Annotated in this window: 46 protein-coding genes and 2 pseudogenes (2 of these 48 cut by a window edge); 31 read left to right on the top strand and 17 right to left on the bottom strand. The window is 63.6% G+C overall.

Annotated elements, in window-relative coordinates:
- On the top strand, positions 1 to 889 hold the final stretch of the coding sequence (locus EOB80_RS16685; RefSeq protein WP_127328634.1) for an NAD-glutamate dehydrogenase. Its footprint begins 3,902 nt before the window's first position; the window shows 889 of its 4,791 coding nt (coding positions 3,903-4,791); its start codon lies off the left edge, out of view; its stop codon occupies positions 887 to 889.
- Positions 890 to 973: 84 nt separating this feature from the next.
- On the opposite strand, the gene EOB80_RS16680 is transcribed toward EOB80_RS16685, so the two are convergent.
- Positions 974 to 3,118 (bottom strand): TonB-dependent siderophore receptor, encoded by a 2,145-nt coding sequence (locus tag EOB80_RS16680; RefSeq protein ID WP_127328633.1) that lies wholly within the window; start codon positions 3,116 to 3,118, stop codon positions 974 to 976.
- Between the two features lie 354 nt (positions 3,119 to 3,472).
- Between EOB80_RS16680 and EOB80_RS16675 the strand changes: the two genes are divergently transcribed.
- On the top strand, positions 3,473 to 4,849 hold the full coding sequence (locus tag EOB80_RS16675) for an MFS transporter (RefSeq protein ID WP_127328632.1): 1,377 nt from the start codon (positions 3,473 to 3,475) through the stop codon (positions 4,847 to 4,849).
- A 168-nt stretch (positions 4,850 to 5,017) separates the two neighbouring features.
- On the opposite strand, the gene purH is transcribed toward EOB80_RS16675, so the two are convergent.
- The 4 genes from purH to htpX form a co-directional block, all read right to left on the bottom strand.
- Positions 5,018 to 6,634, bottom strand: coding sequence for a bifunctional phosphoribosylaminoimidazolecarboxamide formyltransferase/IMP cyclohydrolase (gene purH / locus EOB80_RS16670; RefSeq protein WP_127328631.1), 1,617 nt, complete (start codon positions 6,632 to 6,634; stop codon positions 5,018 to 5,020).
- A gap of 294 nt (positions 6,635 to 6,928) precedes the next feature.
- Entirely contained in the window at positions 6,929 to 8,653 is a 1,725-nt protein-coding gene (locus tag EOB80_RS16665) for a heparinase II/III family protein (RefSeq protein WP_127328630.1), read from the bottom strand.
- A 148-nt stretch (positions 8,654 to 8,801) separates the two neighbouring features.
- Positions 8,802 to 10,190 carry an RsmB/NOP family class I SAM-dependent RNA methyltransferase gene (locus tag EOB80_RS16660; protein ID WP_245466366.1) on the bottom strand — a complete coding sequence of 463 codons (1,389 nt, stop codon included), beginning with the start codon at positions 10,188 to 10,190 and terminating at the stop codon, positions 8,802 to 8,804.
- Positions 10,187 to 11,203 (bottom strand): zinc metalloprotease HtpX, encoded by a 1,017-nt coding sequence (gene htpX / locus EOB80_RS16655; RefSeq protein WP_127328628.1) that lies wholly within the window; start codon positions 11,201 to 11,203, stop codon positions 10,187 to 10,189. Before htpX ends, EOB80_RS16660 begins: the two co-directional genes overlap by 4 nt.
- Positions 11,204 to 11,322: 119 nt before the next feature.
- Here htpX and EOB80_RS16650 point away from each other — a divergent pair, with 119 nt between their 5' ends.
- On the top strand, positions 11,323 to 11,544 hold the full coding sequence (locus tag EOB80_RS16650; protein WP_127322100.1) for a DUF1674 domain-containing protein: 222 nt from the start codon (positions 11,323 to 11,325) through the stop codon (positions 11,542 to 11,544).
- Positions 11,545 to 11,551: 7 nt separating this feature from the next.
- Here the strand turns inward: EOB80_RS16650 and EOB80_RS16645 are convergent, their stop codons facing one another.
- Positions 11,552 to 12,217, bottom strand: coding sequence for an HAD-IA family hydrolase (locus EOB80_RS16645; RefSeq protein ID WP_127301864.1), 666 nt, complete (start codon positions 12,215 to 12,217; stop codon positions 11,552 to 11,554).
- Positions 12,218 to 12,388: 171 nt separating this feature from the next.
- Between EOB80_RS16645 and EOB80_RS16640 the strand changes: the two genes are divergently transcribed.
- From EOB80_RS16640 to EOB80_RS16630, 3 genes and pseudogenes are all read left to right on the top strand, one after another.
- The gene (locus EOB80_RS16640) at positions 12,389 to 13,258 is read left to right on the top strand and encodes a transglutaminase family protein (protein ID WP_127322101.1); all 870 of its coding nucleotides are present in this window, start codon (positions 12,389 to 12,391) and stop codon (positions 13,256 to 13,258) included.
- A 340-nt stretch (positions 13,259 to 13,598) separates the two neighbouring features.
- On the top strand, positions 13,599 to 15,074 hold the full coding sequence (locus tag EOB80_RS16635; RefSeq protein WP_127328627.1) for a TadE/TadG family type IV pilus assembly protein: 1,476 nt from the start codon (positions 13,599 to 13,601) through the stop codon (positions 15,072 to 15,074).
- Positions 15,075 to 15,429: 355 nt separating this feature from the next.
- Positions 15,430 to 16,697, top strand: a pseudogene (locus EOB80_RS16630) (cyclopropane-fatty-acyl-phospholipid synthase family protein).
- 1 nt (position 16,698) lies between these two features.
- On the opposite strand, the gene EOB80_RS16625 reads toward EOB80_RS16630, so the two are convergent.
- Positions 16,699 to 17,442, bottom strand: a complete 744-nt coding sequence (locus EOB80_RS16625; protein WP_127328626.1) for an MOSC domain-containing protein — start codon at positions 17,440 to 17,442, stop codon at positions 16,699 to 16,701.
- Complete coding sequence (acs, locus tag EOB80_RS16620; protein ID WP_127328625.1) at positions 17,442 to 19,397, bottom strand: acetate--CoA ligase; 1,956 nt, start codon at positions 19,395 to 19,397, stop codon at positions 17,442 to 17,444. The genes EOB80_RS16625 and acs overlap by 1 nt, the downstream gene beginning before the upstream one ends.
- Positions 19,398 to 19,699: 302 nt before the next feature.
- Between acs and EOB80_RS16615 the strand changes: the two genes are divergently transcribed.
- Complete coding sequence (locus tag EOB80_RS16615) at positions 19,700 to 19,972, top strand: usg protein (RefSeq protein WP_013529022.1); 273 nt, start codon at positions 19,700 to 19,702, stop codon at positions 19,970 to 19,972.
- Positions 19,973 to 20,214: 242 nt separating this feature from the next.
- Here EOB80_RS16615 and EOB80_RS16605 read toward each other — a convergent pair whose 3' ends face one another.
- Both EOB80_RS16605 and EOB80_RS16600 read right to left on the bottom strand, forming a co-directional pair.
- Positions 20,215 to 21,249: an aldo/keto reductase gene (locus tag EOB80_RS16605; protein ID WP_127328624.1), complete on the bottom strand. Its 1,035-nt coding sequence runs from the start codon at positions 21,247 to 21,249 to the stop codon at positions 20,215 to 20,217.
- Between the two features lie 51 nt (positions 21,250 to 21,300).
- Positions 21,301 to 22,482 (bottom strand): MFS transporter, encoded by a 1,182-nt coding sequence (locus EOB80_RS16600; RefSeq protein ID WP_127328623.1) that lies wholly within the window; start codon positions 22,480 to 22,482, stop codon positions 21,301 to 21,303.
- A gap of 119 nt (positions 22,483 to 22,601) precedes the next feature.
- On the opposite strand from EOB80_RS16600, the gene EOB80_RS16595 reads away from it, so the two are divergent.
- Positions 22,602 to 23,510, top strand: coding sequence for a LysR substrate-binding domain-containing protein (locus EOB80_RS16595; RefSeq protein WP_127328622.1), 909 nt, complete (start codon positions 22,602 to 22,604; stop codon positions 23,508 to 23,510).
- 44 nt (positions 23,511 to 23,554) lie between these two features.
- Here EOB80_RS16595 and EOB80_RS16590 read toward each other — a convergent pair whose 3' ends face one another.
- Together EOB80_RS16590 and EOB80_RS16585 are read right to left on the bottom strand one after the other, a co-directional pair.
- Complete coding sequence (locus EOB80_RS16590; RefSeq protein WP_127328621.1) at positions 23,555 to 24,604, bottom strand: aldo/keto reductase; 1,050 nt, start codon at positions 24,602 to 24,604, stop codon at positions 23,555 to 23,557.
- Between the two features lie 111 nt (positions 24,605 to 24,715).
- A complete protein-coding gene (locus EOB80_RS16585) occupies positions 24,716 to 25,378 on the bottom strand; it encodes a YggS family pyridoxal phosphate-dependent enzyme (RefSeq protein WP_127328620.1) in 663 nt (220 codons plus the stop codon).
- Positions 25,379 to 25,533: 155 nt separating this feature from the next.
- Between EOB80_RS16585 and leuS the strand changes: the two genes are divergently transcribed.
- The 3 genes from leuS to EOB80_RS16570 all read left to right on the top strand — a co-directional run bounded on the left by leuS (position 25,534) and on the right by EOB80_RS16570 (position 31,702).
- A complete protein-coding gene (leuS, locus tag EOB80_RS16580) occupies positions 25,534 to 28,158 on the top strand; it encodes a leucine--tRNA ligase (protein WP_127328619.1) in 2,625 nt (874 codons plus the stop codon).
- Positions 28,145 to 28,723, top strand: coding sequence for an LPS assembly lipoprotein LptE (lptE, locus tag EOB80_RS16575; RefSeq protein ID WP_127328618.1), 579 nt, complete (start codon positions 28,145 to 28,147; stop codon positions 28,721 to 28,723). Before leuS ends, lptE begins: the two co-directional genes overlap by 14 nt.
- Before the next feature lie 306 nt (positions 28,724 to 29,029).
- Positions 29,030 to 31,702: a DNA translocase FtsK gene (locus EOB80_RS16570; RefSeq protein WP_127328617.1), complete on the top strand. Its 2,673-nt coding sequence runs from the start codon at positions 29,030 to 29,032 to the stop codon at positions 31,700 to 31,702.
- Positions 31,703 to 31,789: 87 nt separating this feature from the next.
- Here the strand turns inward: EOB80_RS16570 and fsa are convergent, their stop codons facing one another.
- Positions 31,790 to 32,446 (bottom strand): fructose-6-phosphate aldolase, encoded by a 657-nt coding sequence (fsa, locus tag EOB80_RS16565; RefSeq protein ID WP_127320636.1) that lies wholly within the window; start codon positions 32,444 to 32,446, stop codon positions 31,790 to 31,792.
- A 90-nt stretch (positions 32,447 to 32,536) separates the two neighbouring features.
- Here fsa and EOB80_RS16560 point away from each other — a divergent pair, with 90 nt between their 5' ends.
- From EOB80_RS16560 to EOB80_RS16525, 8 genes are all read left to right on the top strand, one after another.
- Positions 32,537 to 34,720, top strand: a complete 2,184-nt coding sequence (locus tag EOB80_RS16560; RefSeq protein ID WP_127328616.1) for a primosomal protein N' — start codon at positions 32,537 to 32,539, stop codon at positions 34,718 to 34,720.
- Positions 34,721 to 35,020: 300 nt separating this feature from the next.
- Entirely contained in the window at positions 35,021 to 35,716 is a 696-nt protein-coding gene (locus EOB80_RS16555) for an aspartate/glutamate racemase family protein (RefSeq protein ID WP_127328615.1), read from the top strand.
- Between the two features lie 95 nt (positions 35,717 to 35,811).
- Positions 35,812 to 36,207, top strand: coding sequence for a DUF4345 family protein (locus EOB80_RS16550; RefSeq protein WP_127261416.1), 396 nt, complete (start codon positions 35,812 to 35,814; stop codon positions 36,205 to 36,207).
- Between the two features lie 246 nt (positions 36,208 to 36,453).
- Entirely contained in the window at positions 36,454 to 37,014 is a 561-nt protein-coding gene (locus EOB80_RS16545) for a F0F1 ATP synthase subunit delta (protein WP_127328614.1), read from the top strand.
- Positions 37,014 to 38,543 (top strand): F0F1 ATP synthase subunit alpha, encoded by a 1,530-nt coding sequence (atpA, locus tag EOB80_RS16540; RefSeq protein ID WP_023811756.1) that lies wholly within the window; start codon positions 37,014 to 37,016, stop codon positions 38,541 to 38,543. Before EOB80_RS16545 ends, atpA begins: the two co-directional genes overlap by 1 nt.
- A gap of 31 nt (positions 38,544 to 38,574) precedes the next feature.
- Positions 38,575 to 39,459, top strand: a complete 885-nt coding sequence (locus tag EOB80_RS16535) for a F0F1 ATP synthase subunit gamma (protein ID WP_127328613.1) — start codon at positions 38,575 to 38,577, stop codon at positions 39,457 to 39,459.
- Positions 39,460 to 39,529: 70 nt separating this feature from the next.
- Positions 39,530 to 41,122 carry a F0F1 ATP synthase subunit beta gene (atpD, locus tag EOB80_RS16530; protein WP_164762633.1) on the top strand — a complete coding sequence of 531 codons (1,593 nt, stop codon included), beginning with the start codon at positions 39,530 to 39,532 and terminating at the stop codon, positions 41,120 to 41,122.
- A 244-nt stretch (positions 41,123 to 41,366) separates the two neighbouring features.
- Positions 41,367 to 41,774 carry a F0F1 ATP synthase subunit epsilon gene (locus EOB80_RS16525; RefSeq protein ID WP_127328612.1) on the top strand — a complete coding sequence of 136 codons (408 nt, stop codon included), beginning with the start codon at positions 41,367 to 41,369 and terminating at the stop codon, positions 41,772 to 41,774.
- A gap of 119 nt (positions 41,775 to 41,893) precedes the next feature.
- Here EOB80_RS16525 and EOB80_RS16520 read toward each other — a convergent pair whose 3' ends face one another.
- The gene (locus tag EOB80_RS16520; protein ID WP_127328611.1) at positions 41,894 to 43,429 is read right to left on the bottom strand and encodes a mannitol dehydrogenase family protein; all 1,536 of its coding nucleotides are present in this window, start codon (positions 43,427 to 43,429) and stop codon (positions 41,894 to 41,896) included.
- 143 nt (positions 43,430 to 43,572) lie between these two features.
- Between EOB80_RS16520 and uxaC the strand changes: the two genes are divergently transcribed.
- The 8 genes from uxaC to EOB80_RS16480 all read left to right on the top strand — a co-directional run bounded on the left by uxaC (position 43,573) and on the right by EOB80_RS16480 (position 50,776).
- Positions 43,573 to 44,985 (top strand): glucuronate isomerase, encoded by a 1,413-nt coding sequence (gene uxaC, locus EOB80_RS16515; RefSeq protein ID WP_164762632.1) that lies wholly within the window; start codon positions 43,573 to 43,575, stop codon positions 44,983 to 44,985.
- A 36-nt stretch (positions 44,986 to 45,021) separates the two neighbouring features.
- A complete protein-coding gene (locus EOB80_RS16510; protein ID WP_127328609.1) occupies positions 45,022 to 45,999 on the top strand; it encodes a TRAP transporter substrate-binding protein in 978 nt (325 codons plus the stop codon).
- 100 nt (positions 46,000 to 46,099) lie between these two features.
- Positions 46,100 to 46,630: a TRAP transporter small permease gene (locus tag EOB80_RS16505; protein WP_127328653.1), complete on the top strand. Its 531-nt coding sequence runs from the start codon at positions 46,100 to 46,102 to the stop codon at positions 46,628 to 46,630.
- A gap of 4 nt (positions 46,631 to 46,634) precedes the next feature.
- A complete protein-coding gene (locus EOB80_RS16500; protein WP_127328608.1) occupies positions 46,635 to 47,915 on the top strand; it encodes a TRAP transporter large permease in 1,281 nt (426 codons plus the stop codon).
- A 7-nt stretch (positions 47,916 to 47,922) separates the two neighbouring features.
- Positions 47,923 to 48,699: a FadR/GntR family transcriptional regulator gene (locus EOB80_RS16495; RefSeq protein ID WP_127269375.1), complete on the top strand. Its 777-nt coding sequence runs from the start codon at positions 47,923 to 47,925 to the stop codon at positions 48,697 to 48,699.
- Between the two features lie 22 nt (positions 48,700 to 48,721).
- Positions 48,722 to 49,573 carry a 5-dehydro-4-deoxy-D-glucuronate isomerase gene (gene kduI / locus EOB80_RS16490; RefSeq protein WP_127270496.1) on the top strand — a complete coding sequence of 284 codons (852 nt, stop codon included), beginning with the start codon at positions 48,722 to 48,724 and terminating at the stop codon, positions 49,571 to 49,573.
- Entirely contained in the window at positions 49,570 to 50,328 is a 759-nt protein-coding gene (gene kduD / locus EOB80_RS16485) for a 2-dehydro-3-deoxy-D-gluconate 5-dehydrogenase KduD (RefSeq protein ID WP_127328607.1), read from the top strand. Before kduI ends, kduD begins: the two co-directional genes overlap by 4 nt.
- Before the next feature lie 112 nt (positions 50,329 to 50,440).
- The gene (locus EOB80_RS16480; RefSeq protein ID WP_127328606.1) at positions 50,441 to 50,776 is read left to right on the top strand and encodes a cupin domain-containing protein; all 336 of its coding nucleotides are present in this window, start codon (positions 50,441 to 50,443) and stop codon (positions 50,774 to 50,776) included.
- Positions 50,777 to 50,966: 190 nt separating this feature from the next.
- On the opposite strand, the pseudogene EOB80_RS16475 reads toward EOB80_RS16480, so the two are convergent.
- Positions 50,967 to 52,387: pseudogene (locus EOB80_RS16475) on the bottom strand (coniferyl aldehyde dehydrogenase).
- Positions 52,388 to 52,421: 34 nt separating this feature from the next.
- On the opposite strand from EOB80_RS16475, the gene EOB80_RS16470 reads away from it, so the two are divergent.
- Together EOB80_RS16470 and recQ are read left to right on the top strand one after the other, a co-directional pair.
- Complete coding sequence (locus EOB80_RS16470; protein ID WP_245466365.1) at positions 52,422 to 53,444, top strand: sulfotransferase; 1,023 nt, start codon at positions 52,422 to 52,424, stop codon at positions 53,442 to 53,444.
- The gene (gene recQ, locus EOB80_RS16465) at positions 53,444 to 55,285 is read left to right on the top strand and encodes a DNA helicase RecQ (RefSeq protein WP_127328605.1); all 1,842 of its coding nucleotides are present in this window, start codon (positions 53,444 to 53,446) and stop codon (positions 55,283 to 55,285) included. Before EOB80_RS16470 ends, recQ begins: the two co-directional genes overlap by 1 nt.
- Positions 55,286 to 55,292: 7 nt before the next feature.
- Here the strand turns inward: recQ and EOB80_RS16460 are convergent, their stop codons facing one another.
- Positions 55,293 to 55,517 carry a hypothetical protein gene (locus EOB80_RS16460; protein ID WP_127328604.1) on the bottom strand — a complete coding sequence of 75 codons (225 nt, stop codon included), beginning with the start codon at positions 55,515 to 55,517 and terminating at the stop codon, positions 55,293 to 55,295.
- A 25-nt stretch (positions 55,518 to 55,542) separates the two neighbouring features.
- Positions 55,543 to 56,439 carry a LysR family transcriptional regulator gene (locus EOB80_RS16455; RefSeq protein ID WP_127328603.1) on the bottom strand — a complete coding sequence of 299 codons (897 nt, stop codon included), beginning with the start codon at positions 56,437 to 56,439 and terminating at the stop codon, positions 55,543 to 55,545.
- 274 nt (positions 56,440 to 56,713) lie between these two features.
- Between EOB80_RS16455 and EOB80_RS16450 the strand changes: the two genes are divergently transcribed.
- Positions 56,714 to 57,448: an SDR family oxidoreductase gene (locus EOB80_RS16450; protein WP_127328602.1), complete on the top strand. Its 735-nt coding sequence runs from the start codon at positions 56,714 to 56,716 to the stop codon at positions 57,446 to 57,448.
- A 63-nt stretch (positions 57,449 to 57,511) separates the two neighbouring features.
- Positions 57,512 to 57,671, top strand: the beginning of a protein-coding gene (locus EOB80_RS16445; protein ID WP_127328601.1) for an NADPH-dependent F420 reductase. 440 nt of this gene lie beyond the right edge of the window; only the first 160 of its 600 coding nucleotides appear in the window; the start codon lies at positions 57,512 to 57,514; its stop codon lies beyond the right edge, outside the window.

The following is a 57,671-nucleotide window of genomic DNA, read 5'->3' as shown; positions in this document are numbered from 1 at the left end:
CCGGATGGCGAAGAAATACGCCACTGAGATCCATGGCCACCGGCTGCGCCGCGAGATCATCACGCGGGTCGTCGCCAACGATCTGGTCAATCGCGGCGGCCCATCCTTCGTCAACCGGCTGCAGGAAGCCACGGGGCGCACCGCCGCCGACGTGGTGCGGACCTTCGCGATGGTGCGCGACGGTTTTGCGCTGCCGGCGCTCTATCGCGAGATCGATGCGCTCGACAACCAGATCGACGGCCAGGTGCAACTCGATCTCTATCAGATGGTCAGCCGGCTGATTTACGTGACCAGCGGCTGGTATCTCAAGAACGATGCCGGCACGGCACCCCTCGGCCAGAGCATCGCCGAGCTGCAGGAAGCACGCAAGGCGCTGGAACCCAAGCTCGTTTCGCTGCTGCCGGCTTTCTCGCGCGAGCGTATCGAGGAGAAGCGGCACGGGCTGTTCAAGAGCGGCGCGCCGGAAGGGCTGGCCGGGCAACTGGCGCTGAGCGAGGTGGCGGAACTTATCCCCGACATCGCGCTGACGGCGCGCACCGCCGGCGCCGATATCGTCGCCGCGGCCAAGGCGTTCTTCGCCGTCAGCGATGCCTTCCGCATCCCGCGTGTCGAGGACGCCGCACGCTCGATCACGCCTTCGGACTACTATGATCAGCTGGCACTGTCGCGCGCCACCGACACGATCGGCGCGGCACGGCGCGGCATCGCGGTGGCGGCACTCACCGGCCACGCCGGGACGGCGGACCCGGTGGCGGCCTGGCTGGACGCCGGTGGCGAGCGGGTGGCCCGCATCCGCGAGCGGCTGCAGGCGCTGACCGAGGGCGGCGACATCACCGTGTCGCGGCTGTCGGTGGCGTCGGGGCTGATGAGCGATCTGACGGGGATGTGAACCGCCGACGATCACCACACGCATCACCGGATGCGTGTGGCTCTTTTCGAATGCCATCCGCTTCGAAACCAGCGTTCTACAAGCTCACCAGGAATGTTTGAGCGTGCCGACGATCTTCAGCCGGTCGCCGTAAAATTCGGTTCCGTAATAGCTGGTTGTCAAATACTTCCGGTCGAACAGGTTCGTTGCGTTCAGGGCCAACGTCACGTCCTTGGTCATCTTGTAGCTGATCGCCGCATCCACCAGTGCGTAGCCGCCAATCGAAGTCGTGTTCGCGTCATCCCCGTAGGTTTGTCCGATATAGCGCACGCCTCCGCCGATGGTCAGGTCGCCACGCCGTCCCTCCTCGGGTAGCGTATAATCAACCCAGGCCGAAGCCAGGTGGCGAGGGACACGCTGCGGCCGATTGCCGGCATTTCCTCCAATACCGTCTTCCAGGATCTCGGCATCCCAGTAGGAATAGGCAAGTGTCAGGTTCAGGTTTTCCGCAATGGCGGCCTTGCCCTCGAGTTCGATGCCGCGGACGCCAACCTTGCCAATCTGCTGCTGGACAACAGGCGTGACATAGGTCGGAACATTGGTTTGGGTAAGGTCGAAGACCGCGGCCGTGAACAGGCCGTCGAAGCCGTCGGGCTTGTACTTGATGCCTGCCTCATACTGCCTGCCCTCTTGAGGCTTCAGCGAACCCGAGACCGCATATCCATTGGCGCTTGGCGCCACGAGCGGCTGGAAGCTTTCCGAATAGTTGGCGTAGACCGCGAGGTTCGGAGTGAATTTGTAGGTCAGGCCGGCGCGCTTGGTGAAGGCGGACGCCGTGTCGTCGTCCTGCGTTCCCGAGTCGGGATAGTCCGCCGTCGTATGCACGCGGTCCCAGCGCCCGCCCAAGGTGACGATCCAGCGGTCGTCAAACGTCAATTGCTCCTGGGCATAGACACCGACCGCCTGTTGCTTGACCCGCCAGTTCACGTAGGGGCCGAGATTGATGCAGGACAGACCGCAATAGGTCGGATTGTCGATGTCGATGGGACCGGCGGTGCCGAAGAGGATGTTTTCACGGGTGTTGTCGTTGGCGTAGTCGACGCCGACAAGCGTCTTGCTGCCGATCCCGTCCCAGCCCGTATCGTATTGCAACTGATTGTCGAAGGCATAGCGGTTGGACAGGCCATCGACGGAAAATGCCGTGCGGTCCGCCGTGGGGTCAAGCGACGCGCCGTAGACCTCGGCGTAGCCGAGGCTCAAATGCGTGTAGCGGGCATTGGAGCGGAAGGTGAGGTTCTCGTTGAACTCGTGCTCGAACTGGTAGCCGAGATCGACCTGCTCCGTGTTGAAGCGGTTGAAATCCGGCTCGCCCAGGAATGTGCCGATGTCGATATTGCCGCCAGCCGGGGTGCCGCGTGCGCCTGTGCCATCTCGCTTGTAATAGTCAGTCAGGATCGTGAGCGACGTTCCTTCCTCGGGCTTGATGGTCAACGCGGGCGCGATGTAAAGCCGATCGTCGTTGGAATAATCCCATCCTTGATCGCCATCCTTGGCCAGCCCGGTGAGCCGATAGGTCCACACGCCATCGGGGTCGATCGGCCCGCCAAAATCAACGCCAATCTCCTTGGTACCGTCGCCATAGGACGTGTAAATCTCCCCCTGCTTCTGGTCCAGCGGCCGCTTGGTGATGGCATTGACCAGTCCGCCAGGGCCGTTGAGACCAAAAAGCGTCGATGTCGATCCCTTCAGGACCTCCACGCGCTGAAGTCCGTAAGGCTCGAGACGGCTGGCCGTGAACCAAGCGGGGATGCGCGCCGTGAGACCATCGCGATAAGTGCCGAGCGATGTCTGGTCGAAACCGCGGATACGAATATAGTCGTATCGGTCATCGTTGCCGAACTCGTCGGTGAGGACGCTGGATGTGTAGGCCACGGCCTGCTGGAGGCTTTCGACATGGCGTGCCTCCAGTTCCTTCTGGGTTACCACTGAAACCGAGGCGGGAACGTCGACGATGGGCGTGTCGGTCTTGGTGCCGGTCGCCGTATCCTCGGCGACGATCGTTTGATCGGGCCCGACAAGGCGGTCCGACTTGCCGGTGACGACGATGGTTTCCAGTTGAGTTGCATCGTCCGGCGAAACCACCTCGGCCCGGCCGGCCCCCACCACTCCAAAAGATGCCGCTATCAAGGCACTGCTCGCAATCAATCGCCTTGCCTGAGTGCGCGACAATGCCTGTCGACCAATCGTCATCTCTTATTCCCTGTCAGACCAATATCGAGCCGTTCGACCGGCGACTTTCCGGCCCTGCGCGAGCGCAATTAGTCAAACTGGATAAAAAGAGTCAACTTAAATAATCAAGAAATTCGCGCCGGCGGCAATCGCCGCGAAGCAGGGGGTGGAGGACGGCGCCTGACCTTCGGTCCGACTTCCCCCACGAGAAAAAATAGGGCTTGGTCGCGCGTCGCGGACGAAAGCCAATTGCTGGGTTTTCGGACAACGAACGCCCGGCAGGGGCAAGGGACGGCACCAAGCTTGGTTCATTGCATGAGCGCATGAAACATGCAGACATGGCGCCCGACACGGAACCGGTGCCGGGGGATCATCATGACGGTAGAGACAGTGCAGCGTGCGTCCGGGCGCGGCATCTGGGGATGGATGTTGTTCGACTGGGCGGCGCAGCCGTTCTTCACCGTCGTCACCACCTTCATCTTCGGGCCTTATTTCGTGTCGCGGATGGCGAGCGATCCGGAAACCGGGCAGGCGGCCTGGGGCTACGGCATTGCCGCGGCCGGCCTTGTCATTGCAGTGCTGTCGCCGATCCTCGGCTCGATCGCCGACCAGACCGGACCGCGCAAGCCGTGGATCGCATTCTTTGCCGCGGTCAAGATCACCTGCCTTTGCATGCTTTGGTTCGCGGCCCCCGGTTCGAACCTTTTCCTGGTCGTGCTGTTCTTTTCGCTGGCGTCGGTGGCGGCGGAGTTTTCGACCGTGTTCAACGATTCGATGATGCCGCGCCTAGTGCCGAAGAGCGAGATCGGCCGGATTTCCAACATGGCCTGGGGGCTTGGCTATCTCGGCGGCATGATCGTGCTGGTCTTCGTCGTCGCCTGCCTGGCCGGTTCGCCTGAGACCGGCAAGACGATCATCGGCATCGACCCGCTCTTCGGGCTCGACCCGAAGCTCGGCGAGGACGCGCGCGCAACCGGGCCTTTGTCAGCCGGCTGGTACTTCCTGTTCATCCTGCCGATGTTCTTTTTCACCCCCGACGCCATCAAGGGCCTGCCGATCGGTCCGGCTGTCCGAGAGGGGCTGGCGGAGCTGAAAGTGACACTGGGCGAGGTGCGCAAGCGCAGCGGCATCTTCCGCTTCCTGGTAGCCCGCATGATCTATCAGGACGGCGTCAACGCGCTGCTGGCGTTGGGTGGCACCTTCGCCGCTGCGATGTTCCACTGGTCGATCACCGAGATCGGTATTTTCGGCATCATTCTCAACGTCGTCGCCATCTTCGGCTGCCTGGTTGCAGCCCGTCTCGATACGGCGCTTGGCTCAAAAACCATCGTCATGATCTCGCTGGTCCTGCTCAGTATCGCCACGATCGGCATCGTCTCGACCGGGCCGGGCTATACGTTGTTCGGCCTCTGGATGATGCCTGGACCGGACAGCGGCGGCCTGTTCGGCACGGCAGCGGAAAAAGCCTACATCTTCTTTGGCCTGTTGATCGGCGTGGCCTTCGGGCCGGTGCAGGCGTCGTCGCGATCCTATATGGCGCGCAGCGTCACGGCGGCAGAATCCGGCCGCTATTTCGGCATTTATGCGCTGGCCGGGCGGGCGACCAGTTTCCTGGCGCCGTTCATGGTCGCGTCGGTCACCCTGGCCAGCGGCTCGGCGCGGCTCGGCATGGCGGTGATCGTGCTGTTCCTGGGCATCGGCATGGCGATCCTGGTCAAGACGCCCTATCCGGCGGACCGGCCGGTGGGATAGGAGCGCCTCTTTCCTTCTCTCCCTGTGGAGAAGGTGGCCTCGCGAAGCGAGGTCGGATGAGGGGTGTTCCAGGGAACACCAACGTCTCACTTCGCTGGACACCCCTCAACCGTCTCGGCGCTACGCGCCGATCCACCTTCTCCCGCAAGGGGAGAAGGAAGAAGTGCGTCAATGCCGGAAATGCCTGATCCCCGTAAACACCATGGCGATGCCGTGCTCGTCGGCAGCGGCAATGACGTCCTTGTCGTTCATCGAACCGCCCGGCTGGATGACGGCGGTGGCGCCAGCGGCGATTGCCGACAGCAAGCCATCGGCGAAGGGGAAGAAGGCGTCGGAGGCGACGACCGAGCCCTTGGTCAGCGGTTCGGCAAGGCCGGCGGCCTCGGCGGCGTCGAGTGCCTTGCGGGCGGCGATGCGTGAGGAATCGACCCGGCTCATCTGGCCGGCGCCGATGCCGACGGTGGCGCCGTCCCTGACGTAGACGATGGCGTTGGACTTGACGTGCTTGGCGATGCGGAAGGCGAATCTCAGGTCGGCCATTTCGGCCGGCGTCGGCGCCCGCTTGGTCACCACTTTCAGTTCGAGGTCGTCGACGACGGCGTTGTCCCGGCCCTGGATGAGCAGGCCGCCGGCGACGGACTTGACCGTCGTGCCCGGCGTGCGCGGGTCCGGCAGCCCAACGGTGACCAGCAGGCGCAAGTTCTTCTTCGCCGCCACGATGGCCGCTGCCTCATCGGTGGCGCCGGGCGCGATGATCACCTCGGTGAAGGTTTTCACGATCTCTTCCGCCGCCTCGGCGTCGAGAGTACGGTTGACGGCGATGATGCCGCCGAAGGCCGAGACCGGGTCGCAAGCCAGCGCCTTGGCGTAGGCGGCTTTCAGCGAGGCGCCTTCGGCAACGCCGCACGGATTGGCGTGCTTGATGATGGCGACGGCGGCGGAAAGGTCGGGGTCGAACTCGCCGACCAGTTCGAAGGCGGCGTCGGTGTCGTTGATGTTGTTGTAGGATAGCTGCTTGCCCTGCAGCTGGCGCGCCGTGGCGACGCCCGGGCGCTTGTCGCCGTTGACGTAGAAGCCGGCGCTCTGATGCGGGTTCTCGCCATAGCGCATCACCTCGACCAACCTGCCGCCAAAGGCGCGCCATGTCGGATGTTCGATCTCGAGCGCCTCGGCGAACCAGCCGGAGATCGCCGCGTCATAGCTGGCGGTGCGGGCAAAGGCCTTGGCCGCCAGCTTCTTGCGGAAATCCAGCGACAGCGAGCCGATGTTCATCTCCAGCGCATTCAGCACCGAGGCGTAATCGCCGGGGTCGGTGACGATGGCGACATAGGCGTGGTTCTTGGCCGAGGCGCGGATCATCGCCGGCCCGCCAATGTCGATGTTTTCGACGATCGACGCGTAGTCGGCGCCGGAGCGGCGGACCTCCTCGAACGGATAGAGATTGGAGACGACGAGATCGATCGGCTCGATGCCGTATTTGCGCATTGCCGCGGAATGCTCCGGATCGTCGCGCACGCCAAGCAGCGCGCCATGCACCCCAGGATGCAAGGTCTTGACGCGGCCGTCCATGATCTCGGGGAAACCGGTGAGCTCGGAGACGTCGCGCACCGGAAGGCCCGCGTCAGCGATCGCCTTTGCCGTGCCGCCGGTCGAGACCAGCTCTACGCCTGCGGCTGCCAGCGCTTTGGCGAAATCGATGAGGCCGGTCTTGTCGAAAACGGAGAGCAGGGCGCGACGCACGGGAACAAGGTCTGGTGCGGGAATGTTCTTGGCGGCGACGGCCATGGGCTGGCAGCCTTTCACGACTGGTGTGATGGATGCCCGCGCCCGTAGCACATGCCGTCCGGAAATCAAACCGGCGGTCAGGTGGGGCAAGGCAACGAATCCGTATTAAAACGAAAAACCCGCCTGTGCGGCGGGTCACTGGCGCAAATCAGCACCATGGGCGAATTTGTACCATAGCTGAGGTCACCGAGTCAAGAAAAAATTCCTATCGTTGCCGACGCAAGCTGCCGATGCCGCCGAACTGGTTGTCGTCAGGCCTTTTGTTAACCTGCGTTCAAAGCCCTGCCAGGAGGATCAGTTGTTTTCCGGATGACCGGCGATGCTGGTGCGCGTCAGCTGCCAGTGGACTTCGGCGATTTCCGAGGCTTTGAAGGCAAGCACGATCTGGCGGCTGCGGCGCGGGCCGCCAAGACCGGCGAAATAGATTGATTCCTCGACTTCCGGCACCACCTCGGCTGCTGTGAACACCCAGGTGTCGGCCTGATCGGCGGCCAGCACCAGGCGATCATGCTCGTCTTGCAAAAGATTGACGTCGGGGTGAACGTGGAAACGGACAGTGACGAAGTCGCGGCCATTGTTGCGGATCGCGGCATTGCCGGGCCGCTGGAAGCGGTCGCGGCCGGCCAGCACGTTGCCGTTCGACGACAGCTTCAGCTCGCGCTCATGCAGGAAGCCGAAGCGCGGGACATAGCCGTCATGGCGGGCGATGAAGCCCTGAATGCCCTTCTGGTCGGTGCGCTTGCACTGCACATGCTGCGGGCCGCCGATCAGCGGCGAACCGAGCAGGTCGTTGACGCGCAGTGAATGGCTGAAGCGCGCCGACGAGGTGTCGTTGATGGTGGCGGTCGAGTGCGCGGCGGTGGCGCGCGCCAGCGGCCGGAATTCAGCCGCGCCATAGGTGTCGATGCCGGCATTGACGATGTAGTGCTGGCGGCCGGACGACAGTTCGAAGGCGAGACAGCTGGCGTGTGCGGCGTTGGACACATCGACCGGCGGCGGCGGGCCGGTGTCGGCGATGACCGTGGTGCCGCCCATCGACAGGCGCTCATAGCCGGAATGCGGCGCATGCAGCAGCGGCGCGCCGGCGGTGTCGTCGTGGCGCAGAATGGTGGCGATGCGGTCGTGGATGGTGGCGCCCATGCCGTTGAAGCGGGCGAGGCTGCCATCCTGATGGCGAAAGAAGCGCAGCGCCGGCAGCATGCGGTCGATGGCGCCGATCAGCGCCTGCGGCGGCGTTTCCGCCTGGTTGGCATAGGTCTGGCGCAGCGGCAGAAGGTCGGCGAGGATTTCCAGGACAACCATCGGATTGCGCGAAATATGCCCGCCATCGGCGAGGATCTGGCGGTCGAGTTCCTCGGCAAGATTGCGGGTCGCGCCACGCAGGGCCGATGCCGGCGCCGGCAGGGACAAGGCAGCGAAGGCGAGCGCGATGCGGGCCCGCAGCCTGTCCTTGCCGTCGGGCATTTCGCGCGCCATCGACCTGAGGTAGCGGATCTGGATGGCAACCGATTTCAGGAAGGCGCGGTAGAAAGGGAACTCAGCGCCCTGCAATACGACCGAGGAGTGCTGCAACCAGGCGATGATGCGCTTGGCCGTCGTGCCGGGCTCCCAGGCGATGCCGGAAATATGGCTGCCATGCATGGTGATCCAGTCGGAGACCAGGGCGCGGGCATTGGCGGCGGCAAGCTCGGTGCCGGCGGCGCGCATATGGCGCAGCCAGCGAAAGCCGTGCAGCGTCTTCTGCCAGCCGTGATTGGGCACGCTGATCTGGAAAGGCGACTTGCCGCCGGTCTCGACGAGATGCCCCGACAGGGGATAGCGGCCGTAATAGATCTCGAGTGCGATCTGCGGGTCGGCGAGGCGCAGATCCGGCGGTGCGATCAGCACACGTTCCGGCGTGCGGCCGGAATAGCGCCAGCGATAGATAGGCCCGGCGCGCAGGCGCCGGCGCGTTTTGCGCCAGAACTCCTTCGCGACAAGCGTCCACAGACGCGTCGTGCTGCTGGCAGCAAGTGCCAAAACCCCTCCTGATCGTCCTCTACCCCGGCGCCGAGTCTACATGATTGCACGATTCGTGCGAAGGCGAATTCCACGACCCCACGCCGGTTCACCTGGCTTTGCCCCCGATCCTACCCCAAAAAGTCAGTAAATCCGGGCAATTCAATCGCTAGCCGGCTCGCCGCATGCGAGCGGCGAAGAAACCATCGAGGCCCGAGCGTTCCGGCGCGCCGAGCTCCAGGTCGGCGGGCGTGGTGCGCAGCGTGCCTTGCGTCGTCAGGAACGGATCGATGCCGGCGATCTCGCCTTGCCGCAACGGATCGTTGGTGACTTCAGGCGTGCCGGCCAGAAAGGCGCGATAGAGATCCTCGCCTTCGAGCGGATCGAGCGAACAGTTGGAAAAGACGATCCTGCCGCCGGGCTTCACCAGCGTGACGGCGCGGGCGAGCAGCATGCGTTGCAGGTCGGCCAGTTTTTCGACATCGGCCGAAGTCTTGGTCCATGGCACGTCGGGATGCCGCCGCACCGTGCCGGTCGATGAGCAGGGCGCGTCGAGGAGCACGGCGTCGAACAAGCCCTTCGGCTCGTATTTGAGCAGGTCGGCCTGAACGATTTCGGCGGACAGGCCGAGACGCTCGAGATTCTGCGTCAGCCGCACGAGCCGGTTTTTTGACGTGTCGACGGCGGTGACCTTCGCACCGGCAACGATCAGCTGCGCCGTTTTGCCGCCGGGCGCGGCGCAGAGATCGGCAACCCGCAATCCCGTGACATCGCCGAACAGCCGGGCCGGCAGGCTGGCCGCGGCGTCCTGGACCCACCAGGCGCCCTCGGCAAAGCCAGGCAATTCAGTGACAGGACCGACAAGATTCTCGACCCGCACCGTGCCGGTCGGCAGGACGATGCCGCCGAGTTTTTCGGCCCAGAGACCGGGATCGGCCTTGACCGAGAAGTCGACCGGCGCCTCAACGCGATGCGCTTCGAGGATCTGTCTGGCCTTCTCGTTGCCGTAGGTGGTCTTCAGCCGATCGGAAAACCACTTTGGCGCTTCGTCGGTGGCGGCAAGGGCGGCAGGCAATTCCGTTTCCTTGGCACGTGCCAGTGTGCGCAGAACGCCATTGACGAGGCCGGAGAAGCGCACCGTGCGCGGATCGGACTTGGCATGGGTCACCGCAATGTCGACGGCGGCGCTGTCGGGAATATCGAGGAACAGGATCTGAGCTGCGGCCACATGCAATATGTGCGACAAAGCGGTGGCATTAGGCGGCAGCGGCTTTTCCAGGCGCCGCGCCAGCAGCCCTGATATGGTCATGCGATAGCGCAGCGCGGTGACCAGGATGGCGCGGACAAGGCCGCGATCGCGCATGTCGAGCGCCTTGTATTGCGGGTGGCCGTTTTCGTGATCGGTCAGCCCATCAAGCGGCGTCCTGGCGTCGATGACGGCGGCAAGCAGGCGCGCCGCCGCCTTGCGTGCGGCGAGACCGGCAACGAAGTCGCCGCCGTCCCTGTGTTCCTGATCACCTGAAACCGTGCGTCGTGGTCCTCTGTGCGCCACGCTCACGACCACCGGCCCTTGGGCCCGGTCGGATTGCGACCCCATGGGTTGGATTTGGGCTTGGCGGGCTCCGCCGGCTGCTCGGGCTGCGCTGCCTCGCCCCACGGGCCGGATGGCCGCGGTTGATCTGCATGCCGTGGCGTCGACGCCTGGCGCGGGGCGGCCTGGGTTTCGCCTTGCATCTGCTGCGCCATCGCCTGCAAGGCTGCGATGCGGTTCTCAGTGGCGGGGTGGGTGGAGAACAGGCTGTCCATGCGCTCGCCGTGAAGGGGATTGATGATGAAGAGATGCGCGGTCGCGGGATTGCGCTCGGCATCGGGGTTGCGGATGCGTTCGGCGCCGCGGGCGATCTTGTCAAGCGCCGATGCCAGCCAGAGCGGGTGTCCACAGATTTCAGCGCCACGCCGGTCGGCCTCGTATTCGCGGGTGCGGCTGACCGCCATCTGCACGACCATCGCGGCAAAGGGCGCTACGATCATCGCCGCCAGCACGCCGACGAAGCCGAACGGATTGTTGTCGCGATTGCCACTGAAAAAGAAGGCGAAATTGCCGAGCATCGAGATGGCACCGGCAAAGGTGGCGACGATCGTCATGGTGAGCGTGTCGCGGTGCTGCACATGGGCGAGCTCGTGCGCCATGACGGCTGCGACCTCTTCAGGCGTCAGCGCTTGTAACAGGCCGGTGGAGGCAGCAACCGCCGCGTTCTGCGGGTTGCGGCCGGTGGCAAAGGCGTTCGGCTGCGGGTTGTCGATCAGATAGGTCTTCGGCATCGGCAGGCCGGCCTGTTTGGCCATTGCCTGGACGATGGCGTAATATTCGGGCGCGTTCCTTTCGTCGACCTCGACGGCACGGTTCATCGACAGCACCATCTTGTCGGCATTCCAGTAGCTGAACAGATTGGTGCCGGCCGCGAACAGGAAGGCGATCATCATGCCGCCGGTTCCGCCGATCAAAAAGCCGACGCCCATGAACAGCGCCGTCATCGCGGCAAGAAGCATGGCGGTGCGGATGGTGTTCATCGTCTGCTCCTGTCGAAATGGCACCGAAAAGGGGTCGATCGTCGTGCGGTCATGGCTATATGATGGGAAACGCCAGTTCCTGTTTCAATTGACCGGGCTCAATCTGCCGAGATTATCGCATGACCGACGAAATCAGTAAAACAGGCGCCGCTTCTGCCGAAGCGTCATCGCAGAGAGAGCTAACGCCGGCCGCACGCCGTGCGTTGGCCGAGGCCGCAGCGCGGCGGGAAGGCTACCGCGAAAAGGAGGCCGCGCTGCCGAAGGAGATCGGCGGCCGCGGCGGCAAGGAGCCAGGGCGCTACGGCGACTGGGAGGTAAAGGGCCTCACCAGCGATTTCTAGATGCCGCCTAGGCGGCGTTGCGCTGCGGCTCGAGCGCGATCCAGCCACGCTCGTCGACGGTGATGCCGACCATGTCGTAGCCTGCGATCGCGGCATGTTGCGTTGGCAAGGGGTGCTTGTGCGTGGCGCTGATGACCATGACCGCCGCGCCCGCCGCTTCGGCTGCCGCGATGCCAGCTGGAGCATCCTCGAAGACGAGGCAATCGCGCGCGTCGAAGCCGAGCCGTTCCGCGCCAAGCCGGAAGCAATCGGGCGCCGGCTTGCCGCGGGAGACATCTTCCGCCGCGACGATGATGGCCGGGACGGGGATGCCGGCGGCCTTCATGCGCAACAGCGCCAGCTCACGTGGGGCGGAGGTGACGATTGCCCAGCGTTCGGGCGGCAGCGAATCGAGAAATGCCACGGCGCCTGAGATCTGGATAATGCCATCGAGATCGGCCGCCTCGGCCTTCAGCAGCAGATCAGCCTCGTATGCCGGGTCGACGCCCGGCAGTGCCAGGCCGGTGATGGTCTCGATCGCGCGCACGCCATGGATCGTCGGCAGGAAGGCGGCGACGTCGAGCCCCTGGCGGAGAGCCCAATTGCTCCACACCCGTTCCGCCGAGGCGATGGAATTGATGAGCGTGCCGTCCATGTCGAAGAGGAAGGCCGCGAATTTTCTGCCTGAATACATGATTTTCCTTGAGTCCGGGGAGGCGCTTGGTCGGGTGGCCGAACCTAACGTCTCGACTGCGGCAGGGGAAGACACGGGGGCGTGCTTTTCGATCGTCCCAGGGAACCACGATATCCTCCGGGCGTTTGGGAAGGACTGCTTCTCACAACAACGATCGAAGGGGGACCAACGGTGCTGATCCGGCTCGGCTACGAAATCGCCATCGAATGCGTAGCCGCCACGCCGGTGATTTCAGTGCTCGAGATCCATCGGGACAGGCAGGGCGACATCAAGCGGCAGACGCGGGTGCTGACCTCGCCCGCGGTGCCGACAAGACTGTACCACGATCTGCATGGCAATGCCTGCCGGCGCTTCACAGCGCCCGCCGGTGGTTTTCGCATCCTGTACGACGCGGTCGTAGAGGACAGCGGCGAGACGGACGAGGTAAACACCCTGGCCAGGGAAGTGCCGGTGGCGGATCTGCCCGACGAAGTTCTCGGTTATCTCCTCGGCAGCCGCTATTGCGAGACGGATCATCTGAGCAGCCTGGCCTGGCAGCTCTTCGGTGACATCCCGTCTGGCTGGGCGCGCGTGCAGGCGATCGTCGACTATGTCCACAACCGGCTGTCGTTCGGCTATGGCTATGCGCGCTCGACCCGCACCGCGGCTCAGGCGCATGAGGAGCGCGTCGGGGTCTGCCGCGACTTCGCCCATCTGGCGATCACGCTTTGCCGCTGCATGAATATTCCGGCACGCTATGTGAACGGCTATCTCGGCGATATCGGCGTGCCAGCCGATCCGGCGCCGATGGACTTCTCGGCGTGGCTGGAAGTGTTCCTCGACGGCAAATGGTACACGTTCGATCCTCGCCACAACACGCCGAGAATCGGCCGTATCGTCATCGCCCGTGGCCGCGACGCCACCGACGTGCCGCTGCTGCACAGTTTCGGCCCCCACCGGCTCAGCCTGTTCAAGGTGTGGACCCATGAACAGGAAGGCAATCTGTTCAACCCGCCCTACCACGGCATCGACAGGACCGTCAGCGCACAGATGCTGGCGTAATCGCGACGCCTACCGATGCGACAGGGTGGCAGCGAGGTTCTTTCTAGGCGCAACTTTCGGGACACATGGTCCGCTTCGGCACAGTGAGCTTGTGCCGCAACAGGACGCCGTCGATGGCGTCGCGATGCCTCGGGCCAGATCATGGTAAGCGGCTCGTAAACGCCAGCGCCACGGCGAGTTCCCGTTTACCAACCGTTCACCTTTATGGGTTCCAAAATTCAACAAAAACAATGGCTTGCTCTTGGAAAGCCAGCTCTCCGCCAGGCCAAGGCATCATCCGGCGGGAATCCTGCATTGCCCTTTGCGCGGCGACGAGGCCGAGGCGAGTGGAGGCTGTAGGATGCGGAATTACGGGGGTCTTGTTCACGCGGTCGGCGGCTTCGCCAGAGATCGCGGTGGAAATTTCGCGGTCCTGTTCGGCCTTAGCGCCTCGGTCTTGGCGCTGGCAGCGGGCTTCTCGGTCAACGTATCGCAGCTCTACAATGCCAGATCGAGCCTCCAAGGCGTGGTCGACGCCGCGGTCACGTCGACGGCACGCGACCTGACGACCGGCGCCATCAAGGAAGCCGATGCCGACACATCGGTGCAGGCCTTTCTCGACGCCAACAGCCAGGCAGGCATTCTGCAGGCCGACCAGATCGTGCTCGACAGGTTGATCGTCGACAGGACTGCCAAGACGGTTCAGGCCGACGCCCATATCGATGTCGCGCTGTACTTTCCGATTTTCGGCACGGGCGACATGAAACGCGTCACCGCTTCCACAACGGCGCTCTATTCGGACAAGACCGTCGAAGTGGCGATGATGCTGGACATAACGGGATCGATGGCCAAGCGCGGCAAGGTCGACAAGATCGGCGATCTGAAAGCTGCTGCAAAAAATGCTGTTCTGACGATGCTGCAGAAGCAGGATCCGCAGAACCCCCGCATCCGCGTCGCGATTGTGCCTTATGCATCTGGCGTCAACGCCGGCAAGCTGGCGGAAAACATCTATGCCGAGAAGCAAGGCAGCTCTGAGCTGCCACCCGTCGCCGGCAGTCCGCTTCTCGTCGCCAAGACAGGCAAAAATCTGCTGCCGTCCTTCAGCGACTACATCTCCATTGTCGGCGCGGCGATGCCACGCCCCGACAATTGCGCCACCGAGCGCAAGGACAAGAACGGCAACGCGGATATGAGCGCCGACGGCCCAGACACTGTTCGCACCGACAGGAACGGCAAGAAATACTATGCCCTGGTCAACCGGGACGATCATCTCGGCGGAGGTATGAACAGGTGCCCTGGTGCGGAGGTGATCCCGCTGACCGCCGACTCCGATGCATTGCTTGAATCGATCGAGGACTTCCAGGCCGATGGCTACACGGCCGGCGCGATCGCCATTCAGTGGACCTATTATATGCTGTCGCCGCAATGGCGCACTGCAATCAGGAACGCCGGTCTCGGCAAAGGCGCCTCGGATGCCGATCCGAAGAAGATCGCCAAGGTCGCGATCCTGATGACCGATGGCCAGTTCAATACCGCCTTCGCCGGGGCTGGGGACAGGTACAACAGCCAGGGCAACCTTGCGCGCGGCAACGCCGAAACGCTGTGCGAAAACATGAAAAATGATGGCATCGAGATTTTCACCATTGGCTTCGATCTGGACGACAAGGACATGTCGGCAACCGAGCGGGACCAGGCAAAGGCGGTGCTGAAGGACTGTTCGTCGAAGGATACCTCCGCCGCCAAGAGGCATTTCTTCGACGTGTCCACCGGAGCCGAATTGGACGACGCCTTTCAGGAGATCATTCGCAACACCGAAAAGGTCGCATTGACCCAGTAGTCCGCAAACGGAAAAGGCCGCCGCTTCTTTCGAAGCCGGCGGCCTTCCGTGTTTCCGTCCGTGGCGCGGCCTTGGCGGCGACCTATCGGGTCACCCGCCGCGCATTTCGCGCCTTAACGGGAAGACTGCTTCCCGAAAGTGCAATCCGCTGAGGCCACGTTCTGGAAAACGAAATCACTCGACATCGGATCACCTCCTTTCGATTTGTTGAACACATACTGATGATGGGGTGCATTGCAGCAAAAGACAAGGTGCAGGTCTGAAATTAGCCAACGGGGGGCTTGGTGCGAGCCGCTTGCGATTGCCAGGCCGGCCGGGCAAACTTCTGCCTGGGGCCAGCATTCGGAGGAGTCGCATGGAGGCAGCCGAAAAGGCCGCTCGCATCGTTCGAACGGTGATCGAAACATTGAAGCCGGGGTTTGCCGTCAGGCTATGGACCGGGGAGCGGATCGGCCCCGCCACGGGTCCGGTGCTCACATCAACGACCAGGACATCGTCTGGCAGATCGTGAAGCGGCCGTCCCTGTCGACGCTGATCGAGATGTGGATTTCCAAGACGATCAACATCGAAGACGGGACGATTTTCGACTTTTATGCCCTGCCGTCGCAAGGCAAGCTCAGAACCAAGCTCAAATCGCTGCCGAAAATGGCGATCCTGCGCGACCTGCCTTCCGTGCTGTTGGCACGCAAGCAGATGACGGCGCGGACCGATCTGTCGGGGCCCAATCCCTATGTCAGCGGTTCGAGCCAGGAAGCGATCCAGCATCACTATGACATTTCGAACGCTTTCTACCGGCTCTTCCTGGACGAGCGCATGGTCTACAGCTGCGGCTACTTCAAGGATTTCGCCAATGGCATCGATCAAGCACAGATCGACAAGCTCGACCATATCTGTCGCAAGCTCCGGCTGAAGCCTGGCGAACGACTGCTCGACATCGGCTGTGGCTGGGGAGCGATGCTCATCCATGCCGCGAAGAACTATTGTGTTGTCGGCCACGGTGTCTCGCTGTCGCAGGCGCAGACCGATCTTGCCCGCGAACGCATCCGCGCCGAAGGGCTGGAGGACCGCATCACCATCGAGATCAAATCCTATGCCGAACTCACCGGCTCGTTCGACAAGATCTCGTCGATCGGCATGTTCGAACATCTCGGGCTCGCCAACCACGCCACCTATTTCAAGACCATTCATCGCCTGCTGAAGCCGGGCGGCATCTATCTGCACCACGCCATCACCCGGCGCAGCAAGGGCGACATGAAGAAGACCCTGCGCAAGGGGCCGGAGTACAAGGCGCTGCTCAAATACATCTTCCCCGGCGGCGAACTCGACACGATCGGCATGACAACAGGTAATCTCGAGGCGCATGGTTTTCTCGTCTACGATGTCGAGAACCTGCGCGAGCACTATGCCCGCACCTGCAGACTGTGGGCGGAGCGGCTGCACGAAAGGTTCGACGAGGCAATCGCCGAGGTGGGCGAAGCCAAGGCACGGCTATGGTTGCTTTACCTGACGGGCTGTTCGATCACCTTCGAACGCGCCTCGGCGCAGATTTTCCAGACCATCGTGACCAAGCGCGCGCGTGGTCCAAGCGGCCTGCCGCCGACGCGGGCGGATCTGTATCGATAGCTTACCGGAAGCGCATCGCGTCGCCGGTTTCGACGCGCGCCGGCCGGTCGACCGTGCAATAGACGCCGAGATTGTGGGCGTTATGGCGGACCAGGTTGCGCAGGATCGCCGGATCATGGTCGAAGCCATCCTGGGCGATGATGGTGAAACCGCAGCGGCGGCAGGGTTCGGAGATGGTCAACTCCAAGTCGCCGATCGCCAGCTTGCGGCCGATCCATTCCGTCTCCGGAAACGACCCTTCGAGTGCCGCCATGTCGACGACGATGTTGGGGCGGAAGCGGCGTGGGTCGGTGGCGCCCTCTGGATGCAACGCCTTCAGGCGTGCCAGCGAGGCGGTGGTCAACAGATGGATCGGCGCCTTGCGATAACGCTCCGCCGTCAGCGGGCCGGAATAACCAGGCGCGGCATTCTCGCGGCGAAACGGCCGGATCGAGGCCTCGAAGCCGAGATAGGCCGATACCGCGCGGTCGCTCTCGATACTTGGCGCAGCCAGCCAGTCGCCCTCGGGAACGGCAATCTCGAGTTCCAGGGCAGGCGACAGCCGGGTGCGGATGCGCGGCACCTTGTGCCATTTCGCGTCGCGGTCCGGTCGGGCGATCTCATTGTCGGACTTGTCGACAAGGCCGAACATGCGGTCGCCCTTAATGCTCTCGATGTCGACCGAGATTGTCTCCCGGCGCTCGCCGGCAAGCGAACTCGCCGGATAGCGCCAAAGCTCACTGACAATGCCAAGCGCTGCCTGCATCAGCTCTTCTTGTTCTGTCGGTTGGCGACCAAATCATCGACGACGGCCGGATCGGCGAGCGTCGAGGTATCCCCGAGCGCTGAAAAATCGTCCTCGGCAATCTTGCGCAGGATGCGGCGCATGATCTTGCCGGAACGCGTCTTGGGCAGGCCGGGCGCGAACTGGATCTTGTCGGGCGAGGCGATGGCGCCGATCTCCTTGCGGACATGGGTAACAAGCTCCTTGCGCAGATCCTCGCTCGGCTGCTCGCCGGCCATCAGCGTGACGTAGCAGTAGATACCCTGGCCCTTGATGTCGTGCGGATAGCCGACGACGGCGGCTTCCGAAACCTTGTCGTGGCTGACCAGTGCGGATTCGACCTCGGCCGTGCCCATGCGATGGCCGGAGACGTTGATGACGTCGTCGACGCGGCCGGTGATCCAGTAATAGCCGTCGGCGTCACGGCGGCAGCCGTCACCGGTGAAGTACTTGCCCTTGTAGGTCGAAAAATAGGTCTGCACGAAGCGGTCGTGGTCGCCATAGACGGTGCGCATCTGGCCCGGCCAGGAATCGGTGATGCACAGATTGCCGTCGGCCACCCCTTCCAGCACCTTGCCCTCGCCGTCGACCAGCTGCGGCTTGACGCCGAAAAAGGGCCGCGTCGCCGAACCCGCCTTGAGGTCGGTGGCGCCGGGCAGCGGCGTGATCAGGATGCCGCCGGTCTCGGTCTGCCACCAGGTGTCGACGATCGGCACCTTGCCGTTGCCGACGATGTTGAAATACCACTCCCAGGCTTCCGGATTGATCGGCTCGCCGACCGAACCCAGTACGCGCAGCGACTTGCGCGATGTCTTGGCGACATGCGCGTCGCCGGCGCCCATCAGCGCGCGCAGCGCCGTCGGCGCGGTGTAGAAGATGTTGACCTTGTGCTTGTCGATGACTTCCCAGAAGCGCGACTGCGACGGATAATTCGGCACGCCTTCGAACATCAGCGTGGTGGCGCCGTTGGCGAGCGGGCCGTAGACGATGTAGCTGTGGCCGGTGACCCAGCCGACATCGGCGGTGCACCAGTAGATGTCGCCGTCATGGTAATCGAAGACATATTGGTGGGTCATCGAGACGTAGACGAGATAGCCGGCGGTGGTGTGCAGCACGCCCTTCGGCTTGCCGGTCGAACCCGACGTGTAGAGAATGAACAGCGGGTCCTCGGCCTTCATCTTCTCGGGCTTGCATTCGGCTTTCACCGTCGCGATCTCGTCGTGGTACCAGACGTCGCGGCCTGAAACCCAGCCGGTCTTGCCGCCGGTGCGGCGCACGACCACCACCTTTTCGACTTTCGTCCCGGCTTTCGCGGCGATCTCGATCGCCTTGTCGGTATTTTCCTTCAAAGGGATCGGCTTGCCGCCGCGCAGGCCTTCATCAGCCGTGATGACGAAGGTCGACTTGCAGTCGTCGATGCGGCCGGCCAGCGCATCCGGCGAGAAACCGCCGAAGACGATCGAATGGACGGCGCCGATACGCGTGCAGGCCAGCATCGCATAGGCGGCTTCCGGGATCATCGGCATGTAGATGGTGACGCGGTCGCCTTTCTTGACGCCGTGTTTCTTCATCACATTGGCGAGCCGGCAGACATGCTCGTAGAGCTCGTTATAGGTGACCTTCTTGTCATCGTAGGGATTGTCGCCTTCCCAGATGATGGCGGTCTGGTTGCCGCGCTTCTTCAGGTGCCGGTCGATGCAGTTGTAGGAAACGTTGGTCAGTCCGTCCTCGAACCATTTGATCGAGACCTTGCCGTCGAAGGAGGTGTTCTTGACCTTGCTGAAGGGCTTGAACCAGTCGATGCGCTTGCCGTGCTTGCCCCAGAATTTGTCCGGGTTTTTGACGCTGTCGGCATACCATTTCAGGTAGGTGTCATTGTCGATCAGCGCGTTTTTCTTCCACGCCGGCTGGACGCGATGGACATGAACCTCGGACATTCCTGACTTTCCTCCCGAACCAATCGCCGGCTTGAAATGCCGGCGGGATCGCGGCGACAGGGCCGCGAATTCGGCGGCATTATTACCAGTTCCGCCGTTACGGCAACATTAGACGTTGGATTCGCGCGGCTGGATGCCGCAGGGGGCTTTCCCGAGGCTGTCAGCACTCGGCCAAGTGCGCTGCTAACTGCATGTTTTCGCATGCTAAAGCCGGTTCAGATGAAGAAAAAATCAATAGACGATTAATCAGCGGCGCGCACAATCAGCCATGGGAGGACAGGCGAATCAACCTGGGGACCGTAATGCGCGACCATGCCGAAATGGACCTGATGCTCAAAGGCTATGGCTTGACCACGGCCAAGATTCTTTATCACTTTCCCGATCACCCGCATCTGCTGCAGAGCTTCATCTGGCAGGACTACGATCTGGCGCCGAAGTTTCCGGTGCTGATCAAGTTCATCGAATTCTGGAAGGCCAAGCTGGACGGGCCGCTGCATTCGATCAGCTACACCCACCAGAAGCTGATCGCGCCGAATGAATGGCGCAAGGTAGATGGTGAGTTCGTGCTGCATTAGGGGCGAGTTTCGCAGCAACGGCTTCTTGAGGTCGGCGTTCTACGACGCCCCCCTCTGTCCTGCCGGACATCTCCCCCTCAAGTGGGGAGATTGGCAGCTCCGCCGACAACGCCGCCCCTTGTTACGCCTGAGATTGGCGAAAGTCGCCGCGACATCCGATCTCCCCCCTCGAGGGGGAGATGGCCGGCAGGCCAGAGGGGGGCGCTGGCCCGCGAACCTTGCGCCATGACGACCCGATGCGCTCACACCGCCGGCGGGCTCAGTCGAGCAAAGCCTTCCTGCCGCCGATACGGGAAGTACGGGTAGGGCGCGGTGACTTCGCTTGCGGCGTCGAGTTTTTTCATCTGCTCCGGCGTCAAGGTCCAGCCGACGGCGCCGAGGTTCTGGCGAAGCTGTTCCTCGTTGCGGGCGCCGATGATGACCGACGACACGGTCGGGCGCTGCAGCAGCCAGTTGATGGCGATCTGCGGCACGGTCTTGCCGGTCTCCTGCGCCACCGTGTCAAGCGCATCCATGACCCGGTAGAGATGCGCGTCCTCGACCGGCGGTCCGAAGCTTGCCGTGTCGTGCAGCCGGCTCTGTTCCGGCAAGGGCTGGCCACGGCGGATCTTGCCGGTCAGGCGGCCCCAGCCGAGCGGGCTCCACACGAGCGCGCCGACGCCCTGGTCGAGGCCGAGCGGCATCAGCTCCCATTCGTAGTCGCGGCCGACCAGCGAGTAGTAGACCTGGTGCGCGACATAGCGCGGATAGCCTTGACTGTCGGCTTGCGCCAGCGACTTCATCACTTGCCAGCCGGAGAAATTGGAGACGCCGACATAGCGCAGCTTGCCGGCGCGCACGAGTTCGTCCAGCGTCGACAAGGCCTCCTCGATCGGCGTCCCGGCATCGAAAGCGTGCAGTTGCAACAGGTCGATATAGTCAGTGCCGAGGCGCTTCAGCGCGGCGTCCACCGACTTGATCAACCGCGACCGGGAAGAGCCATAGTCAGCCGGTCCGTCGCCCATAGGCAGCGCGGTCTTGGTCGATATCAGGACGGCATCGCGGCGGCCTTTTATCGCTTCGCCAAGCACCTCTTCCGAAGCGCCGTTCGAATAGACGTCGGCGGTGTCGAACAGATTGACGCCGGCCTCCAGGCAAATGTCGATCAGCCGCCGCGCTTCCCTGGCATCGCTGTTGCCCCAGGCGCCGAACAGCGGGCCGGAACCGCCAAAGGTTCCCGCGCCAAATGAGAGTGCGGGCACTTTCAGGCCCGATGCACCGAGACGTCGGTAGTCCATCTTTTTACTCCTGTGGAACGAAGGTGAGGAAAGCGGGTTTGCAGAGGACGGTCACGACCGGATGGAGGCAGGCTCGCCGAGCGTGGCGGTGCGATCGAGACGCAGCGCCAGCCCCGCCACGCCGAGTGCCGCGAGCGGCAGCAGGGCGGCGACCCAGGTGAGTGAGCCCAGGCCAAGGCCATGGGCAATCACCGCACCGCCAAGCCAGGCACCTGCCGCATTGCCGAGATTGAAGGCGGCGATGTTGAAGGACGAGGCGAGGCTCTGGCCGGCACCTTGCGCCTTGTCCAGCACCCACATTTGCAGCGGCGCCACGGTGGCGAAGGCGGCAGCGCCGAGCAGGCCGACATAGATGACGGCCATCACCTGGCTGTGGATGGCGAAACTCATGGTGGCGAGCACCAGGGCCAGCACCACGAGACTGCCGAGAACGGCCGGCACCAGCCAGCGATCGGCGACCTTGCCGCCAAGTAAATTGCCGGCAATGAGGCCGCCGCCGAAGACGAGCAGGATCGGCGACACGGCCGCTTCCTGGAAGCCGCTGATCTCGGTCAGCAGCGGCGCGATGTAGGTGAAGACGGCGAAGACACCGGCATAGCCGAGCACGGTGGTGGCAAGACCGAGCAGGACGGGCGTGCGGCGCAAAACGGCGAGATCGGCGCGCAGATCGCTCTTTTCGGGCGCCGTCCGGCTGCGTGGCACCAGAGCCAGGATGACGGCGAAGGCCGCCACACCGACCAATGTCACCGCCCAGAAGGTCGCCCGCCAGCCGAAGGCCTGGCCGAGCCAGGTGCCGAAGGGCACGCCGAGGATGTTGGCGATGGTCAGGCCGGTGAACATCAGCGCGATCGCCGAGGCTTGTCTGTTGGGTGCGACCAGCCCGGTGGCGACGACAGAGCCGACGCCGAAGAATGTGCCGTGGGCGAAGGCGGTGATAATGCGGGCGCCCATCAGCGTCCAGTAATCGGGGGCCAGCGCACAGGCGAGATTGCCAAGCGTGAAGATCGCCATCAGTGCCAGAAGCACGGTCTTGCGTGGCCAGTTGCCGGTGGCGATGGTCAGCAGGGGCGCGCCGATGACGACGCCGAGCGCATAGCCCGAAATGAGCTGGCCGGCGGCCGTGATCGAAACGCCGAGATCCTTGCTGACATCGAGCAGCAGACCCATGATGACGAATTCGGTGACGCCGATGCCGAAGGCACCGGCGGCAAGCGCGTAAAGAGCAAGAGGCATGGCGGTTTCCACTTCGATGGCGAAGAGCGCCGTCCCGCGCCCCGACCCCTGAGATCGTGCTTCCCTGCATTGTGAACCAGACTTGCCTTGGGCACATTTTCTGTGAAATAGATTCACAAATGGCCAGGCCCGATATCAATCGCTCCGGCGAGATCGAAGTGTTCGTGCGCGTCGTCGAGGACGGCAGTTTTTCCTCCGCCGCACGCGCGTTGCGCATGACGCCTTCGGCGGTGAGTAAGCTGATCGCGCGGCTGGAGGCCCGGCTTGGCGCACGGCTGGTCAGCCGCTCGACGCGAAAGCTGCAACTGACGCCGGAAGGCACCGCGTTCTACGAGAGCGGCCTGCGCATCCTCGCCGACATGGCGGCGGCCGAGCAGGAGGCGGCGGCGGGTGCTTCACCGCGCGGACGGTTGCGCGTCAACAGCTACGTGCCCTTCGGGGTACACCGGCTGATTCCGCTTCTGCCACGCTTCCTTGAACGCTATCCCGAGATTTCAGTCGATCTGGTGCTGACCGACAGCGTCATCGACCTGATGGCGGAACGCGCCGATGTCGCTATCCGTGCCGGGCCGCTGAGTGAGTCACGGCTGGTGGCGCGCAAGCTGGGGCAAAGCTATGTGGTGGTCGTTGCAGCACCTTCCTACCTCGAAACGCAGGGCACGCCGCTGACGCCAGCCGATCTCGACAGGCATAACCGCATGGGCTTCGGGTTCGTCAGGCATCTCGATGGCTGGCCGTTCCTCGACGCGGACGGCCGCGCCATCATGGTTCCCATCACCGGCAACACGCTGGTCAGCGATGGCGAGGCGATGCGGCTGATGGCGCTGGCGGGCGCGGGCATCGCCCGGCTGGCCCGCTGGCATGTGGCGGAAGACATCGCCGCCGGCCGGCTGGTGTCGCTGCTGGAGGCATTCAATCCCGGCGACGAGGAGCCCACCCACGCCGTCTATGTCGGCCAGGGCCGGCATCTGCCGGCGCGGGTGCGTGCCTTTCTCGATTTTCTGGGAGAGAGCGTCCGGCTGAGCTGACATCTCCGGAGCCACGGCTCCCGGGATGTCAGCGTGGGCTGTATTTATGCTTTCGGCATGAACGGCGCCGGGCGGCGGCCCGCTGCCTGGCGTTCCAGCATCCAGCCGGGATATTCGGATGGCAGGGCGCTGACCTCGTCGAGACGAAGCAGATCGTCTGTGTCGAGCTTCACATCAGTCGCGGCAAGGTTCTGCTCCAGCTGCTCCATGCGGCTGGCGCCGATGATGACGCTCATTACGAAGGGCTTGGCCAGGACATAGCCGAGCGCCACCGTGGCGACGCTGACATCATGCTTTTTGGCGATTTCGCGCATGACGGCCACCGCGGCCCAGGCGCGGTCTTCGTTGACCGGCGGGAAGTTGAAGGACGCGCGGCGGCCTTCGCCATTGCCGGGCGCGCCGGGGCCGTACTTGCCGGAGAGCAGGCCGCCGGCCATCGGCGACCACACCATCAGGCCGAGCTTCTCTTCGTTGAGCAGCGGCACGATCTCGCGCTCGAGGTCGCGGCCGGCGATCGAATAGTAGGATTGCACTGTCTCGAAGCGGGCGAAGCCCTTGCGCTCGGCGATACCGAGCGCCTTGGCGATGCGCCATGCCGCCCAGTTGGAGACGCCGACATAGCGAACCTTGCCGCTGGCAACCAGATCGTCGAGCGCCCGCAGCGTTTCGTCGATCGGCGTCACGGTGTCGGTGCCGTGCAGCTGATAGAGATCGATATGGTCGAGCTGCAGCCGCTCCAAGCTGGCATCGACCGAGTCCATGATGTGGCCGCGTGACGAGCCGCGCTGGTTGGGGCCTTCGCCCATGGCGCCATGCGCCTTGGTGGCGATGACCACGTTCTGCCTGTTCACACCGAGATCCCTGAGCGACTGGCCGAGCAGCCGTTCGGATTCGCCAAAGGAGTAGACGTCGGCCGTATCGAAGAAATTGACGCCGGCGGCGAGCGAATGGGCAACGATCTCGTTGACACCCTGCTGGTCGAGGCTGGCGATCAGGCCCCATTGGGCATTCTGACCGGCGGCGCCGAAGGTCATGGTGCCGAGGCACAGTTCGGAGACGAACATCCCCGTATTTCCAAGCTGGTTGTAGCGCATGATGGCGGCTCCAGAGAGTTTGTGATGACGCAAAGCAAAATAGGAACGGTACGTTTCGTTTCCAGTCCTGGAGCAACGAGCCTGTCGGATTGGCCCAAAGGCCGTTGGGTCTCAGCGGCTGCCGAAGATCGCCGAACCGACGCGGACGCTGGTGGCGCCGAAGGCGATCGCGGTCTCATAATCGCCGGACATGCCCATCGACAGTCTGGCGACGCCGGCCTCATGCCCAAGCTTTTCCAGCAGGGCGAAGTGGGGGCCGGGGTTCTCGTCGGCCGGCGGGATGCACATCAGGCCCTCGATGGCGAGGCCATGCACGTCGCGGCAGCGGGCGACGAAGGCCACGGCCTCGCGCGGCTCGATGCCGGCCTTCTGCGGCTCGGAGCCGGTGTTGACCTGGACATAGAGCTTTGGCGCGCGGCCCTGTTTGGCGATCTCCTTGGCCAGTTCGGCGGCGATCTTCTCGCGATCGATCGTCTCGATGACGTCGAACAGCGCTACCGCTTCCCGAGCCTTGTTGGATTGCAACGGGCCGATCAGATGCAGTTCGATGTCGGGAAATGCGTCCTTCAGGTCAGGCCATTTGGCTTGCGCCTCCTGCACCCGGTTTTCGCCGAAGACGCGCTGGCCGGCCTCGATGACCGGGCCGATGTCGGCAGCGTCGAAGGTCTTTGAGACTGCGACCAGCGTCACGGCGCCGGTTTCGCGGCCGGCCTCGCGCTCGGCGGCGTCGATCTTCGCCTTGACCGCGAAAAACTGCTGAACGGCATCGCCCATATGCAAATCCTGCTGTTTTGACCGGCGTTTTTGTCAGACGCGATACCCATATGGTTGACGGGTTTGCCAAACCATGGTGAACACCCGGACCACATTCCCTGAACTGCCGAGCCGTCGCCCGCAGTTCGCGCATGCTTTTAAGTGAAAAACGTCCCATGGCAACCGAACGATACAATCCGCGCGCGTCAGAGCCCAAATGGCAGAAGGCCTGGGACGCCAAGAAGCTGTTCGAAGCGCACAATGACGATCCGCGCCCGAAATACTATGTGCTGGAGATGTTCCCCTATCCGTCGGGGCGCATCCATATCGGTCATACCCGCAATTACACGATGGGCGACGTGGTGGCGCGCTACAAGCGGGCCAAGGGTTTCAACGTGCTGCACCCGATGGGCTGGGACGCCTTCGGCATGCCGGCCGAAAACGCGGCGATGCAGAACAAGGTCCATCCCAAGGAATGGACCTACCAGAACATCGCCACCATGCGCGAGCAGCTCAAGGTCATGGGGCTGTCGCTGGACTGGGCGCGCGAATTCGCCACCTGTGACGTCGACTATTATCACCGCCAGCAGATGCTGTTCCTCGACTTCGTCGAGAAGGGGCTGGTGACGCGCAAATCCTCCAAGGTCAACTGGGATCCGGAGGACATGACCGTGCTCGCCAACGAGCAGGTCATCGATGGACGCGGCTGGCGCTCGGGCGCGCTGGTCGAACAGCGCGAACTGACGCAGTGGTTCTTCAAGATCACCGATTTCGCGCAGGATCTGCTGGATTCGCTCGACGGCCTCGACGAATGGCCGGAAAAAGTGAAGCTGATGCAGCAGAACTGGATCGGCCGCTCGGAAGGCCTGCTGATCCGCTGGCCTCTGGCCGACGCCTCTGATGGCGAGCATGAGTTGGAAGTCTATACGACAAGGCCCGACACCATCTTCGGCGCTTCCTTCATGGCTGTCGCCGCCGATCATCCGTTGGCCAAGAAGGCCGCTGCGCACAATCCGGCGCTGGCGAAGTTCATCGAGGATATCGGCCATGTGGGCACCTCGGTGGCGGCGCTGGAGACAGCTGAGAAGAAGGGTTTTGACACCGGCCTCCGCGTCGTCCATCCGTTTGACCACAACTGGACGCTGCCGGTCTATGTTGCCAATTTCGTGCTGATGGAATACGGCACCGGCGCCATTTTCGGCTGTCCGTCCGGCGACCAGCGCGACCTCGACTTCGCCAACAAATACGGCCTGCCGGTGATTCCGGTGGTGATGCCGGAAGGCGAGAATCCGGCGACGTTCCAGATCATCGACGAAGCCTATGTCGATGACGGCGTGATGATCAATTCGCGCTTTCTCGACGGCATGAAGCCGGATCAGGCTTTCGACGAAGTCGCCAAACTGCTGGAGCAGAAGACGATCGGCAACCGGCCGATGGCCGAGCGCAAGGTGAATTTCCGCCTGCGCGACTGGGGCATTTCGCGCCAGCGCTACTGGGGCTGCCCGATCCCGATGATCCATTGCGAGGCTTGCGGAGTGGTGCCGGTGCCGAAGGTGGACCTGCCGGTGAAGCTGCCCGACGATGTCGATTTCGATCGCCCGGGCAATCCGCTCGACCGGCATCCGACATGGCGCCATGTGAAATGTCCGCAATGCGGCAGGGATGCGCGGCGCGAAACCGACACGATGGACACGTTCGTCGATTCGTCGTGGTACTTTGCCCGCTTCACCGCGCCGTGGGCGCATGAACCGACCGATCCCAAGGCGGCCAACGAATGGCTGCCGGTCGACCAGTATATTGGCGGGATCGAGCACGCGATCCTGCATCTGCTCTATTCGCGCTTCTTCACCCGCGCCATGCGCGAGGCCGGCCATGTCGATCTGGCCGAGCCGTTCAAGGGCCTGTTCACGCAAGGCATGGTGGTGCACGAAACCTATCGCGTCGGCTCGGCATCGAATGGCCGCTGGCTGGCGCCCACCGAAGTTCGGCTGGAGGACGTCGACGGCAAGCGCAGCGCCATCGACATCGCCACCGGCGAGGCCGTCACCATCGGTCCGCTGGAAAAGATGTCGAAATCGAAAAAGAACACGGTGAGCCCGGAAGACATCACCGATGGCTACGGCGCCGATACGGCGCGCTGGTTCATGCTGTCCGATTCTCCTCCCGAGCGCGATGTCGAGTGGACCGACGATGGCGCCGCCGGTGCGCATCGCTTCATCCAGCGCATCTGGCGCCTGGTGTCGACGGCCGCCGAAACACTGGCCGGCATCAAGCCCGTGGCGGCCAGCAGCGGCGAGGCCGCGGTGGTTTCAAAGGCCGCGCACAAGATCCTCAAGGCGGTCGGAGAGGATATCGAGAAGCTCGCTTTCAACCGCGCCATCGCCCGCATCTACGAACTGGCCAACGCGCTGACCACGCCGCTCAACGAAGTGGCCGAAGGCAAGGCCGACGCAGCGCTGAGAGGCGCCTGTCGGCAGGCGGTGGAGATTCTCGTGCATCTGATCGCGCCGATCATGCCGCATCTGGCCGAGGAGTGCTGGGCAACGCTTGGCGGCACCGATCTCGTTGCCGAACGGCCCTGGCCGGTCTTCGATCCGGCGCTGGTGGTCGACAACGAAGTCACCTATCCGGTACAGGTCAACGGCAAGAAGCGGGGGGATTTGACAATTGCCCGCGACGCGGACCAAGGTGCGGTCGAAAAAGCGGTATTGGCTCTCGACTTCGTGCAGAAAGCACTTGAAGGTAAGGCTCCGCGCAAGGTGATCATCGTGCCGCAGAGGATCGTCAATGTCGTTGCCTGATCGGGAAAAGACAGAGTTGAGCCATTTGCTGCGCCGCATTGCGCTTGCCGGCCTGATAGGTTCGCTCGCGCTTGTCTCGGCCTGCACGGTGCGGCCGCTCTATTCGAGCGCGCCACTGTCGGGTTCGCAGGCCAGTGCCAGTGCCGAACTGGCGTTGATCGGCATCAAGCCGGTCAATACGCGTTACGGCCAACAGGTGCGCAACAATCTGATTTTCGGGTTTGGACGAGGCGCCGGCGAGCCGGCCTCGCCGGTCTATTCGCTCAATCTCGGCGTGACCGAAGCGGTCGAGTCCGCGGCACTCGTGCAGGTCGGAACGGATGAAGACGAACCGACCGCCGGTTCCGTGACGCTGACCGGCAGCTATACGCTGGCCGATGCGAAGACCGGCGTTGTGATCGCATCCGGCAAGCGTTCGATCACCTCGTCCTTCGACAGGCCGCGTCAGGAATTCGCCGCATACCGGGCGCAGATCGACGCCGAGAATCGCGCTGCGCGAGATTTGGCGGAAGCGCTGCAGCTGTCCATTGCCCAGGACCTTGTCCGGCACGGCAAGACCGGCTAGCGCACCTCATCGCTTCATGGAAACGGTCCGGCGCCCCAGGCATGATGGGGTGATCGCGGGATCATGACTAGATCCCGAACAGAGCCAGATTCCCGAACAGGGATTGTCCGAAGATACCCATCGAGCTGCTGCGGCACGGCGAGTAGAGCGCCACCGGCGTGTATGCGGCGAGACGACGATCGTGCCGTGTCGCTCGCAGTACCACGAAGATTTTGGTGCCCAGGATGGTCGGCGATCCATCCGGGAAGCAACTGTTAACCACTCGCTCCCTATTGCTCGGCAGACATTTCAAAGTGAGTCTTGAGAATGGAAGCCAAGCGTTTTTCCCGGGTCAATTTGTCGACGGCCGCATCGCCTGATGATCCCGAGGGGAAGCGCTTGGAGAGCATCGGCGACAGGGGCGGCCAGCGAGGTTCTTCCGCGGCAGGCGACCTTGATCGCCCGGCTCGCAAGGAGCCGGCCGGCCGGCAGTCCGCCACACGCCAGGCCGGCTATTCCGCGCCGGTGGTCGACCTCGGCGGCAACAAGCGGCCCTATATGGAGCCGAGGGGTAGCTCGGACGATACGCCTTCGGAAACCGGCGATATCGAGAGCCCCGCCTGGCAGGAATATTTCTTCCTTGCACCCAACGTGCGTTTTACACGCACGCCGGACTATGAGGCCAGGAAGCATCGTCCGCAGCACGAGCGTGTTGTCGAACACGCCGCGACGCGCCCGGCAGAGCAAGCCGTTGCGCAATCCATGATCGGCGGGGCGTCCTCCGCGCCTTCGCTGCTGGCATTGCCGGCTTCGGTGAAAAGCCCTGCTTCCCCGCCTCTGGCCGGCCGCGCCACACAAGGGCCACTGCCGCCGGCTGCTGCTTTCGTCCCTACGGCGCGCGCCAGGGAGAAGGTGCCAGCGGTTGCGCCGGTGCCGCCGAGGACGATCGCAACGGGACGGGCATCCGCGCGCGCGTCCGTTGCTCCGGGCGCCCCGATCAAAACCGAAAGGCTGCGCTGGCCGTATCTTTCGGATCATGCCTTCTTCGAGGCCATGGCACCCTATCTGGTCGACGTTTCGTCGCCGGCCCGGCAGACCGGTCCAGCGTCGCCTGCGCCGCTGGCCGTGGCGCCAGTCACCACTATGCCGATCGACATCCGCCCAGGGACCGATGCCACCGCGTTGTTTCGCGTCATCGACTGCCTTCCGGGCCAGGCCTTGAAGCCGTTGCCGGATGTTTGGCCGGCCAATTCGAACCAGGCCGTCGCCCAACCCGGCGTGCCGGCGAGCAATGCGCCGTCGCCGGTCCAGCCTGTCGCAATCCCAGCCGCCAAAAGCGACGCCGTCTCCGCTTCGGCCGCGCCAAGTATGAAGGTCTCTGCACGGGCCGTTGCCGCCCGCTCCGCGCGCTTGCCTGGGGCTGGAAAGGTCGTGCTGTCGACCGCGGGCGATCCCTATGAGCTTCCCTCGGAAGAGCTGTTGCAGCAGCCGCCGGAGGGACAAGGCTTCTACATGTCGCAGGAGCGGCTCGAGCAGAACGCGGATCTCCTGGAAAGCGTGCTCGAAGACTTCGGCGTGCGTGGCGAGATCATTCATGTTCGCCCAGGCCCGGTGGTCACGCTCTATGAGTTCGAGCCGGCGCCGGGCGTCAAATCTTCCCGCGTCATCGGGCTTGCCGACGATATCGCCCGCTCCATGTCGGCGATTTCGGCGCGCGTCGCTGTCGTGCCTGGCCGCAACGTCATCGGCATCGAGCTCCCGAACGAGACGCGCGAAACCGTCTATTTCCGGGAGCTGATCGAATCGGAAGGCTTCCGCAAGACCAGCTGCAAACTGGCGCTTTGTCTCGGCAAGACGATCGGCGGCGAGCCTGTTATCGCCGAGCTGGCGAAGATGCCGCATTTGCTCGTGGCCGGAACCACGGGCTCCGGCAAGTCGGTGGCCATCAACACCATGATCCTGTCGTTGCTCTATCGGCTGAAGCCGGAAGAATGCCGGCTGATCATGGTCGATCCCAAGATGCTCGAACTTTCCGTCTATGACCACATCCCGCATCTTCTGACGCCCGTCGTCACGGATCCCAAGAAAGCCGTCACGGCGCTCAAATGGGCCGTGCGCGAAATGGAAGACCGGTATCGCAAGATGGCGCGGCTCGGTGTGCGCAACATCGACGGCTACAACGATCGTGCCGCTCAAGCCCGCGACAAGGGCGAAACCGTCGTCATGACCGTGCAGACCGGCTTCGAAAAGGGCACCGGCGAACCGCTTTTCGAACAGCAGGAAATCGACCTCGCGCCGATGCCCTACATCGTCGTCATCGTCGACGAGATGGCCGACCTGATGATGGTCGCCGGCAAGGAGATCGAAGGCGCGATCCAGCGACTGGCGCAGATGGCGCGCGCTGCCGGCATTCACCTGATCATGGCAACGCAGCGCCCCTCGGTCGACGTCATCACCGGCACGATCAAGGCCAACTTCCCAACCCGGATTTCCTTCCAGGTGACATCGAAGATCGACAGCCGCACCATCCTGGGCGAGCAGGGCGCCGAACAATTGCTTGGCCAGGGCGACATGCTGCACATGATGGGCGGCGGGCGCATTTCGCGCGTGCATGGGCCGTTTGTTTCCGACGCCGAGGTCGAGCATGTGGTCGCGCATCTCAAGGCGCAAGGGCGCCCTGAATATCTGGAAACCGTGACGGCCGACGAGGACGAGGAAGAAATCGAAGAAGACCAGGGCGCGGTCTTCGACAAGGGATCCGTTGCAGCCGAAGACAGTGATGCGATCTACGACGAGGCGGTGAAGGTGGTGGTGCGCGACAAGAAGTGCTCGACGTCCTACATCCAGCGCCGCCTCGGCATCGGCTACAACCGCGCCGCTTCCCTGGTCGAGCGTATGGAAAAGGAAGGCCTGGTCGGCGCACCCAACCATGTCGGCAAACGCGAAATCATCATGGGCCGGCGCCAGCCGAGCGCGCCCGAGGACGATGGCGCGGACTGATCGGCAGCCCGCTTGAAGCGCACATAAAAAAGGCCGGTTGCCCGGCCTTTTTGATTACAAGCGATTGGTCTCAGCCGATCGCCATTCTCAGCCGATCGATTGGCCGGTCTTTGCCCAGTCGGCGAGGAACTGTTCCAGGCCCTTGTCGGTCAGCGGGTGCTTGACCAGCGCCTTCAGTGTCGCCGGCGGCGCGGTCACGACATCGGCGCCGATGAGGGCCGCCTGCTTGACGTGGTTCACGGTGCGCACCGAAGCGACGAGGATCTCGGTCTGGAAATCGTAATTGTCGTAGATCTGCCTGATCTCCTGGATCAGCTCCATGCCGTCGATGCCGATGTCGTCGACGCGGCCGACGAAGGGCGAGATGAACGAGGCACCGGCCTTGGCCGCCAGCAGCGCCTGGTTGGCCGAAAAGCACAGCGTGACGTTGACCAGGCGGTTCATCTCGGTGCGGATCGTCTTGCAGGCCTTGAGACCGTCCAGCGTCAGCGGCACCTTGATGCAGACATTGTCGGCGATCTTGGCCAGAACCTTGGCCTGCTGCATCATCTCGGAATATTCAGTGGCGGTGACTTCAGCCGAGACCGGACCCTTGACGATGTCGCAGATCTCTTTGGTCACGTCGGCGATCTTGCCGCCGGATTTGAGGATCAGCGACGGATTGGTGGTGACGCCGTCGAGCAGCCCCAGATCGTTCAGCTCACGGATATCCTTGACGTCGGCGGTGTCGACAAAAAATTTCATGGCGGGTCTCCTGAAGATTCTTATGTGCATGCCATGCACATTCGGGGTCGGCCTTTGATCTAGACCAAAGTCAGGGCAAGGTCACGCCTCATGATCGAAGATTCGCCCTTTGTCGCAGCCGCACCGGTGCTGGTGCCGATGCCCGCCGAACGCCCCTACACCTATGCCGTGCCGGCCGGCATGCGCGTGGTGCCGGGCTCGATCGTGCGCGTGCCGCTCGGGCCGCGGCAGGTCGCCGGCATCGTCTGGGATGGCGCGGTCGAGAAGGTCGACGCGAAAAAGCTGCGCCCCATCGAGCAGGTCTTCGACTGCCCGCCGATCGACCGCGCGATGCGCCGTTTCGTCGACTGGGTGGCGCAGTACACGCTGTCGCCGCCAGGCATGGTGGCGCGCATGCTGCTTCGGGCGCCGGAAGCATTCGACCCCGAACCGTGGATCGAGGGGCTGCAGCGCACGCTTCTCGCACCCGACCGGATGACGGGCGCCAGGCAGCGCGTGCTGGAGACGGCCGAAGGCGGCCTTGCCTGGACGCGCTCCGGCCTCGCTCACGCCGCCGGCGTGTCGTCGACAGTGATTGACGGCCTGAGGGCGCAAGGCGTGTTCGAGACCGTGATGATCCCGCCGCGCCCGGTGGTGGCCGCGCCCGATCCCGGCTACGCCATTCCGGAACTGATGCCGGACCAGAGCGCCGCGGCGCAGATGCTGCGCGCCAATGTCGCAGCCGGCGTGTTCAACGTCGCGCTGCTCGACGGCGTCACCGGATCGGGTAAGACCGAGGTCTATTTCGAGGCGGTGGCGGCTGCGCTCGACCAGGGCAGGCAGGTGCTGATCCTGCTGCCGGAAATCGCGCTGACGCATGCCTTTCTCGAGCGCTTCCAGCAGCGCTTCGGCGCCAAGCCGGGTGAATGGCATTCCGACCTGCCGCCGCGGATGCGCGAGCGGGTTTGGCGGCAAGTGGCGGAAGGCGGCGTGCGGGTCGTCGCCGGCGCGCGCTCGGCGCTGTTCCTACCGTTCAAGGAGCTCGGCCTGATCGTCGTCGATGAGGAGCACGACCCTGCCTACAAGCAAGAGGACCGCGTCTTCTACAATGCGCGTGATATGGCCGTGGTGCGCGGCCATATCGGCAGCTTTCCGGTGGTGCTGGCGTCGGCGACGCCGTCGGTCGAAAGCCGGGTCAACGCCAGCCAGGGCCGCTACAACAGGGCCGTGCTCTCAGCTCGCTTCGCCGAGGCGGCACTTCCGCATCTGAAGGCGGTCGACATGCGGCGCGCACCGCCGGCGCGCGGTGGCTTCCTGTCGCCGGTGCTGCTCGACCAGATGCGCCAGACGCTGGAGAGGCAGGAGCAGTCGCTGCTGTTCCTCAACCGGCGCGGCTATGCGCCGCTGACGCTGTGCCGGGTCTGCGGCCACCGCTTCGGCTGCCCGGTCTGCTCGGCCTGGCTGGTCGAGCATCGCTTTCGCGGCCAGCTCGTCTGCCATCATTGCGGGCACAATGAGCGCCGCCCCGAAGCCTGCCCGGAATGCGGCACGCTCGACCATCTGGTCGCCTGCGGACCGGGTGTCGAGCGCATCGCCGAAGAGGTCGTGACGCATTTTCCCGACGCGCGTACCATCGTCTTGTCGTCGGACCTGATGGGCGGCGTGCGGCGGCTGCGGCTGGAGCTGGAGGCGATCGCCGATGGCGAGGCCGACATCGTCATCGGCACGCAGCTCGTCGCCAAGGGCCACAACTTTCCCAACATGACCCTGGTCGGCGTCGTCGATGCCGATCTCGGACTGGCCAATGGCGATCCGCGCGCCGCCGAGCGCACCTTCCAGCTGCTCAGCCAGGTCACCGGCCGCGCCGGCCGCACCGGCAAGAAGAGCCTTGGCCTTTTGCAGACTTTTCAGCCCGACCACCCGGTGATGCGGGCGATCGTCTCGGGCGACGCCGAGGCGTTTTACGAACGCGAGATCGCCGAGCGCGAACGGGCTGCCCTGCCGCCCTTCGGCCGGCTCGCGGGCGTTATCGTCAGTGCGGTGACGCGGGCGGAAGCCGAGGGCCATGCACGCGGCCTGCGCCGCGCCGCGCCCGAGGCGACCGATCTGTTCGTGCTGGGGCCGGCGGAGGCGCCGCTGTCACTGCTCGGCGGCCGTCACCGTTTCCGCCTGCTGATCCAGGGCGAACGGCGCGCCGACATGCAAGGTTTTATAAGGGCCATGCTGGCCAACGGGCCGAAGCAGCGCGGTTCGGTCAGGGTGCAGGTCGATATCGATCCGCAGAGCTTCTTGTAGCGTGGCGTCCGACCGCTATCTTTAGTGGGTAACCCACAAATGACCGCGAGCGGGTGAACATGAGTTTTCTGACAAGTGCCGTTTTTTTGGCGTTACGAGCCGGTTGGATCATTTTGGGTATTTTCTTCGTTACAGGCCTGATTTTTAGCCACCACCCAATTCTGTATTGCCTTCTGTTTTTTGCGCTTATCATCGTGGCGAAGATTGGCTGGAACCATCTGAGGCCATGGCGTGGGGACAGGTTCAGGTGGACTTCGATCCGCTGAAAGAGATCATCAGGTCCTTCTGGAGTGTCGCCGAATGAAAACCCTTGGCCTAATCGGCGGCATGAGCTGGGAATCCACCGCCATCTACTATCGCCTGCTCAACGAGATCGTGCGCGATCGGCTGGGCGGCTTGCATTCGGCGAAACTGCTTCTGTGGTCCTTCGATTTTGCAGAGATCGCCGAGCGACAGCATCATGGCGACTGGGACGGCGCCGGCGCGCTTCTGGTCGAAGCAGCGCGCAAGCTAGAGGCGGGCGGCGCGGAAGGTCTGCTTTTGTGCACCAACACCATGCACAAACTGGCCGATCAGGTGCAGGCGTCGGTGTCGATCCCGCTGATCCACATCGCCGATGCCACCGCGGTGGCGGTCAAGCGCGCCGGCATGCAGCGTCCGGCGCTGCTGGCGACGCGCTTCACCATGGAGCAGGATTTCTACAAGGGCCGGCTCGCCGACAGATTTGGCTTGAACCCTGTCGTGCCCGATGGCGCCGGGCGCGACATGGTCCATCGCGTCATCTACGACGAGTTGTGCCAGGGCATCGTCAAGGAGACTTCAAAGGCGGCCTATATCGCCGAGACCGAGCGCCTGCGCCGCGACGAGGCGGCCGACAGCGTCATCATGGGCTGCACCGAGATCACCATGCTCATAGGCCAGTTGGATTTCGACATCCCGGTCTTCGACACGACGCGCATCCATGCCGAAGCGGCTGTGGCATTCGCGCTCGGTTGATGCGCGCCGCCTAAAGTGCTCGGATCCATCTGGCGCGCTTCTTTTCCTCCGCTAGAATGCCCGGAATTTCAAAACAGGCATTTCGAGGGGACAAGATGGATTTTGCGCTTCCATGGCCGACGAGCCAGGGCGAATGGCTGGCCTGGTCGAGCGCCGTCGTCACCGTGCTGCTCGGTCTTTTGTTTTTTCTGGCCCCTGGCCTCGCCTTCCGTGCCCTGCGCTTGCAGGTCAAACCAGAGAAGGCTGCGGCGATCGCCGAGGGGCGCGGCAGGATGTCGGGCTTCTATCTCGGCGTCGGCCTGTGCTGTATCCTGCTGGCGCAGCCGCTGATCTACATGGCGCTTGGCTTCTCCTGGCTGTTCACCGCCTTCGGCCGGCTGCTGTCGATGATGTCGGATGGCGCCAACACGCCTTTCAATTGGGTTTCCATTGTGGTGGAATTGGTGCTGGCGGCGTTGCCGCTCGCCTTTGCCTTCGGCTTTCTGCCTTGAATCGTTGGGTATTCCGCGATGGAAGACGGGTGACTTTCGCCGGATGCGACAATAGTGCCTGAAAACCATGCGGAACGACGCATTGCGGTCTTAAAATGCCTGTGCTAGACGGCAATCGACTTTCGGCCGGGGATAGCGGAAGCCGCGTCTCCGTGCTTGAAAAAATGCAGTAAGGTCAAAGATTTAGCCAGAGTTTTTGCTCGCGCCAACAATCTACGGCCTGTCAGACAAGAGAAAAGACGGTCCGTGGCTCAATCGTCATCGCCAATCTCAGGTGTCGCAGAACGCTACGCGGGTTCGCTGTTCGAACTCGCCCTGCAGGCAAATTCCGTGGCCAAGGTCGAAGCCGACCTCAACAGCTTCGAAGTCATGCTCGCGGGCAGCGCCGACCTTACCCGGCTGATCAACAGCCCGGTGTTCTCCAGCGAGGACCAGGCGAAGGCCATCGCGGCAATCGCCGACAAGGCCGGGATTGCCGGCCTCACCGGCAATTTCCTGCGCGTCGTCGCCCGCAACCGCCGGCTGTTCGCCATTCCCGGCATGATCAGGGCGTTCCGCCAGATATCAGCCGAACATCGTGGCGAGACCGCTGCTGAAGTGACGTCGGCTCACGACCTGACGGCTGCCCAGCAGACCGAACTCAAGGCGGCGCTGAAGAGCGTTGCCGGCAAGGACGTGGCTATCTCCGTCACCGTCGATCCGTCGCTGCTGGGCGGGCTGGTGGTCAAGATGGGCTCGCGCCAGATCGATACGTCGCTCAAAACCAAACTCAATTCGCTCAAGCTTGCACTGAAAGAGGTCGGCTGATGGACATCCGCGCCGCGGAAATTTCCGCAATTCTGAAAGACCAGATCAAGAATTTCGGCAAGGAGGCCGAGGTCTCCGAAGTCGGACAGGTGCTGTCCGTCGGTGACGGTATCGCCCGTGTCTACGGCCTCGACAATGTCCAGGCCGGCGAGATGGTCGAGTTCCCCGGCGGCATCCGCGGCATGGCGCTCAACCTCGAAGCCGACAATGTCGGCGTCGTCATCTTCGGCGCCGACCGCGACATCAAGGAAGGCGACATCGTCAAGCGCACCGGCGCCATCGTCGACGTTCCCGTCGGCCCCGGCCTGCTCGGCCGCGTCGTCGACGCGCTCGGCAATCCGATCGACGGCAAGGGTCCGATCAAGGCAGTCGAGCGCAAGCGCGTCGACGTCAAGGCGCCCGGCATCATCCCGCGCAAATCGGTGAACGAGCCGATGTCGACCGGCCTCAAGGCTATCGATGCGCTGATCCCGGTCGGCCGCGGCCAGCGCGAGTTGGTCATCGGCGATCGCCAGACCGGCAAGACCGCCATCATTCTCGACACGATGCTCAACCAGAAATCGGTGCACGACAACGGCCCCGAGAAGGAAAAGCTCTACTGCGTCTACGTCGCCGTCGGCCAGAAGCGCTCGACCGTCGCGCAGTTCGTCAAGGTGCTGGAAGAGCGCGGCGCGCTCGAATATTCGATCATCGTCGCCGCCACCGCTTCCGATCCGGCGCCGATGCAGTTCCTGGCGCCGTTCGCCGGCGCCACCATGGGCGAATATTTCCGCGACAATGGCATGCACGCGCTGATCAGCTATGACGATCTGTCGAAGCAGGCCGTCGCCTATCGCCAGATGTCGCTGCTGCTGCGCCGTCCGCCGGGCCGCGAAGCCTATCCGGGCGACGTCTTCTACCTGCACTCGCGCCTGCTCGAGCGCGCCGCCAAGCTCAACGACGATCTGGGCGGTGGTTCGCTGACCGCGCTGCCGATCATCGAGACGCAGGCCAACGACGTGTCGGCCTATATCCCGACCAACGTGATCTCGATCACCGATGGCCAGATCTTCCTCGAAACCAACCTGTTCTTCCAGGGCATTCGTCCTGCGGTGAACGTCGGTCTGTCGGTCAGCCGCGTCGGTTCGGCCGCGCAGATCAAGGCGATGAAGCAGGTTGCCGGCTCGATCAAGGGCGAGCTCGCGCAGTACCGCGAAATGGCGGCCTTCGCGCAGTTCGGCTCGGATCTCGACGCCGCCACGCAGCGCCTGCTCAACCGCGGATCGCGCCTGACCGAACTCCTGAAGCAGCCGCAGTTCTCGCCGCTGAAGACGGAAGAGCAGGTCGCGGTGATCTTCGCCGGCGTCAACGGCTATCTCGACAAGCTGCCGGTCAACCAGGTCGGCAAGTTCGAGCATGGCCTGCTCAGCCACATGCGTTCGGCCGGCAAGGACGTCCTTGATGCCATCCGCAAGGAAAAGGCGCTGTCGGACGATCTGCGCGCCAAGCTGAAGGCCGAGATCGACGCTTTCGCCAAGACCTTCGCCTGAGCGAATTGCAAGACGGGATCAGGTTTGAAGCATGCCTTCATTAAAAGACCTTCGTAACCGTATCGCCTCGGTCAAGGCGACGCAGAAGATCACCAAGGCGATGCAGATGGTCGCCGCGGCGAAGCTGCGCCGTGCGCAAGAGGCCGCGGAAGCGGCGCGTCCCTATTCGGAGCGCATGGGTTCCGTTCTGGCCAACATCACCCAGGCCATCGGCGGCGGCGGCGATGCCCCGGCGCTGATGACCGGCACCGGCAAGGACGACGTGCATCTGCTCGTCGTCTGCACCGCCGAGCGCGGCCTGTGCGGCGGCTTCAATTCGCAGATCGCCCGCCTTGCCCGCGACCATATCCGAAAGCTTTTGGCCGACGGCAAGCAGGTCAAGATCATCTGCGTCGGCAAGAAGGGTTTCGACATCCTGCGCCGCGACTATTCGTCGATGATCATCGACCGAGTCGACCTGCGCGAGGTCAAGACACTCGGCTTCGTCAATGCCGATGCCATCGCCAAGAAGGTCATCCACCTCTTCAACGAAGGCGGCTTCGACATCTGCACGCTGTTCTATTCGCAGTTCAAGTCGGTGATCAGCCAGATCCCGACCGCGCAGCAGATCATTCCGGCCGGCGTTGCTTCGGCTCCGGCCGAGGCGATCGATGGCGGCAACGCCGTCTACGAATATGAGCCGGAGCCGGGCGAAATCCTCTCCGACCTCATTCCGCGCAACATCTCCGTGCAGGTTTTCCGGGCGCTGCTCGAGAATGTGGCCGGCGAAATGGGCGCCAAGATGAGCGCCATGGACAATGCGACGCGCAACGCCGGCGACATGATCAACAAGCTGTCGATCACCTACAACCGCCAGCGGCAGGCGCAGATCACCAAGGAACTGATCGAAATCATTTCGGGCGCCGAGGCGCTCTAGGCGTGGTTCGCGGGTCATCGACCCGCGATCGGACCGCGTGAGAAACAAAGGACGAAAAAGGGTAAAGACGATGGCGAAAGCAGCGACCCCCCAGAAGGCAGCCCCCAAGGCCGCAGCCGCGAAAACCGCAGCCCCCGCGAAGGCGGCAAAGGCTCCAGCAGCAGCCGCGAAGGCGGCCCCGGCCAAGTCGGCAGCACCGGTGAAGGCCGCTGCTGCCAAGACATCGGCAGTGGCCACCAAGGCAACGGGCGTTGCCGGCAAGGTCCGCCAGGTCATCGGCGCCGTTGTCGACGTGCAGTTCGGCGATCACCTGCCGGCGATCCTGAACGCGCTCGAGACGACCAATGTCGGCAACCGCCTGGTGCTCGAAGTTGCCCAGCATCTGGGTGAAAACACCGTGCGCTGCATCGCCATGGACTCGACCGAAGGTCTGGTTCGCGGCCAGGAAGTGCGTGACACCGGCGCGCCGATCACCGTGCCGGTCGGCCCGGGCATGCTCGGCCGCATCATCAATGTCATCGGCGAGCCGGTCGACGAAGAAGGCCCGGTCGACGCGACCGAGATGCGCTCCATCCACCAGCCGGCTCCGACCTATGTCGAGCAGTCGACGGAAGCGCAGATCCTGATCACCGGCATCAAGGTGCTCGACCTGCTGGCTCCCTACGCCAAGGGCGGCAAGATCGGCCTGTTCGGCGGCGCCGGCGTCGGCAAGACCGTGCTGATCCAGGAACTGATCAACAACATCGCCAAGGCGCATGGCGGCTATTCGGTGTTCGCCGGCGTCGGCGAGCGCACCCGCGAAGGCAACGATCTGTATCACGAGTTCATCGAATCCGGCGTCAACAAGAAGGGCGGCGGCGAAGGCTCCAAGGCCGCACTCGTCTATGGCCAGATGAACGAGCCGCCGGGCGCGCGCGCCCGCGTCGGCCTGACCGGCCTGACGGTTGCGGAATACTTCCGCGACCAGGGCCAGGACGTGCTGTTCTTCGTCGACAACATCTTCCGCTTCACGCAGGCTGGTTCGGAAGTGTCGGCTCTGCTCGGCCGTATTCCTTCGGCCGTGGGCTATCAGCCGACGCTCGCCACCGACATGGGCGCGCTGCAGGAACGTATCACCACCACCACCAAGGGCTCGATCACGTCCGTGCAGGCCATCTACGTGCCCGCCGACGATCTGACTGATCCGGCGCCGGCGACCTCGTTCGCCCACCTTGACGCGACCACGACGTTGAACCGCGCCATCGCCGAAAAGGGCATTTATCCGGCGGTCGATCCGCTGGATTCGACCTCGCGCATGCTCGACCCGCTGGTCGTCGGCGACGAACACTATGGCGTCGCCCGCCAGGTGCAGTCGATCCTCCAGCGCTACAAGTCGCTGCAGGACATCATCGCCATTCTGGGCATGGACGAGCTGTCGGAAGAGGACAAGCAGACCGTGGCCCGCGCCCGCAAGATCGAGCGCTTCCTGTCGCAGCCGTTCTTCGTCGCCGAAGTGTTCACCGGCGCGCCGGGCAAGCTGGTCGACCTCGCCGACACCATCAAGGGCTTCAAGGGCCTCTGCAACGGCGACTACGATCACCTTCCGGAAGCTGCCTTCTACATGGTCGGCGGCATCGAGGAAGCGGTCGAGAAGGCACAGCGCCTCGCGGCTGAAGCGGCCTGATGAAAGATAGCAGACCCGAGTACGCTCAAGGCGATCGGGTCCGGTTACTTCGGCTCAGTGATGAGTTTCTTTCGGATTTTCCAGAGGAAGACGTCGCAGAGTTGAACACTCTCATCGGTCGAGAGTGGACTGTGGAGGAATGGCACGAAAAACTCGGTCAGTTGGAGATCTCCAACTCTCTGAGCCAATCGGCAACCATACATTTTGTGTGGGTGCCGCCCGAGTGGGTTGAACGGATACGATAATGGCTGAAGCTTTCAAGTTCGAACTGGTCTCGCCGGAGCGCTTGCTCGTTTCCGAGCAGGTCGAATCGGTTGTCATTCCGGGCGCCGAAGGCGAGATGACCGTGATGGCGCATCACGCCCCGGTCATGACCACGATCAAGCCGGGCGTCGTCACGGTGAAGACCGCGGCGGGCGGCGAAGAGCGCTATGTGGTGTTCGGCGGCTTCGCCGACATCGTTCCGGCCGGCTGCACGCTGCTGGCGGAATCGGCGGTCGCGGTGAAGGATGTCGACCGCGCCGATCTCGCACGCCGCATCCAGGAAGCCAGGGAAGACGCTGCCGACGCCAAGGACGACGAGGCTCGCAGCAAGGCGGAGCAGTTCCTTAGCCAGCTCACCACGCTGGAAGGCGCTATTCTTCCGGCGTAAGGCCGGAGCGGTCTGGAATTCATGCCCTCACATTGGTAGCGCGCAGGACGGGCGTTCTGTCGTGATCCTTCGCGCCCAGGGGCGCTGTCCCGCCGACATCATAACCGCGAGGCCATAGCTCAGGTCTGCTCGCTCTGTATGCCAAGCGCAGCGAAGGCCAGGGTCGGACCGTCCCGTCGCAGGTGGACGAGATGGACAGCCACGAGTTCGATCAATGTCTGCCGCTCGGCATGGTCCCTGGCGAAGCCGGCCAGGTCGAACACCGCGGTCACGGTTTCGTTGGCCGGCAGTTGCTCACTCAAAAGTTCCTTCAACGCCGCGTCGAGCGGGTCGGTGAAATGGCCCTCCGGCAAGGTTTTCCCTCGCGCGGCGCAGGCGGCGATCCAGGCAGCCACCACCAGGGTCAGATGGACCAGTTCAGTACCGGCTTCGAGGCATTCGATGGCGGAGGCGACGATGCGCTGCGGCAGTTTCTGGCTGCCGTCATTGGCGATCTGCGCCGTGCGATGGGCAAGTGCAGTGTTGGAAAAACGCTCCGCGAGCTCCGCAATATAGGCGCTCGTGTCCAATCCGGCATCCTCGGGCAGGGTCGGGATGGCTTCGGCCCACAAGGCATCGACGAATTGGCGGATCGCCGGGTCGGCGAAGGCGCGGTCGACGGTGGCATGACCGCTGAGCAGGCCAAGATAGGCGATTGCCGAATGCGAGCCGTTGAGCAGCCTGAGCTTCATGTCCTCGAACGGGCCGACGTCGCGAACCATGGTGACGCCGAATTGTTCCCACGCGGGCCGGCCAGTCGGGAACTTATCTTCGACCACCCACTGACAAAACGGCTCGGTCATCACGGGCCAGGCATCCTCGACGCCGAGTTCTTCAGCGATCCGCGCCCGATCGGCGTCGGTGGTTGCAGGCACGATGCGATCGACCATGCTGGAGGGAAACGCGACCTGGTGTGCGATGTGGTCGGCAATTCCGACATCACTCGATTGGGCGAGCCCGGCATCTCGCAACTGGGCGAATTCGACCAACAGCCGGTGCAGCGTGGCGCCGTTGGCCGGCAAATTGTCGCAACACAGGACAGTGAAGGGCGGCGTGCCGGCGGCGCGTCGCAGGGCAAGCGCCTCGGTCAGAAAACCATGCGCTGTCTTCGGCATCCGAGGATTGGCCAGATCATAGGCGATATCGGGATGTGCGGCGTCCAATCCGCCGCCTGCCGCCCTCAGATAGGCTTTTTCGGTGATCGTCAGCGTGACGATGCGGGTGCCCGGATCGGTCAGCGTGGCCAGCACAGCGCTGGGGTCTTCGGGCGCCACCAGCATCGCGCCGATCGAGCCGATGACCTGAAGCTTTTCGGTTCCACTGCTTCTGATCGCCAGCGTGTAGAGCCCGTCCTGCGGCGTGAGAGCGTCGCGCGTGTCGGTGCTGCGCAGCGAAACGCCTGTTATGCCCCAATCCGCCTCGCCTGCCGCCAGGCAATCGTCGACATAGGCTGCCTGATGGGCGCGGTGGAAGGCGCCGACACCAAGGTGCACGATGCCCGGGACGATGCGGCTGCGATCATACGCAGGTGTCGCGATCGAAGCCGGCAGTGCGCGCACGGTCTTAGTGGAAAGGCGTTCGGTCGTCGTGGTGCGACTGGTCTGGTCGGATGACATGAGTGGCCTCGGCAGGGATCGGCAAAGCGGCGTAACATTCGATTTCCTGCCACACAATGGGCCGAAAAGTCATCATACAACAATCTAGTTTTTGTATGTTGACATTAATTCTTGCCGCCCCTACCGATAGTGGCCTTGGGAGGATGATCGTGGCACTGACCCATGCGGATCTGCTGTTTCCCGCCGAGGCGCATTCGCGCGCGATTGCCCGTGATCTCTATGCCGGGATCAAGGACCTGCCCCTTGTCAGCCCGCATGGTCACACCGATCCGCGCTGGTATGCGCTGAACGAGCCATTCCCGGATCCGGCGCAACTGCTCATCGTCCCGGATCACTACATCTTCCGCATGCTGTTCAGCCAAGGCGTCCGCCTCGAGGATCTCGGCGTGGCGACGCTCAATGGCGCGCCGGTCGAGACCGACGGCAGGGCGATCTGGCGGCTTTTTGCCGAGCATTATCATCTGTTTCGCGGCACGCCGACCCGGCTGTGGTTCGATCATGTGCTCGCCGATCTGTTCGGCATCGACGAACCGCTGACCGCGGCGACCGCCGACCGCCACTACGACACCATCGCGACGCTGCTGCAGTGGGAGAATTTTCGCCCGCGCGCGCTGTTCGAGCGGTTCAACATCGAGGTTATCGCGACCACGGAAGGCGCGCTCGACGATCTCAAATGGCACCAGATGATCCGCGACAGCGGCTGGCAGGGCCGCGTTATCACCGCCTATCGGCCGGACGCGGTCGTCGACCCCGATTTCGAAGGGTTTTCAACCAATCTCGACCGGCTCGGTGAGATCACCGGCTGCGACACCGGCAATTGGGCCGGCTATCTCGATGCGCATCGCCAGCGGCGTGCCTTCTTCAAAAGCTTCGGCGCGACTTCGTCGGATCATGGCCATCCGACGGCCGAGACCGCCAATCTTTCGGATGCGGCGGCGCAAGAGCTGTTCAATCGGATTCGCCGTGGTTCCGACGATGAGCGCGAGCGAAAACTGTTCCGCGCCCAGATGCTGACCGAGATGGCCAAGATGAGCCTCGACGATGGACTGGTCCTGCAGATCCATCCCGGCTCCTGGCGCAACCATTCGCCCGCGATCTTCCAGAATTTCGGCCGCGACAAGGGTTTCGATATCCCGACCCGGACCGACTATGTGACGGCGCTGAAGCCGCTGCTCGACTGCGTCGGGCTGGAGCGCGACCTCACCGTCATCCTGTTTACGCTCGACGAGACCAGTTATGCGCGCGAGCTGGCGCCGCTGGCCGGTGTCTACCCGGCGCTGAAGCTCGGGCCGGCATGGTGGTTCCACGACAGCCCGGAAGGCATGCGGCGCTTCCGCGAGATGACCACCGAGACGGCCGGCTTCTACAACACCGTCGGTTTCAACGACGACACCCGTGCCTTTCCGTCGATCCCGGCGCGTCACGATGTGGCGCGGCGAGTCGACTCCGCGTTCCTGGCGCGTCTCGTCGCCGAGCATCGGCTGCGCGAGGACGAGGCGCATGAGTTGGCACGGGAACTGACCTATACGCTGGCGAAAAAGGCGTATCGGCTCTGAAGGGGCAACTCGCCCGCAATGCAAAGGGAGGAAACCATGTTGCATTTTTCAAGACTGACGGGAGCTGCGCTGCTCGCCGCCGCACTTATGGCCGGAACGGCAAGCGCCCAGACGGTTCTGCGCTCGTCCGACACCCACCCGGACGGCTATCCGACGGTCGAGGCAGTCAAATATTTCGGCGAGCTTGTAAAGGAGCGTACGGCCGGCCGCTATGCGGTCGAGCTCTATCATTCCGCGCAGCTCGGCGAAGAAAAGGACACGATCGAGCAGGTGCGCACCGGCGTGATCGACCTCAACCGCATCTCGATGGCGCCGTTCAACGGGCTCATTCCCGAAACCACGGTGCCCTCGCTGCCCTACATCTTCCGCTCGGAAGACCATATGCACAAGGTCATGGACGGGGCGGTCGGCGACCAGATCGCGGCGGCGTTCGAACAGGTCGGGCTGGTGCTGCTCGCCTTTTACGACAGCGGCGCGCGCTCCTTCTACAATTCGAAGAAACCGATCAACTCATTAGCCGATCTGTCCGGCATGAAGTTCCGCGTCATCCAGTCCGACATCTTCGTCGACATGGTGGCGGCACTCGGCGCCAACGCGACGCCGATGCCGTATGGCGAGGTGTATTCGGCGATCGAGACCGGGGTCATTGACGGCGCGGAAAACAATTTTCCGAGCTACGACACCGCCAAGCATGCGGAAGTCGCCAAGTTCTATTCGCTCGACGAGCACACTATGGTGCCGGAAGCCTTCGTCATGGCGAAGTCGAGCTGGGACAAGCTGACGCCGGAGGATCAGGCGATCTTCAAGGCGGCCGCCAAGGAGAGCGTCGCCAGGCAGCGCGAGCTGTGGACCGCCAAGGTCAAGGAATCGCGCGCCAAGGTCGAGGCGGCCGGTTCGCAGATCACGACGCCGGACAAGCAGCCCTTCATCGACGCCATGGGTCCGGTCTACGAGAAGCACGTCAAGGACGACAAGCTGAAGGCCATGGTCGAAGCCATCAAGGCCGTGCAGTGATCAAGCGACGGCGCGGGCATTCCGCGCCGCCATCCTCTTGCGGAGAGAACCGGTGAACTCCAGCCCAGAACACAGGCCGCCCCTGTCCGGCGTCGCGCGCATGATGTCGCGCGTCAGCACAGCGGCGCTATGGGTCGCAGGCATCGGGCTGGTGCTGATGACCGCCTTCGTCGCCTGGCAGGTGTTCGGTCGTTATGTCCTGAACCGCTCGCCAAGCTGGACCGAGCAGGGCTCGGTGATGCTGATGAGCTGGTTCATCTTCCTCGGCGCTGCCGTCGGCGTGCGCGAGAACTATCACCTCGGCTTCGACGTCCTGCTCTACGTGCTGCCCAAAGGCGGCAAGCGTTGGCTGCGGATGATCTCGGACCTCGTCGCGCTCGCCTTCGGCATCGGTATGATCTGGTATGGTAGCCAACTGGTCGCATTGACCTGGGGCGCTACCTTGCCGTCGCTCGGCATATCGGGGGGCTGGGACTACGTCCCGCTGGTCGCGGGAGGCGTGCTCGTCGTGCTCTTCACGCTGGAGCGCATCGTGCTTCGCCTCTCCGGTGCGCCGATCGACGATGTGCTCGATGAACTGCCACCGGCGGAAGTCGCAGCCGAACTCGACACGGCGAACGTGAAGGTCTGACGGCATGGAACTCTGGATCCTCTTCGGCGTCTTCACCCTTCTGATGCTTATCGGCACGCCGATTGCTTTCTGCCTCGGCGTCGCAAGCTTTGCCACCGTCCTCTATATGGGCCTGCCGCCGCTCATCGTGTTCCAGCGCCTGAATTCCGGCATGAGCGTCTTTTCGCTGCTGGCCATTCCCTTCTTCATCTATGCCGGCGACTTGATGGTGCGCGGCGGCATCGCCAGCAAGATCGTTGCCTTCGCCGGCTCGCTCGTTGGCCATTTGCGCGGTGGCCTCGGGCAGGTCAACATTGCGACCGCTACACTGTTCGGCGGCATTTCGGGCTCCGCGGTGGCCGAGGCGGCGGCGGTCGGCGGCTTGATGATCCCGCAGATGAAAGCGCGTGGATATGGAGCGGATTACGCCGTCAACGTCACGTCGATGGCAGCGCTGATCGCGCTGCTCCTGCCGCCGTCGCACAACATGATCATCTACTCGATCTCGGCAGGTGGAAAGATCTCCATCGCCGACCTGTTCACGGCCGGCATCATTCCGGGCCTGCTGTTGGCCCTGTCGCTGATGATCACCGCCTATTTCGTGGCGCGCTCCCGCGGCTATCCGACCGAGCCGTTTCCGGGCTTCACCGCCGTCGCGCATCTCTTCGCTGTCGCGGTGCCCGGCCTGCTGCTGATCGCGATCATCTTCGGTGGCGTACGATCGGGTGTTTTCACGGCGACCGAGAGTTCCTGCGTCGCGGTCATCTATGCGTTGCTCGTTACTGTCTTCGTTTACCGGCAGATGACTTGGGAAGGTTTCGTTCATGCCACCCATGGTGCCGTGCGCACCACGGCCATGGTGCTGCTCATCATCGGCATGGCGGCGGCGTTCTCGTGGTTGATGGCCTTCCTGAAAGTGCCGGCAGCGCTCATAGCCTCCATGAACGCAATCTCGGACGATCCGCTGGTCGTGCTTCTCCTGCTCAACGTCTTGATGCTGTTCCTCGGCACCTTCATGGACATGGGGCCGACGATCATCATCTGCACGCCGATCTTCCTGCCCGTGGCGCAAGCCTACGGCGTCGACCCGGTACATTTTGGCGTTATCATGATCCTCAACTTCGGCATCGGGCTGAATACGCCGCCGGTGGGCGCTGTGCAGTTCGTGGCGTGCGCAGTGGGCAAGATATCCGTCTGGGAAGCGATGCGCTCGATCTGGCCGTTCTATGGGGCCGGGCTCGTGGTACTGGGGCTCGTCACTTACATTCCGGCCATTTCGCTCTGGCTACCGAGCATCTTCAAATAGGGGCGACATGGCATCGGACACCGCGACCGACCTCAGGGTCGAGAGAAAACCCAAATTGTCGGAGACAGTGGTCACGACGATCCGTAAGCAGTTGCAGGCGGGTGAGATCCTGCCCGGCCATAAATTACCGACCGAAGGCCAACTGACCGAAACCTTCGGCGTCAGCCGCACCGTCATCCGCGAGGCGCTGGCCAAGCTTGCCGCCGACGGGCTGGTCGAACCGCGCCAGGGCGCCGGCGTCTTCGTCACAGAGCACATCTCGACAATGTTCGGCGCGCTTGCCGCCGACATGGGCAGCAAGGATTCGATCGCGCTCAACGTGCTCGAAGTGCGGCTGGCGATCGAGATTGAATCGGCCGGGATCGCCGCCGTCCGCCGCAATGCCGCGCAGGAGGCGGCGATCCAGGAAGCCTTCTTCGAATTCGAGCGGCTGCTGCTTGCCAGCGAGCCGACCGGTCCGGCCGACCTCGCCTTCCATCGCGCGATCGCCAGCGCCACCAGCAACCCATTCTATGTCGAGATGCTCGACGTGCTCGGCCGGCGCGCCATCCCGTGCGACGTGACTTCGCCCTGGTCGACCGAATTGGCGCAATCCGATAGCTACCAGCGCGGACTGCAGCGCGAGCACCTGGTGATCCTCAACGCCATTACCTCTGGCGATGCCGAGGCCGCGCGAGAGGCGATGCGCGCGCACCTCACCGCCAGCCAGCAGCGTTACCGCGAACGCCTGCATGCGCGTCAGGCTTTTTATTCCAGTTCGGTCAAGGCCGCCGCCGGCGAATGACCCATCTCAAGTCAGGATTGAAATGAACCAGAGCCACACCGACTATACATCCCGCTTTGCCATCGACCCGGTCGCCGCCGCGGCGATGGGAACCGATGAGCTGCGCCACAACTTTCACATTGACGGCCTGTTCCAGCCCGGCCGCATCAGCCTGACCTACACACATTACGACCGCATGATCGTCGGCGGCGCCGTGCCGACGGACGCCGCGCTTCAACTGGAAACGATCAAGCCGACCGGCACCAAGAACTTTCTCGACCGTCGCGAGCTGATCGCCGTCAACATCGGCGGTGCAGGCGTCATCAAGGCCGGCGGCCAGTCCTTCGAATTGCAGGCGCGCGACATGCTCTATCTCGGCATGGGCATCGCTGATGTGTCGTTCGCGTCGGCCGATGCAGATGCGCCGGCCAAATTCTATCTGCTCAGCGCGCCGGCGCATCAGGCCTGGCCCAGCCGGCTGATCCGCATCGGCGACGCCAAGCGCCTCGATCTCGGCAGCAAGGACACCTGCAACGAGCGTTCGATCTTCCAGTTCATCCATGCCGACGGCGTGAAGACCTGCCAGCTGGTGGTCGGCATGACTCAGCTGGCGCCGGGCTCGGTGTGGAACACCATGCCGTGCCATGTGCATGACCGGCGCATGGAGGCCTATCTCTATTTCGACCTGGCGGAGACGGCACGCGTCTTCCACTTCATGGGCGAGCCGGACGAGACGCGCCATATCGTCATGGGCAACGAGGAAGCGGTGCTGTCGCCGGGCTGGTCGATCCATTCGGGCGCCGGCACTTCCAATTATGCTTTCATCTGGGCGATGGCCGGCGACAATGTCGACTATACCGATGTCGACCCGGTGGCGTTGAGCGATCTGCGGTGAGCGACCCCTTCAGCCTTGCCGGAAAACGTATCCTGGTCACCGGCGCCAACACCGGCATCGGCCAGGGCATCGCCGTATCGATCGCACGCGCCGGGGGCGCGGTGGTCGGCGTCGGCCGCTCGTCGATGGACGATACGGCAGACAAGGTCGCCGCGCTGGGAGGGCAATTCGAGGCGGTCAGCGCCGACCTTGCCGACATTTCGGCGGCCGGCCCGTTGCACGACCGGATCTGGGACGAAAGCGGTCCGCTCGACGGGCTGGTCAACAATGCCGGCATCATCCGCCGCGCCGATGCCGTCGATCTCAGCGAGGCCGATTGGGACGACGTCATGGACGTCAATCTGAAAACGGTTTTTTTGCTCTGCCAAAGCTTTGCAAGGCGTGCCTTGGCCGCTGAGCGGAAAGGCAAGATCGTCAACATTGCCTCCGTGCTGAGTTTCCAGGGTGGCATCCGCGTTGCGTCCTACACTGCCTCGAAGCACGGTGTGCTCGGCATCACGCGTCTGCTCGCCTGCGAATGGGCGCAAAAAGGCATCAACGTCAACGCCATCGCGCCGGGCTATATCGAGACCAACAACACGCAGGCGCTGCGCGCCGATCCCGACCGCAGCGCCGCCATCCTGGCGCGTATCCCGGCCGGCCGCTGGGGCGAGGCGGGCGACATTGGCGACGCTGCCGTCTTCCTGCTGGCGCCAGCGTCGAACTACATGCATGGAGCGGTGGTGCCGGTGGATGGCGGCTGGCTGGCGCGCTAGCGAGGTTCATCGTTTCGCGGAAACGCTGAACCGCGCTATCTCATTGTTTTAACGCAATTCCGGACGGAAAACCGTTTCACACTTTTCCTGGAATTGCTCTGAGGAGACAACAATGACCGCAAAGATTTTCGCGCAAGCCGGCGAGGGCGCCTGGACGACAACGTTGGACGGCAACAGGCGGCGCGTCCTCCTGCACACCGATGAGTTGATGCTGGTCGAATTCGGCTTCGACAAGGGTGGCGTCGGCGCCCTGCATTCGCACCCGCATGTCCAGGCAAGCTACGTCGCCGAAGGCCGCTTCGAGGTGACCATCGACGGTAGGACCGAAACCATCGAGACCGGCGGCAGCTTCATCGTGCCGTCCGGTCTGGTGCACGGCGTCAAGGCGCTGGAAGCAGGGCGGCTGGTCGACAGCTTCACGCCGCACCGGGCCGATTTCCTCGGCTAGCCAAGGGTAAGAGATCGAGCGGGAATGACCCGCACCCCAGAAAGAGGCGCGGGTCTGTTGCCTGGGCGCTTGTGGCGCCGCGGTACTCAAGACATCACCGCAGGATGAGGACCCTGCCGCACCGTGGTGAAGATAGTCTTAATGCGCCGGCGCTGCATGGCACGACGAACCGGAGGCTGCGCTCGCTCGATCAGGTGATGTGACGCAGGAGGCTGAAGAGCCGCTCGAACGTCTTGCCGTAGGGCGGGCGCAACAAGGCTCCGGCGCTCAGCCGCGACTGTGTGAAAACCGGCTTCTCCTTGCTGAACGTCCGAAATCCCCACTCGCCGTGATAGGCGCCCATGCCGCTGGCGCCGACCCCGCCGAAAGGCTGGTTTTCCTGTACCAGATGCAGCATGCAGTCGTTGATGGTGACACCGCCGGCAATAGTCTCGTGCAGGATGCGTTGACGATTGCCGCTGTCGCGGCCGAACCAGTAGAGCGCCAGCGGGCGCTCCGCTCCGTTCACATGGGCAATCGCCTCGTCGATCCCGGTGTATTCTACGATGGGCAGCACCGGCCCAAAAATCTCCTCGCGCATCAGCCGCAGGTTTGCGCCGGCGTTGCGGACCAGGGTCGGCAGCAGCTTCCGGCTTTTGGCACCCAGCTCTTCGCCGGCCGGGTTGATTTCGGTGACATCGGCGCCTGCGTCACGCGCTTCAGTGATCATGTCGCGCAGGCGCTGGTGGTGCCGGTCGCTGATGATGGCGGTATAATCGGGGTTGTCGCGCAAGGTCGGGTAGAGCTTCGCGATCGCCGTTGCGAGCTTGACAGCGACCGTGCCTGCCTGCCCCTTCGGCACCAGCAGATAATCCGGCGCGATGCAGGTCTGCCCGGCATTCAAGAGCTTGCCAAGGCAATGCTGGATACCGCCGCATCGAGATCGCAGGACGGATCGAAGATTGCCGGCGACTTGCCGCCGAGTTCGAGCGTGACCGGGGTCAGGTTGGCGGCCGCGGCGATCGCGACCTGGCGTCCGACCGCGGTCGAGCCGGTGAACAGCAAATGATCGAAAGGCATCGACACGAAGGCCTTTCCCATCTCGGCATCGCCGGTGATGACGCTGAGCTCATCGGGTGCGAAATGCTCGGCAACGAGTTTGGCCAGCAGCACTGAGAATGCCGGCGTCAATTCGGAAGGTTTTATAAGCACGCGATTGCCGGCCGCGAGTGCCGCCGTGACCGGCGCGACAGCGAGCTGGAAAGGATAATTCCAGGGCGACACGATGCCGACCACGCCGAGCGGCTGTGGAATGAGGCGATTTCTGCCCGGCAGGAACGGCATGGTGGTGGCAATGCGGCGTTCGCGCATCCAGCCCCTGAGATGCGACAGCGCGTGGCGGATGCCGGCACGCACGACGAACAGTTCCGCAAGACGCGTCTCATGCGCGGAACGGCCACCGAAGTCGGTGTCGATGGCGGTGCAGATGTCGGCTTCATGCCGCTCGGTCAGCGCCAGCAGGCGTTTCAGGCGGTCCTTGCGGATGCCAAAGTTGCGGAAAGGCTGCGCCTCGAAGGCGGCGCGCTGCAGGTGGAACCGCTCGCCGAGAACATCCTGTCTGGTCTGCAGCATCGCATCCTCCCTGGCTAGCGGAGCCGAGCTTACATTGCTGGGTAAAGGAATCCAGCGCGAGTGCAGGTGTCGCCAGGGAAGGCGCAGGCTGCGGGCGACCTGTTCCTGTTGTGGCACGATGACAGCTGCGCTAAGGCATGGTGCCCATGCAGAGAGTCGTTTTGACCGATTTCCCATCCTCTCCCATCCAGGAATTCCAGTCCGGTGTCTGCCTGATGCTGATATCGGCGACGAGTATCTTGGCCATGGACCCCAGGCGGCGCGTTTCGTGCCGGGCGGCCCAGCGGAATTGCGGATGAAGGGCGCTCACAGGCTTGAGGCTGCGTTTGGAGCGGCTGCGCGAAGGGTTGTGCGGGAGTTTCTGCGGTTGGTGCCGCTGTCTCTGAAACAGCGCATGCAAAAACGCACATACGCACGCGCGGCGCCCGCCAACAGAATTTTCATTTCGGGTTGCGCTCGCAGCGGGACGACGCTGACACAGCGGCTGATGAGGTGTTTCGAGGACATTTTCGTCCATCCACCCGAAGCGCGATACACAATGCTGGACATGTTGGACCGGCCGGAATCGAACCTCGTCGTCAAGCGCGATGCGCGCGGTTTTGCGCATCTGGCGAAGCTCCCTCCCTCCATCGGCTTGATCTATTGCGTGCGCCATCCGTTCGACACGCTGACAAGTTCGCATCCGCAAACACGCAACGAGCGTCGGTTCCACGTCACGCCGCATCGCTGGCTGGCCGAATACGACGCGCTGACCCGGCTGAAGAAGGCACAACCGCACCGGCAGATACTCATTGTCCGCTACGAAGACATGATCGGCGCGCCCGATGCGCAGCAGGACAAAATCGCGCAGTCGTTCGGACTGACACCGCGCATTCGCTTCAGCGAGGATCCGGATAATCCGATCCGGTTGGTTTCGTTGAGAAAATGGGAAAGGAATGAAGAATTCAGGACTTATCTCGGCGGCCTGCCCTCGGCATTTCTCGTCCGCGTCCAGCGTTTCTGCGCCGAGTTCGGCTATGACATGCCAATGAGCACGCCGACCGTGGACGCGCGGTGATGCAGGCACCGGCGGCCCTCGCGACAGACGAGCGAGATCCCAAGCGGCGCGTGCTGAAGGACGTGTTCGGCTTCGATGATTTCCGCCCCGGCCAGGCCGATGTCATGGATGCGCTGCTGGCCGGGCGTCATGTGCTGGCCGTCATGCCGACAGGTGCGGGCAAATCGCTCTGCTACCAGGTCCCGGCACTTGTCCTGGGCGGGCTCACCATTGTCGTTTCGCCGTTGGTGGCGCTGATGCAGGATCAGGTCGCCGCCTTGCGGCTTGCCGGCGTGGCTGCCGATACGATCAATTCCTCGATCGACCGCGATGCCAATATCGCCGCATGGCGTCGCGTCGCCTCAGGCCAGACGCGCCTGCTCTATCTCGCGCCGGAGCGGCTGATGACCGAGCGGATGCTCGAGGCGCTGGCCAGGCTCGATGTCAGCCTGATCGCCGTCGACGAGGCGCATTGCATCTCGCAATGGGGGCCGGCGTTCCGGCGCGAATACGAGGACCTGTCGCGGCTGCGCGGCATCTTTCCCAACGTGCCGATCATCGCGCTGACGGCAACGGCGGACGAAGGCACGCGCACCGATATCGAAGCCCGGCTGTTTGCCGAGCGCGTCGAGACCCTGGTGCTGGGCTTCGACCGGCCGAACATCAAGCTTGCCATCGAGGCCAAGCAGGACAGCAAGCGGCAATTGCTGCGCTTCGTCGAGCGCCATCCCGGCCGCAGCGGCATCGTCTACTGCCTGTCGCGCAAGAAGACGGAGGAGATGGCGGCGTTCCTCGAGAAGAACGGCGTCACCGCGCTCGCCTATCATGCCGGCATGAGCAAGGAGGCGCGTGACGCCAACCAGAACAGCTTCATGACCCTTTCAGGCGTCGTCATGGTGGCGACCATCGCTTTCGGCATGGGCATCGACAAGCCTGACGTCGCTTATGTCTTCCACACCGACATGCCGGGCAGCCTGGAGGCCTACTACCAGGAGATCGGCCGCGCCGGCCGCGATGGGCGGGACGCCGAGGCACATATGCTGTTCGGCCTTGGCGATATCCGCATGCGCCGGATGTTCATCGACGATGAAGATGCGCCGGCCGAGCACAAGAGGCGCTCACATGGCCGGCTCGACATGCTGATCGGCTATTGCGAGACGGCGCAGTGCCGCCGCCAGGTGCTGCTCGGCTATTTCGGCGAGGACGCGCAGCCTTGCGGCAATTGCGACACCTGCCTCGATCAGGCGCCGCGCGCCGATGGCGGAGCGGAGGCGCGGATCATCCTGGCAGCCATCGCGCAGAGCGGCGAACGCTTCGGTGCCGGCCATGTCATCGACATCCTGCTCGGCCATGAAACCGAGAAGGTGCTTGCCAGGAACCAGCAGAGGCTCACGAGTTTCGGCAGCGGTCTGGCGCACAAGAAGGATTTCTGGCTGTCGCTGATCCGGCAGCTCGTCGCCGGCGGGTTCCTGATGCCGGATCCGGCCGGTCATGGCGGCCTCGCCATCGCCGAAAAAGGCCATGCGCTTGGCCGTGGCGAGATGCCGTTCCATTATCGCGTCGAGGTGCGCAGCCGCGCCTTGCGCGGCAAGACGCGCTCCGGGCAGGATTTCGGGCAATCGGATGTGGACACCGGGCTGCTGGCCGCGCTGAAGACCTTGCGACTGCGGCTCGCCAAGGAGCGCCAGGTGCCGGCCTATGTGGTGTTTTCCGATCGCACCCTGATCGACATGGCCGAGCGCCGCCCGCACGACCTCGACGCCTTCGCTGAAGTGAATGGAGTTGGGGCGGCAAAGCTGAAGGAGTTCGGCCAAGTTTTTCTGAGTGCGATTGCCGCGCACCAATCCGATGGCTCGGCCTGAGGTCAGATCAGCGACTGGTCACGCGCTCTGAAGCATAGGGATCTTCGGAGAAGGCATCCGTTCCGAGAGCTTCTGTTCCGTCGCCGCCCATTCCTACATCGCCATGCTCCGCCGAGACCGAGCAGTTCAATGTTCTCTGGCCGGCCAGTCGACAGATCAGGTTGAGACCGAGGCGTTCATCGACTTCATGGCTGAGCATCTGCAACCGCAATAGGTGCTGCTGTCCGCTCATTCACCGCAGCGTCGACCGCTGGGCGTCAGTCGCGCGATATGGATAGTCCCGTGAGAAGCGGAGCGTAGGCGGCGAGCCTGCGGGATATGAACTCCGTGAAGAGCCGCACGCGCTTGGTCTTGCGTGTCTCACCCTGGGTGAGAAGCCAGAGCGTTCCGTACATGTGCAGGTCGGTGCCCGGCACCCTCGCCAGCAGAGGGTCGGCATCTCCGACGAAGCACGGCAGTGTCGTGATCCCGAGACCTTGCCGTACGGCAACGATCTGCGCCTCGGCGTCCGTGGTCCTGAATGGAACCCCCGTGGTGCGAACTTCACCCGCGCCGGCCCACTCTGGAATTCCATGAACGCTTATGACGATCCACCGGATGGGATCAGGCGCGCCCGCCCGCCACGCGGCCAGGCGATCGCGGGACATGTAGACGCCGCCGAACACCTCCGGTCCCTTCAGGCCGTGAAGATTGAGCGGCAGGGTTTTGCGGTCGTAGACGACGCGGATCGCCACGTCGGCCTCTCGGTTGGTCAGATTTGCCAGTTCGCCGGACGACAAGATTTCCATCTCGATGTCCGGGTGCAGACGCGCGAAGTCGGCGAAGTCCGGCATGAGCAGGTGTGTCGCGAGGGGCGGTGCCAGCGTCACCCGCAGAAGCCCGCGCACGCTCTGGTCGCGCCCGAAGACGCGCGTCTCCAGCTGGTGAGACGACGCTTCCATCTGGTTCGCGAGCTCGAGGACCTCCTCGCCCGCAGCCGTCAGGCGGTAGCCCGAAGGCAGCTTTTCGAACATTTGCGCCCCGAGGCGTTCCTCAAGCTGTGCGATGCGTCGCAGCACGGTCGAGTGATTCACCCCGAGCTGCGCGCCGGCAGCCCGCACAGAGCCTCCGCGTGCGACGGCTAGAAAGTGGCGAACGTCATCCCAGTCGATCATGGTGCAATCCGGCACCGCGCGGTGCGCCTTCCAAAGCCCGTATCTAGCACATCCTACAGCAGTAGGGGCGGGACATCATGGCTTATGTCGACGGGGCGGCGCAATTCCGAACGGCGGACACGGATCGTCGCGGCTGGTGTCAGTCCTGAAGCGGATCGATTTTGCACCACCGATGTGCGCGCTTCCGCACTCACCACCTGACCCCGACGGGCCCATCTAGAGGTCCTCGGGGCGTACCCGAACGAGCAAAGACAGAAGCTGGAAGGATTGAGTCATGGGAAAACTGGACGGTAAGGTTGCGGTTATTACGGGTGGCGCCACCGGCATCGGCCGCGCCGCAGCGAAGCGCTTCATCGAGGAGGGCGCCTTCGTCTTCATCTTCGGCCGCCGGCAGGAAGCGCTCGACGCCGCCGTGGCGGACCTCGGGCCCAACGCCCGCGCGGTGAAGGGCTCGGTCTCGGATGAGAACGACCTCGACCGACTCTACGCGGCGGTGAAGGCCGAGCGCGGAAGCCTCGACATCATCTTCGCCAACGCCGGGGTGGGAAGCCTGCTTCCGCTCGGCAAGCTCACCGCCGAGCATATTGACGAAACCTTCAAGACCAATGTGAAGGGTACGATCTTCACGGTCCAGAAGGCGCTGCCGCTGATGGGCGAGGGCGGTTCGATTATCCTGACCGGATCGAGCGCCGGCACCACGGGCGCGCCCGCATTCAGCGTCTATAGCGCGAGCAAGGCGGCCGTGCGCAACCTCGCGCGGACCTGGGCGGAAGACTTGAAAGGCACCGGCATCCGGGTAAACGTGCTGTCGCCCGGGCCGACGGCGACCGAACTCGCGAAGGCAGCGATAGGCGAGGAGGGCTTGAAGGTCTTCGCCTCGATGAATCCGCTTCAGCGGATGGCCGATCCAGCGGAGATCGGGGCGGCGGCTGCGTTTCTCGCGTCGCCCGACAGCAGCTTCATGACCGCCAGCGAGGTCGCCGTCGACGGGGGCTTGGCGCAAATCTGACCCGCTACGCCCCGCCGTTCATTCCCGAGCCCGCAGGGCCTGGTAAACTGAAGGAGAATATACATGAGCTATGCAATTATCGGCTTCGGCAAGATCGGCCAGGCTCTTGCCAAGGCGTTTGCACGCAACGGCATCGAAGTGTCCGTGGCAACCACGCGCGACCCGGAAAGCTTTGCATCAGCCGCGGCCGCGATCGGACCCACGATCATCCCGAAAACGCTGG

Origin of the sequence: Mesorhizobium sp. M7A.F.Ca.MR.245.00.0.0, from assembly GCF_003997415.1 — a bacterium.
Classification (GTDB): Bacteria; Pseudomonadota; Alphaproteobacteria; order Rhizobiales; family Rhizobiaceae; genus Mesorhizobium.
The sequence above is the reverse complement of the archived record's forward strand: the minus strand, read 5'-3'. Positions and strand labels throughout refer to the sequence as shown.

Bases quoted from the DNA above. Each gene is read 5' to 3' on its own strand.
- kduI (WP_127270496.1), top strand. From the start codon at position 48,722: ATGAACCAGAGCCACACCGACTATACATCCCGCTTTGCCATCGACCCG.
- EOB80_RS16520 (WP_127328611.1), bottom strand. From the start codon at position 43,429: ATGTCATCCGACCAGACCAGTCGCACCACGACGACCGAACGCCTTTCC.
- atpD (WP_164762633.1), top strand. From the start codon at position 39,530: ATGGCGAAAGCAGCGACCCCCCAGAAGGCAGCCCCCAAGGCCGCAGCC.
- EOB80_RS16605 (WP_127328624.1), bottom strand. From the start codon at position 21,249: ATGGACTACCGACGTCTCGGTGCATCGGGCCTGAAAGTGCCCGCACTC.
- EOB80_RS16635 (WP_127328627.1), top strand. From the start codon at position 13,599: ATGCGGAATTACGGGGGTCTTGTTCACGCGGTCGGCGGCTTCGCCAGA.
- EOB80_RS16535 (WP_127328613.1), top strand. From the start codon at position 38,575: ATGCCTTCATTAAAAGACCTTCGTAACCGTATCGCCTCGGTCAAGGCG.
- recQ (WP_127328605.1), top strand. From the start codon at position 53,444: ATGCAGGCACCGGCGGCCCTCGCGACAGACGAGCGAGATCCCAAGCGG.
- EOB80_RS16505 (WP_127328653.1), top strand. From the start codon at position 46,100: ATGATGTCGCGCGTCAGCACAGCGGCGCTATGGGTCGCAGGCATCGGG.
- uxaC (WP_164762632.1), top strand. From the start codon at position 43,573: ATGATCGTGGCACTGACCCATGCGGATCTGCTGTTTCCCGCCGAGGCG.
- lptE (WP_127328618.1), top strand. From the start codon at position 28,145: ATGTCGTTGCCTGATCGGGAAAAGACAGAGTTGAGCCATTTGCTGCGC.
- EOB80_RS16600 (WP_127328623.1), bottom strand. From the start codon at position 22,482: ATGCCTCTTGCTCTTTACGCGCTTGCCGCCGGTGCCTTCGGCATCGGC.
- EOB80_RS16675 (WP_127328632.1), top strand. From the start codon at position 3,473: ATGACGGTAGAGACAGTGCAGCGTGCGTCCGGGCGCGGCATCTGGGGA.
- EOB80_RS16455 (WP_127328603.1), bottom strand. From the start codon at position 56,439: ATGATCGACTGGGATGACGTTCGCCACTTTCTAGCCGTCGCACGCGGA.
- EOB80_RS16480 (WP_127328606.1), top strand. From the start codon at position 50,441: ATGACCGCAAAGATTTTCGCGCAAGCCGGCGAGGGCGCCTGGACGACA.
- purH (WP_127328631.1), bottom strand. From the start codon at position 6,634: ATGGCCGTCGCCGCCAAGAACATTCCCGCACCAGACCTTGTTCCCGTG.
- EOB80_RS16510 (WP_127328609.1), top strand. From the start codon at position 45,022: ATGTTGCATTTTTCAAGACTGACGGGAGCTGCGCTGCTCGCCGCCGCA.
- EOB80_RS16495 (WP_127269375.1), top strand. From the start codon at position 47,923: ATGGCATCGGACACCGCGACCGACCTCAGGGTCGAGAGAAAACCCAAA.
- EOB80_RS16680 (WP_127328633.1), bottom strand. From the start codon at position 3,118: ATGACGATTGGTCGACAGGCATTGTCGCGCACTCAGGCAAGGCGATTG.
- EOB80_RS16560 (WP_127328616.1), top strand. From the start codon at position 32,537: ATGATCGAAGATTCGCCCTTTGTCGCAGCCGCACCGGTGCTGGTGCCG.
- EOB80_RS16555 (WP_127328615.1), top strand. From the start codon at position 35,021: ATGAAAACCCTTGGCCTAATCGGCGGCATGAGCTGGGAATCCACCGCC.
- EOB80_RS16550 (WP_127261416.1), top strand. From the start codon at position 35,812: ATGGATTTTGCGCTTCCATGGCCGACGAGCCAGGGCGAATGGCTGGCC.
- EOB80_RS16615 (WP_013529022.1), top strand. From the start codon at position 19,700: ATGCGCGACCATGCCGAAATGGACCTGATGCTCAAAGGCTATGGCTTG.
- EOB80_RS16645 (WP_127301864.1), bottom strand. From the start codon at position 12,217: ATGTATTCAGGCAGAAAATTCGCGGCCTTCCTCTTCGACATGGACGGC.
- EOB80_RS16450 (WP_127328602.1), top strand. From the start codon at position 56,714: ATGGGAAAACTGGACGGTAAGGTTGCGGTTATTACGGGTGGCGCCACC.
- atpA (WP_023811756.1), top strand. From the start codon at position 37,014: ATGGACATCCGCGCCGCGGAAATTTCCGCAATTCTGAAAGACCAGATC.
- EOB80_RS16590 (WP_127328621.1), bottom strand. From the start codon at position 24,604: ATGCGCTACAACCAGCTTGGAAATACGGGGATGTTCGTCTCCGAACTG.
- leuS (WP_127328619.1), top strand. From the start codon at position 25,534: ATGGCAACCGAACGATACAATCCGCGCGCGTCAGAGCCCAAATGGCAG.
- htpX (WP_127328628.1), bottom strand. From the start codon at position 11,203: ATGAACACCATCCGCACCGCCATGCTTCTTGCCGCGATGACGGCGCTG.
- EOB80_RS16525 (WP_127328612.1), top strand. From the start codon at position 41,367: ATGGCTGAAGCTTTCAAGTTCGAACTGGTCTCGCCGGAGCGCTTGCTC.
- EOB80_RS16500 (WP_127328608.1), top strand. From the start codon at position 46,635: ATGGAACTCTGGATCCTCTTCGGCGTCTTCACCCTTCTGATGCTTATC.
- fsa (WP_127320636.1), bottom strand. From the start codon at position 32,446: ATGAAATTTTTTGTCGACACCGCCGACGTCAAGGATATCCGTGAGCTG.
- EOB80_RS16570 (WP_127328617.1), top strand. From the start codon at position 29,030: ATGGAAGCCAAGCGTTTTTCCCGGGTCAATTTGTCGACGGCCGCATCG.
- EOB80_RS16460 (WP_127328604.1), bottom strand. From the start codon at position 55,517: ATGAGCGGACAGCAGCACCTATTGCGGTTGCAGATGCTCAGCCATGAA.
- acs (WP_127328625.1), bottom strand. From the start codon at position 19,397: ATGTCCGAGGTTCATGTCCATCGCGTCCAGCCGGCGTGGAAGAAAAAC.
- EOB80_RS16595 (WP_127328622.1), top strand. From the start codon at position 22,602: ATGGCCAGGCCCGATATCAATCGCTCCGGCGAGATCGAAGTGTTCGTG.
- EOB80_RS16650 (WP_127322100.1), top strand. From the start codon at position 11,323: ATGACCGACGAAATCAGTAAAACAGGCGCCGCTTCTGCCGAAGCGTCA.
- EOB80_RS16585 (WP_127328620.1), bottom strand. From the start codon at position 25,378: ATGGGCGATGCCGTTCAGCAGTTTTTCGCGGTCAAGGCGAAGATCGAC.
- EOB80_RS16625 (WP_127328626.1), bottom strand. From the start codon at position 17,442: ATGCAGGCAGCGCTTGGCATTGTCAGTGAGCTTTGGCGCTATCCGGCG.